The organism is uncultured Campylobacter sp. (genome assembly GCF_938045205.1).
GTDB lineage: Bacteria > Campylobacterota > Campylobacteria > Campylobacterales > Campylobacteraceae > Campylobacter_B.
On record NZ_CALIMY010000101.1, the window covers coordinates 1 to 57207 of the forward strand.

General features: G+C 45.4%; 55 protein-coding genes and 2 CRISPR repeat arrays. Of the genes, 44 read left to right on the forward strand and 11 right to left on the reverse strand.

Annotated features, from left to right (window positions below):
* Positions 1–189: 189 nt before the first annotated feature.
* Complete coding sequence (locus tag Q0198_RS05845; RefSeq protein WP_297896035.1) at positions 190–1146, reverse strand: cation diffusion facilitator family transporter; 957 nt, start codon at positions 1144–1146, stop codon at positions 190–192.
* 34 nt (positions 1147–1180) lie between these two features.
* Positions 1181–1333 carry a hypothetical protein gene (locus tag Q0198_RS05850; protein ID WP_297896038.1) on the reverse strand — a complete coding sequence of 51 codons (153 nt, stop codon included), beginning with the start codon at positions 1331–1333 and terminating at the stop codon, positions 1181–1183.
* Positions 1334–1498: 165 nt separating this feature from the next.
* Here Q0198_RS05850 and Q0198_RS05855 point away from each other — a divergent pair, with 165 nt between their 5' ends.
* The 5 genes from Q0198_RS05855 (at position 1499) to Q0198_RS05875 (ending at position 6141) form a co-directional block, all read left to right on the forward strand.
* The gene (locus Q0198_RS05855) at positions 1499–1873 is read left to right on the forward strand and encodes a cupin domain-containing protein (protein ID WP_297896040.1); all 375 of its coding nucleotides are present in this window, start codon (positions 1499–1501) and stop codon (positions 1871–1873) included.
* A gap of 43 nt (positions 1874–1916) precedes the next feature.
* Positions 1917–2552, forward strand: coding sequence for an NAD(P)H-binding protein (locus tag Q0198_RS05860; protein WP_297896042.1), 636 nt, complete (start codon positions 1917–1919; stop codon positions 2550–2552).
* 80 nt (positions 2553–2632) lie between these two features.
* Positions 2633–3043: an Rrf2 family transcriptional regulator gene (locus Q0198_RS05865; protein ID WP_297896044.1), complete on the forward strand. Its 411-nt coding sequence runs from the start codon at positions 2633–2635 to the stop codon at positions 3041–3043.
* 157 nt (positions 3044–3200) lie between these two features.
* Complete coding sequence (locus Q0198_RS05870) at positions 3201–4658, forward strand: ankyrin repeat domain-containing protein (protein ID WP_297896046.1); 1458 nt, start codon at positions 3201–3203, stop codon at positions 4656–4658.
* Positions 4659–4815: 157 nt separating this feature from the next.
* On the forward strand, positions 4816–6141 hold the full coding sequence (locus Q0198_RS05875; RefSeq protein WP_297896048.1) for an aminotransferase class V-fold PLP-dependent enzyme: 1326 nt from the start codon (positions 4816–4818) through the stop codon (positions 6139–6141).
* A 536-nt stretch (positions 6142–6677) separates the two neighbouring features.
* Here the strand turns inward: Q0198_RS05875 and tupC are convergent.
* Together tupC and tupB are read right to left on the reverse strand one after the other, a co-directional pair.
* On the reverse strand, positions 6678–7982 hold the full coding sequence (tupC, locus tag Q0198_RS05880) for a tungstate ABC transporter ATP-binding protein TupC (RefSeq protein ID WP_297896050.1): 1305 nt from the start codon (positions 7980–7982) through the stop codon (positions 6678–6680).
* On the reverse strand, positions 7979–8671 hold the full coding sequence (gene tupB / locus Q0198_RS05885) for a tungstate ABC transporter permease TupB (RefSeq protein ID WP_297896052.1): 693 nt from the start codon (positions 8669–8671) through the stop codon (positions 7979–7981). The genes tupC and tupB overlap by 4 nt, the downstream gene beginning before the upstream one ends.
* 70 nt (positions 8672–8741) lie before the next feature.
* Between tupB and tupA the strand changes: the two genes are divergently transcribed.
* Together tupA and Q0198_RS05895 are read left to right on the forward strand one after the other, a co-directional pair.
* A complete protein-coding gene (gene tupA / locus Q0198_RS05890) occupies positions 8742–9560 on the forward strand; it encodes a tungstate ABC transporter substrate-binding protein TupA (RefSeq protein ID WP_291937738.1) in 819 nt (272 codons plus the stop codon).
* A gap of 144 nt (positions 9561–9704) precedes the next feature.
* Positions 9705–9836 (forward strand): hypothetical protein, encoded by a 132-nt coding sequence (locus tag Q0198_RS05895; protein ID WP_297896054.1) that lies wholly within the window; start codon positions 9705–9707, stop codon positions 9834–9836.
* A gap of 250 nt (positions 9837–10086) precedes the next feature.
* Here the strand turns inward: Q0198_RS05895 and dnaK are convergent, their stop codons facing one another.
* From dnaK to Q0198_RS05910, 3 genes are read right to left on the reverse strand one after another with little or no spacing between them, the layout of a single operon-like run.
* Positions 10087–11973, reverse strand: a complete 1887-nt coding sequence (gene dnaK / locus Q0198_RS05900) for a molecular chaperone DnaK (RefSeq protein WP_297896056.1) — start codon at positions 11971–11973, stop codon at positions 10087–10089.
* A 44-nt stretch (positions 11974–12017) separates the two neighbouring features.
* On the reverse strand, positions 12018–12593 hold the full coding sequence (grpE, locus tag Q0198_RS05905) for a nucleotide exchange factor GrpE (RefSeq protein ID WP_297896063.1): 576 nt from the start codon (positions 12591–12593) through the stop codon (positions 12018–12020).
* Entirely contained in the window at positions 12590–13378 is a 789-nt protein-coding gene (locus tag Q0198_RS05910) for an HrcA family transcriptional regulator (protein ID WP_297896065.1), read from the reverse strand. Before Q0198_RS05910 ends, grpE begins: the two co-directional genes overlap by 4 nt.
* A gap of 106 nt (positions 13379–13484) precedes the next feature.
* On the opposite strand from Q0198_RS05910, the gene Q0198_RS05915 reads away from it, so the two are divergent.
* The 7 genes from Q0198_RS05915 (at position 13485) to Q0198_RS05945 (ending at position 21842) form a co-directional block, all read left to right on the forward strand.
* Positions 13485–13715: a hypothetical protein gene (locus tag Q0198_RS05915; RefSeq protein WP_297896067.1), complete on the forward strand. Its 231-nt coding sequence runs from the start codon at positions 13485–13487 to the stop codon at positions 13713–13715.
* A gap of 245 nt (positions 13716–13960) precedes the next feature.
* Positions 13961–14641, forward strand: coding sequence for a F0F1 ATP synthase subunit A (locus Q0198_RS05920; RefSeq protein ID WP_177387592.1), 681 nt, complete (start codon positions 13961–13963; stop codon positions 14639–14641).
* A complete protein-coding gene (locus Q0198_RS05925) occupies positions 14631–14855 on the forward strand; it encodes a hypothetical protein (RefSeq protein WP_297896069.1) in 225 nt (74 codons plus the stop codon). The genes Q0198_RS05920 and Q0198_RS05925 overlap by 11 nt, the downstream gene beginning before the upstream one ends.
* A gap of 112 nt (positions 14856–14967) precedes the next feature.
* Entirely contained in the window at positions 14968–16389 is a 1422-nt protein-coding gene (gatB, locus tag Q0198_RS05930; protein WP_297896071.1) for an Asp-tRNA(Asn)/Glu-tRNA(Gln) amidotransferase subunit GatB, read from the forward strand.
* A gap of 979 nt (positions 16390–17368) precedes the next feature.
* Entirely contained in the window at positions 17369–18262 is an 894-nt protein-coding gene (locus Q0198_RS05935; protein WP_297896132.1) for an NAD(P)H-dependent glycerol-3-phosphate dehydrogenase, read from the forward strand.
* A 690-nt stretch (positions 18263–18952) separates the two neighbouring features.
* Entirely contained in the window at positions 18953–20194 is a 1242-nt protein-coding gene (locus tag Q0198_RS05940; protein WP_297896073.1) for a uracil-xanthine permease family protein, read from the forward strand.
* Between the two features lie 199 nt (positions 20195–20393).
* The gene (locus Q0198_RS05945; RefSeq protein ID WP_297896075.1) at positions 20394–21842 is read left to right on the forward strand and encodes a DKNYY domain-containing protein; all 1449 of its coding nucleotides are present in this window, start codon (positions 20394–20396) and stop codon (positions 21840–21842) included.
* Between the two features lie 513 nt (positions 21843–22355).
* Positions 22356–23355: direct repeats of the CRISPR family, unit length 29 nt; unit sequence GTGTAAATTTCTCCGTTGGAGTTTGAAAC.
* 256 nt (positions 23356–23611) lie between these two features.
* Here the strand turns inward: Q0198_RS05945 and rpoD are convergent.
* Entirely contained in the window at positions 23612–25492 is a 1881-nt protein-coding gene (gene rpoD / locus Q0198_RS05950) for an RNA polymerase sigma factor RpoD (protein WP_297896077.1), read from the reverse strand.
* Between the two features lie 404 nt (positions 25493–25896).
* On the opposite strand from rpoD, the gene Q0198_RS05955 reads away from it, so the two are divergent.
* The 18 genes from Q0198_RS05955 (at position 25897) to cas1 (ending at position 43237) form a co-directional block, all read left to right on the forward strand.
* Positions 25897–26379: a 3-isopropylmalate dehydratase small subunit gene (locus tag Q0198_RS05955; protein ID WP_291937702.1), complete on the forward strand. Its 483-nt coding sequence runs from the start codon at positions 25897–25899 to the stop codon at positions 26377–26379.
* A gap of 9 nt (positions 26380–26388) precedes the next feature.
* Positions 26389–27459 carry a 3-isopropylmalate dehydrogenase gene (leuB, locus tag Q0198_RS05960; RefSeq protein WP_297896079.1) on the forward strand — a complete coding sequence of 357 codons (1071 nt, stop codon included), beginning with the start codon at positions 26389–26391 and terminating at the stop codon, positions 27457–27459.
* A 9-nt stretch (positions 27460–27468) separates the two neighbouring features.
* Positions 27469–27711, forward strand: a complete 243-nt coding sequence (locus tag Q0198_RS05965; RefSeq protein WP_297896081.1) for a hypothetical protein — start codon at positions 27469–27471, stop codon at positions 27709–27711.
* Positions 27704–29065, forward strand: coding sequence for a hypothetical protein (locus tag Q0198_RS05970; protein WP_297896083.1), 1362 nt, complete (start codon positions 27704–27706; stop codon positions 29063–29065). Before Q0198_RS05965 ends, Q0198_RS05970 begins: the two co-directional genes overlap by 8 nt.
* Positions 29025–30146, forward strand: a complete 1122-nt coding sequence (locus Q0198_RS05975) for a CCA tRNA nucleotidyltransferase (protein WP_297896085.1) — start codon at positions 29025–29027, stop codon at positions 30144–30146. The genes Q0198_RS05970 and Q0198_RS05975 overlap by 41 nt, the downstream gene beginning before the upstream one ends.
* A gap of 49 nt (positions 30147–30195) precedes the next feature.
* Entirely contained in the window at positions 30196–30954 is a 759-nt protein-coding gene (locus Q0198_RS05980) for a hypothetical protein (protein ID WP_297896087.1), read from the forward strand.
* Positions 30947–31435: a tRNA (cytidine(34)-2'-O)-methyltransferase gene (locus Q0198_RS05985; protein WP_297896134.1), complete on the forward strand. Its 489-nt coding sequence runs from the start codon at positions 30947–30949 to the stop codon at positions 31433–31435. The genes Q0198_RS05980 and Q0198_RS05985 overlap by 8 nt, the downstream gene beginning before the upstream one ends.
* Entirely contained in the window at positions 31423–32784 is a 1362-nt protein-coding gene (locus Q0198_RS05990; protein WP_297896089.1) for an endonuclease/exonuclease/phosphatase family protein, read from the forward strand. The genes Q0198_RS05985 and Q0198_RS05990 overlap by 13 nt, the downstream gene beginning before the upstream one ends.
* A complete protein-coding gene (locus Q0198_RS05995) occupies positions 32781–32915 on the forward strand; it encodes a hypothetical protein (RefSeq protein ID WP_297896091.1) in 135 nt (44 codons plus the stop codon). The genes Q0198_RS05990 and Q0198_RS05995 overlap by 4 nt, the downstream gene beginning before the upstream one ends.
* Entirely contained in the window at positions 32899–34926 is a 2028-nt protein-coding gene (gene glyS, locus Q0198_RS06000) for a glycine--tRNA ligase subunit beta (protein ID WP_297896093.1), read from the forward strand. The genes Q0198_RS05995 and glyS overlap by 17 nt, the downstream gene beginning before the upstream one ends.
* Positions 34927–34998: 72 nt before the next feature.
* A complete protein-coding gene (locus tag Q0198_RS06005) occupies positions 34999–35730 on the forward strand; it encodes a CRISPR-associated endoribonuclease Cas6 (protein ID WP_297896095.1) in 732 nt (243 codons plus the stop codon).
* A gap of 116 nt (positions 35731–35846) precedes the next feature.
* Entirely contained in the window at positions 35847–37640 is a 1794-nt protein-coding gene (locus Q0198_RS06010; RefSeq protein WP_297896097.1) for a TM1802 family CRISPR-associated protein, read from the forward strand.
* A complete protein-coding gene (gene cas7b / locus Q0198_RS06015) occupies positions 37640–38557 on the forward strand; it encodes a type I-B CRISPR-associated protein Cas7/Csh2 (RefSeq protein ID WP_297896098.1) in 918 nt (305 codons plus the stop codon). The genes Q0198_RS06010 and cas7b overlap by 1 nt, the downstream gene beginning before the upstream one ends.
* Complete coding sequence (gene cas5, locus Q0198_RS06020; protein ID WP_297896100.1) at positions 38558–39271, forward strand: CRISPR-associated protein Cas5; 714 nt, start codon at positions 38558–38560, stop codon at positions 39269–39271. It abuts the gene before it with no gap.
* Entirely contained in the window at positions 39261–41438 is a 2178-nt protein-coding gene (gene cas3, locus Q0198_RS06025; RefSeq protein WP_297896102.1) for a CRISPR-associated helicase Cas3', read from the forward strand. The genes cas5 and cas3 overlap by 11 nt, the downstream gene beginning before the upstream one ends.
* On the forward strand, positions 41438–41935 hold the full coding sequence (locus Q0198_RS06030; protein ID WP_297896104.1) for a Dna2/Cas4 domain-containing protein: 498 nt from the start codon (positions 41438–41440) through the stop codon (positions 41933–41935). Before cas3 ends, Q0198_RS06030 begins: the two co-directional genes overlap by 1 nt.
* Positions 41936–41943: 8 nt before the next feature.
* Positions 41944–42222, forward strand: coding sequence for a CRISPR-associated endonuclease Cas2 (gene cas2 / locus Q0198_RS06035; protein ID WP_297896106.1), 279 nt, complete (start codon positions 41944–41946; stop codon positions 42220–42222).
* Between the two features lie 16 nt (positions 42223–42238).
* Positions 42239–43237, forward strand: a complete 999-nt coding sequence (gene cas1, locus Q0198_RS06040) for a CRISPR-associated endonuclease Cas1 (RefSeq protein WP_297896108.1) — start codon at positions 42239–42241, stop codon at positions 43235–43237.
* A gap of 387 nt (positions 43238–43624) precedes the next feature.
* Positions 43625–44177: direct repeats of the CRISPR family, unit length 30 nt; unit sequence GTAGAATTCCATCCCGTTGGGAATTGAAAC.
* A 638-nt stretch (positions 44178–44815) separates the two neighbouring features.
* Here the strand turns inward: cas1 and Q0198_RS06045 are convergent.
* From Q0198_RS06045 to ppk2, 3 genes are all read right to left on the reverse strand, one after another.
* The gene (locus Q0198_RS06045; RefSeq protein ID WP_005869088.1) at positions 44816–44950 is read right to left on the reverse strand and encodes a hypothetical protein; all 135 of its coding nucleotides are present in this window, start codon (positions 44948–44950) and stop codon (positions 44816–44818) included.
* A gap of 1 nt (position 44951) precedes the next feature.
* On the reverse strand, positions 44952–45197 hold the full coding sequence (locus tag Q0198_RS06050) for a helix-turn-helix transcriptional regulator (RefSeq protein ID WP_040303199.1): 246 nt from the start codon (positions 45195–45197) through the stop codon (positions 44952–44954).
* Between the two features lie 770 nt (positions 45198–45967).
* Entirely contained in the window at positions 45968–46870 is a 903-nt protein-coding gene (ppk2, locus tag Q0198_RS06055; protein WP_297896110.1) for a polyphosphate kinase 2, read from the reverse strand.
* Positions 46871–46978: 108 nt separating this feature from the next.
* Here ppk2 and dsbD point away from each other — a divergent pair, with 108 nt between their 5' ends.
* The 12 genes from dsbD (at position 46979) to mrdA (ending at position 57101) form a co-directional block, all read left to right on the forward strand.
* Complete coding sequence (dsbD, locus tag Q0198_RS06060) at positions 46979–48952, forward strand: protein-disulfide reductase DsbD (protein WP_297896111.1); 1974 nt, start codon at positions 46979–46981, stop codon at positions 48950–48952.
* A 48-nt stretch (positions 48953–49000) separates the two neighbouring features.
* On the forward strand, positions 49001–49579 hold the full coding sequence (gene hisB / locus Q0198_RS06065) for an imidazoleglycerol-phosphate dehydratase HisB (RefSeq protein ID WP_297896113.1): 579 nt from the start codon (positions 49001–49003) through the stop codon (positions 49577–49579).
* A gap of 254 nt (positions 49580–49833) precedes the next feature.
* Entirely contained in the window at positions 49834–50256 is a 423-nt protein-coding gene (locus tag Q0198_RS06070) for a hypothetical protein (protein WP_297896115.1), read from the forward strand.
* Positions 50257–50263: 7 nt separating this feature from the next.
* The gene (locus Q0198_RS06075) at positions 50264–50401 is read left to right on the forward strand and encodes a hypothetical protein (RefSeq protein ID WP_297896117.1); all 138 of its coding nucleotides are present in this window, start codon (positions 50264–50266) and stop codon (positions 50399–50401) included.
* Between the two features lies 1 nt (position 50402).
* A complete protein-coding gene (locus Q0198_RS06080) occupies positions 50403–51350 on the forward strand; it encodes a substrate-binding domain-containing protein (protein ID WP_297896119.1) in 948 nt (315 codons plus the stop codon).
* An 86-nt stretch (positions 51351–51436) separates the two neighbouring features.
* Positions 51437–51925, forward strand: coding sequence for an HAD-IIIA family hydrolase (locus Q0198_RS06085; protein WP_297896136.1), 489 nt, complete (start codon positions 51437–51439; stop codon positions 51923–51925).
* 67 nt (positions 51926–51992) lie between these two features.
* The gene (gene lptC / locus Q0198_RS06090) at positions 51993–52526 is read left to right on the forward strand and encodes an LPS export ABC transporter periplasmic protein LptC (protein WP_297896121.1); all 534 of its coding nucleotides are present in this window, start codon (positions 51993–51995) and stop codon (positions 52524–52526) included.
* Positions 52490–53005, forward strand: coding sequence for a lipopolysaccharide transport periplasmic protein LptA (gene lptA / locus Q0198_RS06095; protein ID WP_297896123.1), 516 nt, complete (start codon positions 52490–52492; stop codon positions 53003–53005). The genes lptC and lptA overlap by 37 nt, the downstream gene beginning before the upstream one ends.
* Positions 53002–53901 (forward strand): GTP-binding protein, encoded by a 900-nt coding sequence (locus Q0198_RS06100; protein ID WP_297896125.1) that lies wholly within the window; start codon positions 53002–53004, stop codon positions 53899–53901. Before lptA ends, Q0198_RS06100 begins: the two co-directional genes overlap by 4 nt.
* Positions 53902–54013: 112 nt before the next feature.
* Positions 54014–54829: a GNAT family N-acetyltransferase gene (locus Q0198_RS10960; RefSeq protein WP_366111934.1), complete on the forward strand. Its 816-nt coding sequence runs from the start codon at positions 54014–54016 to the stop codon at positions 54827–54829.
* Positions 54796–55284, forward strand: a complete 489-nt coding sequence (locus Q0198_RS06115) for a hypothetical protein (RefSeq protein ID WP_297896126.1) — start codon at positions 54796–54798, stop codon at positions 55282–55284. The genes Q0198_RS10960 and Q0198_RS06115 overlap by 34 nt, the downstream gene beginning before the upstream one ends.
* Positions 55281–57101: a penicillin-binding protein 2 gene (gene mrdA, locus Q0198_RS06120; RefSeq protein ID WP_297896130.1), complete on the forward strand. Its 1821-nt coding sequence runs from the start codon at positions 55281–55283 to the stop codon at positions 57099–57101. Before Q0198_RS06115 ends, mrdA begins: the two co-directional genes overlap by 4 nt.
* The last annotated feature ends 106 nt before the right edge of the window (positions 57102–57207 follow it).

Consider the following 57207-nt stretch of genomic DNA (forward strand, 5'->3'; position numbering starts at 1 on the left):
TTTGCGCGTACAGCGCCTGATTTTTAAATGGCGTCCGCGGGGCGAAATTTTAAAATTCCACCACGCGTAGGGATTTAAAATTTCATAACAGACACAGAATTTTAAAATCTCAAAATTCTAAAATTCCGAAATTCCGCGGCGCGGGCAAATTTAAAATTTCAAACTCAAGCCAAATTTTAAATCTAAATTTTAATGATGATGCCCCAAATGCCCGTCACTGCCATTTGATTTTACTTCGCAGATGAGCTCGCCGCCACACTCGTTTTCGCTGCTTTCAAGCTGTAGCGTTGTGTGCGTGATGCCCAGATGCTCCATTTCGTGCGATATTTCGTGCAAGATCCGCTCCGCCTCGCGCACGCTTAGCTCGCCGCTAACTACGATGTGAGCCGTGAGCGCGTTTGCGCCGCTCGTGATACTCCAGACGTGCAGGTCGTGCACCGAAAGCACGCCGTCCACGCCCCTGATCTGCGCGACGAGCCCGTCCAGGCACACGCCCTTTGGCGAGCCCTCCATCAGGATGTTTAGGCTGTCTTTTAGCACGCCCCAGCCGCTTTTTACGATGAGCACGGCCACGAGCACGCTAGCTGCCGCATCCGCCCAGCCCCAGCCAAAACACATCATCAGCAGTGCCGCCGTGATCGCGCCCACCGAGCCCAGAGCGTCGCCCAGCACGTGCGCATAAGCGCCGCGCATATTGACGTTTTCTCTCACGTCGCCGCCGCGTAGCATGTAAATCGCCACGATGATGTTTATGGCAAGACCCAGCGTGCTGATGGCAAGCATACCTGCGGTGGCTACTTCGGGCGGGTTTTTTAGGCGCCTGGCCGCCTCGATGACGATCAAAACGGCGATCGCGACGAGGGCGAGGGCGTTTATCGTCGCGGCTAAAATTTCGATCCGCCTGTAGCCGAAGGTCTTTTGCAGATTGCCTTTGCGTTCGCCGAATTTAAACGCAAACAGCGAAAGCCCGAGCGCCGCGGCGTCCGAGAGCATGTGTCCGGCGTCCGAGAGCAGGGCGAGCGAATTCGTCGCCATGCCGCCCGCGACCTCGATCAGCATAAAAGCGGATATCATAAGGAAAGAATTTCTCAAAACGGTTTTATTTGACGCGTGCGAATGCGCGCAATGGGCGTGGTTTTCGTGCATTTTAAACCTCGTTTTTCGGCAAATTTTAGATACATTATACCCCAAAAAAGCGCTTAAATTTTATCCATATCGCCTTCTGGCTCGGCGATTGTGCGCTTGCCGATGTCTTTAACTTGCTAAACTCTTCCACTAGCCTCGGCGCGTCATCAAGCGCGATTGCAAACGCCTTAAATGCGCTATTTTGCATAAAAATCCTTCGGTTAAAATCGCGCGGATTTTAGCTGATTTTAAATTTTGCGTCAAATTTTGGAATTTTTGCTGTAACTCTTGACATTACAACAAAATTTTATTATACTTCGCTCATAGGTTGTAAGTTATAGCATTACAACAAAAAATTTCTAATGAGAAAAAGATGTCAAACTACAAGATCGTTTCAACGAAAAATGAGCCGAGAGTCGAGCTGAAAGACGCTCTAAATTTAAGCGGATGCGAGCTTTCTATCAATGAGCTTCCCGCAAACGCGAGCGTGCCGTTCGTGCATTCGCACAAGCAAAATGAGGAGCTTTATTTGGTGCTAAAAGGCGGCGACGCGCTTTTTATAGACGGCGAGGAGAAGGCGGTCAGCGAGGGCGACGCGATCCGCATCGATCCGGCGGGCAAGAGATGCTTCAAGGCGGGCGCGCAGGGGATGAAGTTTATCTGTATCCAGACCAAACGCGGCAGCCTGGAGCAGTATACGATGAGTGACGGCGTGATAAGCGAGGACGTAAAGCCAAGCTGGCTGTAAATTTACGCAGAAATAAAAACAAATCAAATTTAAAGGAGAAACAATGAAAGTAGCAATCATCGGAGCAAATGGAAAATCAGGTTTAAATTTGGTGCAAGAGGCCCTAAAACAGGGGCATGACGTAACGGCTATCGTGCGAAACAAAGAGTATAAAAACGGCGACGTAAAAGTCGTTTATAAAGACGTTTTTGAGCTTAGCAAAGCCGATTTGGAGGGCTTTGACGCCGTTATCAGCGCATTTGCGGCTTGGACGCCAGAAACGTTCCCCCTTCATAAAAAGGTAGCAAAACACCTTGCAGACGCGCTTAGCGGTACGAAAACGAGGTTACTAGTCATCGGCGGCGCGGGTACGCTATACGTGGACGATAAAGGCACTATGGCTATGGATACGCCTGACTTCTCGCCTGAGTATATGGGCGTGGCAAGGGCGGCTGCGGAGTCGTTTTTTGAGCTAAAAACCAAATCTGACGTGCTTTGGACCTACGTCTCGCCTGCCGGAGACTACGACGCAAACGGCGTTCGCACCGGCAAATACGTCCTTGGCAACGATCACGTCATACTAAACTCGCAAAACGAGAGCTACATCAGCTACGCCGATCTTGCGATCGCGATCATTGACGAGCTAAAAAATAGAAATTTCGTGCAAAAGCGCTTTACCGCAGTCGGCGAGAGGGCGTGAGTTTAAAATTTTGCGTAATTTAGCTAAAATAATGCCGTATGGAACTAACGTGCGGTTTTAAATTTAAATCAAGGCCGGTTATGCAGGTAGGTATCAAATTTTCACTCGCGGTTCACATCATGCTTTGCGTCGCGTATTTTCGCGAGGAGAAGGTCACGGGCGATTTCGTCGCCGCAAGCTCGGGGATAAACCCCGCCATCGCGCGCAAGCTGATCTCGCAGCTAAAAAACGCGGCCTTGGTGCTCACGACCGCGGGCGTGGGTGGCATCACACTGGCTCGCGACGCGCGCGCGATCACGCTTTTAGACATTTACGAGGCGGTGAGCGAGGAGGACGCGATGTTTCGCCTACACAAAGGCTCGCCTAGCGCCTGCCCCGTGGGTGGCAAGATCGAGGCGGTACTCGCGCCGCGCTTTGCCCGCATTCAGAATGATTTTAAAAAATCCCTATCGAGCGTGAGCTTAGCGGATCTTTTGAGCGATCTAGAATAAAGCTAATTAAAATTCTAAATACGCATTTATCTTCTAAACTTTAAAATTTCAAGGCTTGCGGGCTAAATTTATATAAAATTTTACCCGCCCGCCATGTAAAATTTCGATTTAATTTGATTTAAGATATAATCCTCCTAATTAATTCTAAGGGGAAATTTTGAAATATTTAAAAGCCATATTGCAATTCATTGCAGTTTTTGCTTGCCTTATTTTGTATCTATTCGTAAGCGGAAGAGTAGGACTTCATAAATCTCAATCTCACTACACTATTACGATAGGCTCCGATACTACTAAAGAAGCGGGACTTGATAAGTATGTAAGCGAAGCGGAGATGCAAAGTTTTGCATTTAGACATTGGGATATAGATTATAATTCAAATCCAAAAAACGTATTCAAAGAACCCGCCATCGACGTAGAGCTAAAAAGGCTTTTAAAAAGCAAGCAAACTGATAAAATTTTAAAATTTATGAAAGATAACAATCTATCTGTCGATCATATTATGCACGGAGGGGTAACGCCAGTGATGTATTCTAGCTTTTGGGATGATACAAATACCACTCAAGAGCTTATAAAGCTAGGTGCGGATATACATAAAAAAGACGAATACAAGCTATCCGCTATGGCTTATGCGATAGAAAATAATGCTACCAAAGCAGTAAGACTACTTTTGGATAACGGAGTTAAATTTGAGGAGGTGAAGGCTATACAATGGTATCTGGACTGCCCTATCTATAAAATTATAAATCTAAATATAATAGTAGATGAAAATGGGATACATAAAACTCATAATTTTGCAGATTGCATCGTGAGAAGAGACGGTCCAAAGGGTGACGTAGATAGTATCCTTTATTATGCTATAAGTAATGGTTTGACGGAGATTGCAGAAATAGCTTTTAAACAAGGGATGAAACCTGATCCAAAATATATACATACTTATTATATAAACTATAAGATGGCTAAAGATATATCGTTCCAGCATTCTGTTTATACAGAGCTAGTGGACTTGCTATATTATAAGCCGATGCTAGATTTATTAGTCAAATACAATATTGCGGGTATACCAACGCAAGAAGAATTTATAATGGTTCAGGAACAATGTTTAAATTCTTTACTCGGGACCATAAAAAAGAAAATATCTTACATAAATCATATGAACGATTACTGCTATGGAGAAAAGATTTTAGAATCATATGATTGGGCTCTTCGAGGCAGATGGGAAGTTAAAAATAATGAAGAGAGGGAAAAAGGAACCGATAGATACTGGAAAGAAAAAGATTTTATAAAATTTTTCGGTTATATGCCAAACGATAAAAAATGTACTAAGCTAGAACCGGACATCAAAATATTAAATTTCTATAATATGAAAATCGATAGATATAAAGCTCTTTGCGGCAATGGGCTAAGCGATGAAGAGATTTTGCAAAAAAGCAGCCTCAAAGATAAAAATAGTACTGAGGCATTCGATATTGAGACATTTTTTAAATATTTAAATTTTGAGGAAATGCTAGAAGAAGCGAAAGTGGAAATTCTACATAACGGCGAGAAAATAGATATAAAAGATTATGCCGAAATTCTAAGACAAGAAGCAGCTAAAAAACTAGATAGTAATCAATAAATTTGAAGGAGTAAAACTATATAGCATCAGAAATTAAGCGATATAGTTGGACAAAGCTTTTCTAAATTCTCATTAAAATTTCTTTCTGCCAGGCCGTAAAGCCTTAAATTAATCCAAATTTCACTATAATTAATCACTTAAATTTTAAAGGCCGAGAATGCTAAGCTTAGACGAAATTCGAAAAAATATCATCCTAAAACAAGGCGTGCACTATTTTGATTTCGCGGCTTCGGGGCTTGCTTACGAGCCCGTAGAGCGCGAGATAGGCGAAATTTTAAAAACCTACGCCAACACCCACTCCGACAGTAGCTCAAGCGCGATCATCACGCAGAAGCGCTACGAGGGCGCGCGCGAGAGCCTAAAAAAGCTACTTGGGCTTGACGAGCGGTTTTGCCTCATTGCCTGCGGGCAGGGCGCGACGGCCGCGATCAAAAAATTTCAGGAGCTGCTTGGCATCTATCTGCCGCCTGCGACCAGAAGCGCGATCGGCGAGGCAAATTTACGCACCGCGCAGCTTCCGCTCGTGCTTGTTTCGCCATACGAACACCACTCAAACGAGCTTAGCTTCCGCGAGGGGCTTTGCGACTACCTGCGCGTGCCGCTTAGCGAGGGCGGCGAGATCGATCTGATTGCGCTTGAGCGCATCCTAAAGCTTAACGCAACACGCCGCATCATCGGCTCGTTTAGCGCCGCCTCAAACGTCACGGGCGTCATTAGCGATTATAAAAAGATTAGCGAGCTAATCAGAGCCGCAGGCGGTATCGTCGCTTTTGACTGCGCAGCGCTGAGCTCTCACGCAAATTTAGACTGCGATCATTTCGACGCGATTTTTCTCTCGCCGCATAAGTTACTTGGCGGACCTGCTAGCTGCGGGCTTTTGGCGATCAAAAAGGAGCTGCTTAACAGCGATGTACCGACGTTTGCCGCGGGCGGGACGGTCGCCTACGCTAGCCGCGAAGGGCACGTATTTTTGAAAAACCCCGAGCAGCTAGAGGAGGGCGGCACGCCGCCTATTATCGGGCTCATGCGGGCAAATTTAGCCTACGCGCTGCGAAACGAGGTGGGCTTTGAGAGGATAAAAAGCGCCGAAGACGAGCTCGCGCGGCTTTTTGAGAGCGAGCTAGCGGGCATTGACGAGGTCATAAACTACGCTCCAAAGGGCGCGCCGCGGTTGCCGATAATTTCTTTTAACGTGCGCGGCGTCTCGGCGTATGATTTCGCCGCGAGCCTTAGCAACGACTTCGGTATCCAGACGCGCGCGGGCGTGATGTGCGCGGGGCCGTACGCTCACGATCTGCTGGGTATCAAGGAGGGGCGCATGCCCGAGAGCAAGCCCGGCTTCGTGCGCGTGAGCCTGCACTATACGCACACCGAGCGCGACGTGCTCTATTTAGTTGGCGCGATAAAATCCTGCATCAAAAAGCACCGCGAGCTTTGGGGCGAAGAAAAGGCGATGTATGAGATGTTCGGCGGGAAAATTTAAGTAGCGTGAGGTTGGAACTTTGCCGCTTTTTTTGAGCTTGTAAAATTTTGTAAAATTCTGCGCTGTTTTTAAAATTTATCGAAATTCCATGCCGTCTTTTTAGAATTTTGCGCGAGTTTTATGCCATAGAATTCTTACTATCGTTCCGCTTTTGCACTGTAGACAAACGGCGTGTTCCTCGGAGGAACATATAATTTCGTTCGTAAATTTGCGGGCAAATTCCGCGGAGTTAAAATTTAGAATTTGAAATTCCGCGCCTAGAAATTGTGGAATTTCAAAATCCCGTTAGCTGTATTCGCGGCTAAGCTTTAAAATTTCTTAGCAATGGAATTTCAAAATTTCACACTGCGCCGCCAGGTAAAGCCCTGCCTGTAAATTTTAAAATTTAAAGATGCAAATTTTATGCGCTCTGTTTCGCCGGGCACGCCGCGCTAGATGGTTCGCAGTAAAAATTTGAGGCAGAAATAAAATTTATTAGTGCCGCGCAAATAAAAATTATAAAAGTAAAATTAAGCTTATCCGCACTTCGCGCAGAACTACTCCAGCCCTAAAAACGCGCCGTCTTCAAATCCAAAATAGATCCTCTCGCCTGCGCTCCAGCGACGCTCATCCTGCGCCGTGACGCATTTTAGCAACACGTCGCCCGCCTTGATCTTGATGAGCAGCGAGGAGCCGTACTGAAGCGAAACCGAGTGCAAAATCCCCGCGAAGCAGCGCTCAAACGGGCTTTGGGATAATAAAATTTTACTCGGATTTATCGCGATTTTGCGAGCGCGTGCGAGCCCCTTTTCAAGGCGCAGCGAAATTTCATCAGAAAATTTTAAAATCCCGTTTTGTACGTCAAAGATATTTTTGTATTCGAACTCGCATATCTTGCCGCGATGCAGAAATACGCTTCTTTGCGCGATCGCGCTGAGCCATTTCTCGTCGTGGCTGGCGATGATAAAACCGCAGCCGTAGCGACTTCGCATAAATAAAATCGCGCGCGCAAAGAGCTTGGAAGCGGCAAGATCGAGGCTGTTGGTCGGCTCGTCGAGCAGATAGAGCTTCGCGCGCTGCGCCAGAGCGAGCGCAAACGCGATGCGCTGCGTCTGCCCCGAGCTAAGCTCGAAATGCTTCTTTGATAAAAAACTTCTATCAAGTCCCGTTAGGCTGAGCGCCTCATCCACTCGCTCGTCAAATTCCGCAAGCGCGCCGCGACTTTTGAGCGCAAATTTAAAATTTTGCTCCACGCCGCGTTTTAAAAGCACGGGTTCGGGCAGCAGCAAGCAGGTCTGCCGCAGCGTCTGCAAAGATGGCGCACGCTGCCCCCAAAGTTCCACGCTACCGCTGCTTGGATGCTGCAAAAAGGACAAAATTCGCAGTAGCGTGGATTTGCCGCTGCCGTTGGAACCCAAAAGCGCTGTGATGCCGCTCGTATTTAGATCGAGGCTAGGGATATTTAGAATTTCGCTCCGTCCGTAGCGCAGCACTAGATCCCGCACCGAGATCAGCTCGCTATCGGGTACAGATCGCGCGGCGGTAGAATTCTCACTCGCGAAATTCTCGGTCGCAGAATTCTCATTTACGAAATTTTCATTCGTAGAATTTTCACTCGCAGAATTTGTGCTAATGGAATTCTCGGTCGCAGAATTTTTACTCTTATAATTTGCCGCAGTGGAATTTTTATTCGCAGAATTCTCGGCGGCGAAATTTACGTGCGTAGAATTTATGTCCGTAGAATTCTCAGAGGCGGAATTTGCGTCCGTGAAATTTTCGCTTATAAAATTTTCGCGCTCCCGCTCCGCGCGGTTTTTGTCCGTGAAATTTTTGCTCGGACGCTTTAGTTTATCTGCTCTCATCGATCTAACCTTTTTAGCGCGTGGATTGCTAAATTTACCGCAAACGCTATCAAAATCAGCACCAGCGCGAGCGCTATACCCATCGCAAACTCGCCCTTGTTGGTCTCAAGCGAGATCGCCGTGGTGATCGTGCGGGTGAAATATTTGATATTGCCGCCGATCATCATCGCTACGCCCACTTCCGCGACGATCCGCCCGTAAGCGGTGGCGATGACGACCAGCAGGGCGTAGCGCAGCTCGTAAAGCACGCAAAGGATTAAATTTAGCGGGCTTAGTCGGTAGTTCATAATGTTTAGATAGTGTTTTTTGTCCATATTTTCGATGACGCTGGCGCTTAGCGAGACGATGATGGGAAGTGCCAGCACAAACTGCCCGAGCATCACGGCCTTGAGCGTAAAAAGCAGCCCCAGCTCGCCAAAAGGGCCGTTTCTGGAGATGAAAGCGTAAAGGATCAGTCCTATCGCTACAGTGGGCATCGCAAGCGCTACGTCGCTTAAAAGCCTAAGCGTTCTGCGAGCGCGAAATTCGTAAAATCCGAGGATAAATCCTATCGGAAAGCCGGTTATAATCGCAAAAAGTATCGAGATGCTCGAAGTATAAAGCGTCGCCTTAATCGCCGAAAAGGTCTCCGCATCGCCGTTAAAAAGCAGCCCGAATGCACTTAAAATTCCTTCTAAAATAAAGTCCAAGATTGTGTCCTAAATGTTCTATTCTGACAAATTTATATGCTATAATAGCATATTTTTTAAAGGAGATAACATGAAAAAAATATTTTTTGTTTCGCTCGCTCTTAGTGCGAGCCTTTTTGCCGCCGATAACGATTTGGTGATGGCAACTACAACGAGCACCGATAATACGGGCTTGCTAGACGCTATCTATCCTGCGTATAAGGCGGAAACCGGCGTCGATATCAAATGGACGGCGGTAGGCACAGGTGCTGCTCTAAAGCTTGGCGAGAACTGCGATGCGGACATACTTTTCGTGCATTCGCCGAAGGTCGAGAAAGAATTTGTAGAAAAAGGCTTCGGCGTTGATCGCACGCCCGTTATGTATAACGATTTTATCCTCATCGCCGATAAATCCATCGCGCCTAAATTTAAAGGCAAGGACCTTAAGGGCTCGTTTGAGCTAATCAAGGCGGAGAAGATTAAATTTTTCTCTCGCGGCGATAAATCGGGCACCGATAACAAAGAGAAAGGTATTTGGAAAAAGGTAGAGGGCGCCGTTCCTGAAAACGAAGCGTGGTATAACCAAACCGGTCAGGGCATGATCGCTACGATCAACGCAGCCGCCGAGCAAAAGGGCGTGACCTTCACCGATCGCGGCACCTACATCAAATACGAGGACAATAAAAAGGGCAATCCCGATATGGTTATCATCAACGAAGGCGATAACGATCTGAAGAATTTTTACTCCGTAATCGCGGTCAATCCGAAGCACTGCCCAAAAGCCGACTACGAAAACGCGCAGCGCTTCATTAAATGGATCACTAGCGAGAAGGGGCAGAAGTTCGTGGGCGATTTCAAGCTGCTAAATAAGCCGCTTTTCACCCCTGATGCGAATACTCGCAAGAATTAGCTCTAGCTAAATAAGGCTAAATTTAAAGCCCAAAGGCGAATCGCCGCCTTTGGGCTTTTGCTTTTTCATAAATCAATCTGCGCGCCTTTAAATTTAGCTCTTTTGCCTCTAAAATTTAGCGGGCGCTTTTTACCGCGTCTTTTTATGATACATTTTTTACTTTCTAGCCATACGTTTAAATTTATCGCAGCTTCGTTTGTAGGCGATAGGCTTAAAATTTCAGCTATATTTGAGATCGGCACGGAGAAATTTCAGTCGCATTCGGATATACTTTAATGTCTAGCGGTATTTATACAGCGCAAAATTTAGTAGTATTTATGTGTGACTCAAAATTTTAGTTTGTTGGGAATTTAATTTGAAGTAGCAGTTAAGCTCGGGCGTATGAAAAACGCCCGAGTCTGTGAAGCTATGAAATTTTATGTGCGGTTTATGGGGTCGCTTCTGCCGCGCGCCGGTAAAATTACTTTTCAAGCGCAGGCAAAACTACCGAGCGCGCGGCTATAAAATTTCACTTTGCGCGAGCGAGCTATTCGACTTCGGCGTCGATGACGTCGTCGTCTTTTTTGCCGCCGTTTGCACCGCTGCTTTGCGATCCGCCTTGCGCACCTTGATTTGCGCTGGCAGCCTTGTATAGATCCTCGGCGACCTTGCTTAGGGCTTCTACTTTAGAGTTTATCGCTTCCTTGCTCGCGTTTTCATCCTTTAGCACGGCTTTTAGATCATTTAGTGCGCCCTCGATCTTAGCGCGTAGATCACCCGGTACCTTCTCGCCCATCTCGCTTAGGCTCTTTTCGGTTTGATGTGCAATGCCATCGGCTTGGTTGCGTGCCTCGACGGTTTCTTTGCGCTTGTTGTCTTCCTCTTTGTGAAGCTCGGCGTCCTTTACCATCTTATCGATCTCGGCGTCGCTTAAGCCGCTTGAGCCGGTGATGCGGATATCGGTTGCTTTGCCGGTGGCTTTGTCTTTTGCCGAAACGGTTAAAATTCCGTTCGCATCGATATTAAATTCCACCTCGATCTGCGGCACGCCGCGAGGAGCTGGCATGATGCCTTCAAGATTGAAATTTCCTAGCGATTTGTTGTCCTTCGCAAACTCGCGCTCGCCCTGCAAGACGTTGATCGTAACGGCGCTTTGGTTATCCTCTGCTGTCGAGAAGGTTTGAGATTTTTTCGTAGGTATCGTAGTTCCCTTCTCGATGATCTTGGTCATCACGCCACCTAGGGTTTCAATGCCGAGGCTTAGCGGAGTGACGTCGAGTAGTAGCACGTCTTTTACGTCGCCTTTGATGACGGCGCCTTGGATCGCCGCGCCGATCGCTACGACTTCGTCAGGGTTCACACTCTTATTTAGCTCCTTGCCGAAAGCCTTTTTGACCTCCTCTTGCACGAGTGGCACGCGCGTCGAGCCGCCAACCATGACGACCTCTTTTATGTCGTTCATGCTAAGACCTGCATCGCTTACGACCTTTTTGAGAGTGCTTATGGTCTCATCTACCAAAGAATCGATCATACTTTCAAATTTAGCTCTAGTGATGGTTTTCATTAGGTGCTTTGGACCGGTGGCATCAGCAGTGATGAAAGGTAAATTTACCGTCGTTTCCATCGCGCTGCTTAGCTCTTTTTTGGCGTTTTCCGCAGCCTCTTTTAGACGCTGCATGGCCATGACGTCGCCGCGCAAGTCGATGCCTGTTTCAGATTGAAATTCTGAGGTTAAAAAGTCGATCAGTTTGTTATCGAAATCATCGCCGCCCAAAAATGCATTACCGCCGGTAGCTAAAACTTCTACAACGCTATCGCCGGTTTCTAGCACGGTTACGTCGAATGTACCGCCGCCCAGATCGTAAACTACGATCTTTTCGGATTCTTTTTTATCCAGTCCATACGCAAGCGCCGCTGCGGTCGGCTCGTTGATGATACGAAGCACGTTTAAGCCCGCGATTGTTCCTGCTTCTTTCGTCGCCTTTCTTTGGCTGTCGTTGAAATATGCAGGCACGGTGATGACCGCATCTACGACGGGCTCGCCCAAAAACGCCTCAGCGTCCTCTTTTAGCTTGATTAGCACCTTGGCTGAAATTTCTTGCGGCGTATAAACCTTGCCCGCGATCTCTACCGCGCACGCGCCATTTCGGTCGATGATTTTATACGGTAGGCGCTTTTTGGCCTCCTGCGCATTTTTCTCATTCATCATAAGACCCATGATGCGCTTGATCGAGTAGATCGTTTTTTCTGGGTTGGTGACTGCTTGGCGCTTGGCGCTGTCGCCTACTAAAACCTCGCCTTTGTCAGTGAAAGCGACTACCGACGGAGTGGTGTTTTTACCCTCTTTGTTCGGTATGATCTTGCTCTCGCCACGCTCAAATATGCTTACGCACGAGTTTGTTGTTCCTAGGTCGATGCCTATGACTTTTGCCATTTGTTATCCTTTGTGTTGAATTTAAAATTTTAAAATTTGGACGATTATTTCGCCACCACTACCATAGCGGCACGCAAAACGCGCTGCTTATACATATAGCCTTTTTGATAGACCTGAACTATATCGCCCGAGTTTGCACCCTCCGCCTCGATCATCGAGATGGCGTTATGCACGCTAGGATCAAATCCCCCGTCCGTCGCTATCGGAACGATACCGTATTTTTCAAAAGTCTTTGTAAAAAGGCTTAGACATTGTTTTACACCAACTTCGATTTTATCCGCAAGCTCATTACCTTCCACATCAATTTTGGCGGCTTCCTCAAGCGCGTCGATAATAGGCAGCAGATCTTTTGCAAAGCTCTCGCTAGCGTAAGCAACAGCGCTATCTTTTTCTTTTTCCAAACGTTTTTTGAGATTTTCAAAATCCGCATTGGCGCGGTAAAATTTATCGGTGATCTCACTCAGCTCGTTTTGAAGCTTTTGTATCTGCGCATCGGTATCGTCGCATGTCTGCGCCTCTTGCGGCTCGCTCGCCTCTGACGCGCACTGCTCGCAAACCTCTTTTTCTTCACTATCGCACGCTGCGTTTTTATCGCCGTGCTCTTTAAATTTATGGCTCATGCTACTCCTTTAGCGTAGTTAAAAAATTTCTCGTAATTCTCGTAAACGCTGCCTGCGCAGATCATCGTAGCGTCCTCACCTTCGAATTTTACGGGGCGTTTGATCCCCATAAATCCGTGCTCGAAGTAGGGCGCGAAGATCAAATTTTTCGTAAAATTTACGGCGATCGAGGGGTTGAGTAAAATTTTAAACCGCTCGTCTTTGAAAATTTTATACGCCACGACCTCGTTACAAAGAAATTCGATTTTAGAATTTTTTAGCTCCCTGATCTTGGTGCTAAGCTCGCGCAGACCGATCTGCATCGAAGCTAGCTCCAAATCTCCGAGTGAAATTCCTATTAAATTTGATAGGAATTTAAAAACTCTAAAATCGTATTTTAAGATAATCTCATCCGTTCTAAATGTAAGGATTATGAAACGATCATCGTGATTGATGACTTCACTTAGGGCTTCGTTTTCGGCGTTGAAAATCATACAGTAAATTTCAAAATCCTCAAGCACCGCTTCTAGCTCGCGAGCATCGTCTATTTTTAACTCATCGTCGAAGCTAAGTCTAGCGCGCCAGTAATCCTGCATCGTCGCAACTGTGGGGATTCTACCACCGCTTACATGAAGCTGCGTCAAAGCCCCCTCATCGCTTAAGCGCTTAAAATAAATTCGAATGCTAGACGCGGACATCGCTACGCCCATACGCTCACCCAGCTCGGAAGATCCGATCGGGGTGTTGCTATCGAGATAGGCGGAAATGATGGATTCCAGGATCATATCACGTTTATTCGTTTTCACTTTTAGCACTCTTTCTATAAGATTGCTAGTATTATACAACATTGAGTGGCGGGATGTCAAGGTTTTTATATAAATTTTATAAAATTTTAGCAATCAAGTCCTGAGTTTGCTAAATTTTAACTATGATTTTTTTGAGCTGAGTGGAATTCTTGGAATTCTTGGAATTCTTGGAATTCTTGGAATTCTTGGAATTCTTGGAATTTATCGCGGTGCCATCGCGGTAAATTTTATCGTGCTTTTCGTATCTTTAAACACAAATTTTACCGCCAGCCGGCTTAGAGCTTCGCCGTATGTGCCAGATAAATTCTATTTTGCAAAAATAGTATTAACAGTATAGCTGCAAATTCCGTAGTTACCAGCTAAAATTTTGTCATTTGCTGAAATGCTGAAAATGTGAAGTTAAATGCTAAAAAAACGCAAAATTCCCGCATAAATGGCGCGTAAGCTAGACGAAAGTGCTAGGCAAGTAAGCGGTGTGAGAACTCGCAAAGCTCAAAATTTTACTCGCTGACGCAAATTTAAATATACTTTAACGAATAGAAGTGTAAAATACGCCTCAAATTTTAACGATCAAGGGTTTTTATGCTAAAAGACATTTTCCTTTTCGGCGGTTTAATTTCTTACGACCACACTTTTATCTACCTTTTTTACTTCTTTTTGGTCGTCGCTATCATCGTAGCCGTCGCGCTTTGCTCCACTCGCTCGCTTCAGCTTGTACCACACGGCATGCAAAATATCGCCGAAGCCTACCTAAGCGGCGTACTAACGATCGGTAAGGACGCTATGGGCAGCGAGGAACAAGCCAAAAAATATCTTCCGCTAATCGCAACATTGGGATTTGTGATATTTTTTAGTAACGTTATCGGCTTGGTGCCGGGCTTTGAGTCGCCGAGCGCGAGTTTAAATTTAACCCTTTCGCTTACGCTTTGCGTTTGGTTGTATTACCATTTTGAGGGCGTTCGCGAGCATGGCGTGATCAACTACCTAAAGCACTTTATGGGCCCGGTGAAAATCCTAGCGCCGTTTATGTTCGTCATAGAGATCGTCTCGCATTTTTCGCGCGTCGTATCGCTTTCTTTCCGACTTTTCGGTAATATCAAAGGCGACGATACCTTCCTGCTCGTTATGCTTACTCTCGCTCCTGCGCTAGTGCCGATGGTGCCGTTTGCGCTGCTTACTTTTATGGCGATTTTGCAGACTTTTATTTTCATGGTTTTAAGCTACGTTTATCTAGCGGGCGCCGTGATCGTCGATGAGCATTAATTTTAAGCGAAATTTCTTATACTTCCTCGTGGGTGCGTCGTTCGGATTGATCTTCGTCGGCGCATTCGTCTTTTTTGCCTATCCGTCATTTTATTTTTTGGGGTTAAAATTCCTCTTCATCTGCACCGCGCCGGGCGTGATATGCGTCATCATCACCTGCTTAATGGTCGATGTTTTCGATCTGAAAGAAAAGCTCCTTAGCGGCGGCGAGTAAAATCTATCCGATTAAATTTTAAAATTTAGCCACGCCGTGTGCCGCTACAAGCGAGTATTAAAGCAAAAAATTGTAAAATTACGCGAAATTTTTATTCTAAAAGGTTAAATTAATGTTTGAAACCGTGATCGGCCTAGAGGTACACTGCCAGCTAAATACCAAAACCAAAATTTTCTGCTCCTGCCCCACGAGCTTCGGCGACGAGGCGAATTCGCACGTCTGCCCGACCTGCCTAGCGCTTCCGGGCGCTCTTCCCGTGCTAAACGAGGAAGCGGTTAAAAAAGCTATCAGCTTCGGCACCGCCGTCAATGCGACGATCAATCGCAAGTCGGTATTCGACCGCAAAAACTACTTCTATCCCGACCTCCCCAAGGCGTATCAAATTTCGCAGTGGACGATCCCGATCGTCGAGCACGGCGAGCTTTTCATAGCCGCGGACGGACAGAGCAAGCGCATCGGCATTACGCGCGCGCACCTAGAGGAGGATGCGGGCAAGAATAACCACGAAAGCTCGCGCAGCCTGGTCGATCTAAACCGCGCCGGCACGCCGCTTTTGGAGATCGTAAGCGAGCCCGATATGCGCTCTGCGGACGAGGCGGTCGCGTATCTAAAAAAACTCCACAGCATTTTGCGCTTTTTAAATATCAGCGACGCAAATATGCAAGAAGGCTCGTTTCGCTGCGACGTAAACGTCAGTATCCGTCCGCAAGGCGAGCAAAAGCTCTACACGCGCGTGGAGATTAAAAATTTAAACTCCTTTAAATTTATCCAAAAGGCGATCGAGTTCGAGATTGAGCGTCAGATCGAAGCGTGGCAGGACGGCAAATATGATCAAGAGGTCGTGCAAGAAACCCGCCTTTTCGACACCGCTAAGTTTATCACCAAACCGATGCGTAGTAAAGAAGACAGCGCCGAGTACCGCTACTTCCCCGATCCTGACCTGCTAACCGTGATCGTGGATGACGAGATGCTGGCTGCTGCGCAGCATATCCCCGAGCTGCCGGATCAGAAAAAGGCCCGCTACGTCTGCGAGCTGGGCGTTAAAGAGAAGGATGCCGAGATCATAATCTCGACCTACGAAAACGCGCGATTTTTTGAGGATCTGATCGCGGCGGGGCACGAGCCCAAACTCTGCGTCAGCTGGCTTACCGTCGAGCTTGCGGGCAGGCTCAAAAACGGCGTTACGATTGAGGATTCGCCCGTAGGTAGCGCGAAGATGAGCGAGCTTTTAAGCGCGATCGAAGGCGGCGCCGTATCTCAAAAGGCCGCCAAAGAGGTGCTTGATTATCTAATGGAGCACGACGAGGCCGTAAGCTCGGTCATCGATAAGCTTGGCTTGAGGCAGGTAAGCGACGACGGCGCGATTTTGCAGATCATAGCGCGCGTGATGGGCGCGAACGAAGACAAGGTCGCGGACTATCGCGGCGGCAAGGACAAGCTATTCGGCTTCTTCGTAGGCCAAGTGATGAAAGAGGGCAAGGGCGCGTTTAACCCCGCGAAAGTAAACGAGCTTCTGAAACAGAAGCTAGGCTGATTTCGCAGCTTCTGCGGCGGCGAATTAAAGGCGGCGGGGAGCATGCGATAGATAAAGCCTCTGGGGTAAAATTTTAAATCCGCTCGCGGCGTTTTGCTTCGAGCTAAAGCTTTCACGCGCCAATGGCGAAGGCTTTTGCGTGTTATAATTTCATTCGGCGCGATCTCGGCGGCTATCCGCTCTGCCTCGCACACGTTTTGTTCTTTTGAGTTCGTTTTTTCTCGTGCGGGCCGTTTGCATCAAGTGTCGGTCTGCGACGGAGGGATTTAAGAAGGCACCCGTTAGGAATTTTACTTACGGCTATCGTCAAAGCGCGGCAAAGCTCTCAGGGAATGCGTAAAATTGCTCTGTTTGCGAGAGCGAGAACGGAAGCTCGGGGTGCGCGGATAGGATCGAATACGCAGGGTCGAATTTTAGTGGCAAGCCAATGTGTAGGCTAAATTTAATCAATCGCTGCGTCGGATGCGCGTGCCCCAAACCGTGCGCCAAACGATAACGTGGCGAGCGACCGCAAGATCATCTAGGCTCAAAGCACGCCTTGATAGATTTAAGCGGATTTAAAAGCGCGATTTGCGCTTAAGCGTCTGAGTAAAATTTTTAAAAATTTGATTTGCCTCGGCGATGCGTGAGTGAAATTTAAAACGTATAATGGAGTTTCAAAATCCTCATTCGTTCACTGCCGTGCCTTTTGTGAAAGTGTTTTTTGGCGGAAGAGCAAAACCTTAAAAGTATGAAATTTTAGCGAGGTAAATTTTAAAAAGCGAAGTTTTTGCTGAGTAAATTTCAAAAGCGCAGAATTTTAACGAGACGAAATTTTAACGAGATAAAATTTCAAAAAGTGAATTTTAAAGCGTGGCTTCGGCTAGCGTTTGCACAGGCTCATGTAGGCGCTTTTGGGCTAAATTTTCAAAGAGCGGGAATTTCAATAGAATGAAATTTGAAAAACCGCAAATTTGTGAATAAATTTTTAAAAAGGAACATAATGAAAATCGCGGTTATCGGCGCGGGCAAATGGGGTAGCGCGCTTTTTGACGCGCTTAGCGCGAAAAACGAATGTGTCATCACTTCGCGCACGCCAAGGCAAATTCCGCATTTTGTAAGCGTGAGCGAGGCTCTGGAGTGCGAAGCGCTCGTTTTTGCGCTCGCGGCACAACAAACCGCGCAGTGGCTGGATCAAAATTTCACCTACAAAAATCAAAAAATTCTAGTCGCCTCCAAGGGTATCGACGCGGCAAGCGGTAGGTTTTTAAACGAAATTTTTGAATCGTATGTCGCGCGCGGCAATCTCGTTTATCTATCAGGTCCGTCGTTTGCCACTGAAGTCATGCAGAAGCTGCCTTGCGCGCTCGTCGTAAGCTCGTGTAACGAAAATCTAGCCGAACTTTTCGCAAGTGCCTTCCCTGCCTACATCAAGACCTATACGAGTGGCGATATCATCGGCGCAGAGGTGTGTGGCGCGTATAAAAATGTCATCGCCATCGCTAGCGGCGTTTGCGATGGGCTCGAGCTCGGCAATAACGCTAGAGCGAGCTTGATCGCGCGCGGCATCGTAGAGATCGCGCGCTTCGGCAAGTTTTTCGGTGCGCGGGACGAGACCTTTTTGGGCTTAAGTGGCGTGGGCGATCTGTTTTTGACTGCCTCGAGTGCGCTATCGCGAAACTACCGCGTGGGACTAGGGCTTGCGCGCGGCAAAGGGCTCGAAGAAATTCTGCGCGAGTTGGGCGAGGTCGCCGAGGGTGTGGCTACGACCGAAGCGGTCGTAAATATCGCGGCAAAGCACAAGATCTACGCTCCGATCGCTACCGAGGTCGCGCAAATTCTGCGTGGCAAGGATGTAAGGGCGAGCCTAAAGGACCTGCTGCGCAAAAAATAGCCGTACGACGGAATTCTCTCGCTAAATTTTAGTGGCGGATTCGGCTTGCATAGGTTTTGATTTATCCGCTATGTTTGTGAAATTTAGTTGCTGGTTTGCGAATTTTGGTCGTTGTTTGTTTGGATCTGTTTACGCGGCTTTGATTTGAAATTTAGTTTTAAGCTTGAGCGCGAAATTTTAAAGCAAGGTCGTAAAATTTTAAAAAGAGGCTAAAATTTTAAAATATTAAGGTGGATCGCAGGTAGTTTGGAAGCGCTACTGCTTCGTTCTGCTTGCAGCCGTCGGTGGTTGGCAGCGGAGAGTGGAGCGGACTGCTCGTCTGCAACCGGGTAGGTCAAAATTTTTGATGTGTCAGATTTAAAAATTAAGGCGTGGTATTTTTTCTTTAGACGAGGCGGAAAGGCATAAATTTTGAAAATATTCAATACAGATGATGTGTAGTTTCGATAAATTTTCAGTGCTTGCAAAGGAGCGGGTTATTCGTCCGCGACTGCAGCAAGTTAAATTTTACAGAATGTCGGTGTATTATAAATTTTAATACAGGAGCCAAGGCGAAGGATCGCGAGATGGATTTAAGGGTTGCGACGTAAAAATTTAGCGAAGATAAGGCATATAGCCTATCAAGCTAAATTTTTGCTAGCTCCGTTAAAGACGCTCGCGAGATGAGCCGCAAAGATAAAAGAGGAGAAGATGGAAAAATACGAAGGCTACAATCTCAGGCTACGCGACGCTCTCGTCGGCGTGCAGTTTCTATTCGTCGCGTTCGGCGCACTCGTGCTGGTGCCGATTTTGACGGGGCTTGATACGTCCGTGGCGCTGTTTACGGCGGGTATCGGCACGCTTTTGTTTCAGCTCATCACGCGTAAACACGTCCCGCCGATCTTTCTCGCGTCTAGTTTCGCGTTCATCGCGCCGCTTAGCTTTGGTGTGAAAGAGTGGGGCATTGCCGCGACTATGAGCGGGGTGATCGCGGCGGGACTTTTTTATGTGGTTCTAAGCCTGCTTATTAGGCTAAAAGGCGAGGGCTTTTTGCATAAAATTTTACCGCCCGTGGTCGTGGGACCAGTCATCATGACGATCGGCCTCATCCTCTCGCCCGCAGCCGTAAATATGGTCATGGGCAAGGGCAAAGAGGCGCTATATACGCAGGGGCAGTCGCTTACTATCGCGCTCATCTCGCTCTCAGCGGTTATCGTCGTTATGATGTTTGGCCGCGGCATGCTGCGCCTCGTGCCGATACTTTGCGGCATCGCGGCGGGATACTGCGCGTCGCTGTTTGTCGGGATCGTGGATTTTACGCCGATTTTAAACGCGCCGTGGTTTGCAGTTCCGAGCTTCACCGCGCCAGTTTTTAAGCTAGAAGCGGTAATTTACATGGTGCCTATCGCTATCGCGCCCGCGATCGAGCACATCGGCGATATGCTTGCGATCAGCAACGTCACGAAGGAAAATTTCCTAAAAAATCCGGGGCTTAAAAGCACTCTTCTGGGCGACGGACTCGCGACGTCGCTAGCAGGCTGCTTCGGCGGTCCGCCGAACACCACCTACTCCGAAGTCACGGGCGCGGTCAGCATCACGAAGGCCTATAATCCCGCTATCATGACCTTTGCCGCGCTTACTGCGATACTGCTAGCCTTCGTGGGCAAGCTCGGCGCCGCGCTCTCCACGATCCCAGCTCCCGTCATCGGCGGCATTATGCTGCTGCTTTTCGGTATCATCGCCAGCGTGGGCATGGAGACTCTGATCAAAAACGGCGTGGATCTAGCCGAGCCGCGCAATATGATCATCGTCGCGCTCATCTTCGTCTGCGCGATCGGCGGCATGGTGCTGGATTTTGGCGCGATGAGCTTTAGCGGCGTGGGACTTGGTGCGCTCATCGGCATTACGCTAAATTTGGTGCTGCCAAAGACCAAGCATTTTGAGGGGTACTAAGTTAAATTTGCGCGGAGCTTGCGTAGTTCCGCGGGTGCGGGTAAATTTGAGCTGAGGTTTTGGCGTCAAATTTGATGGGGCTTTGTAAATTTACCTGCGGCTTTTCGCCGCCAAATTTACCGCACCTAAATTTTAAAATTTCCCTGCAAACGCTTTTAAATTTCTAACGTTTTAAACTGGCAAGATATATAATTGCCTTATGAAAAAGGCGAATAATTTAAGCAAATTTGATAAAAAGGCGCTAAAGCTACTCTTTGCGGTACTTTTCGTGCCGCTCTTCGTCTCGCTCGTTTTCATCTATGAGCTATCGGTGTATGACCGCTCGCGCGAGCTGCCCGCGGACGCGCAAAGGATCGGCAGCAGTGATTACTACAACATCGGCGGTAAAATTTATCTACGCTCTTGGAATCTCGCTCCTTACGAGCTGGAGGGCGGCGCGGACGCGGCGAGCTTTCGCGCGCTTGATACCGGCAGATACTCCTACACAAACGTCGGTATGGACGCTAGTAGCGTATTTTGCGGCGCTCGCAAGATGTCGGGACTGGATCCCGCGCGCACGCAAAAGATCGGCTCCCGCTACTACAGCGACGGACGCGTGAGCTACTTCTGCTCGGACGTCACGCAGCGCACGGGCGGCGCAATAAGCTACATTTATAAAGTGTTTTTACATGCGTTCGGGCTCTCAAAATGGCCGCAGGAGTACAACTACCCATACGCTAGACTTGATACTAGCGCGCCTATCTCGCCACTGACCGAGAGCCCTTATGTGGCCACAGACGGCGAGCGAGTATTTTACGAGGGTAAAATTTTAGAGGGCGCGGACGTAAAAAATCTAAAACAGATAAGGCGAAAAATCATATACGAAGACGGCTCCGAGCTGCCCGCGCACTTTCGCCCGGCCGATCGGTGGCTGAGCGACGGACGCAGCGTTTATAAGGGCGGCGAGAGGCTAAATTTCACGCCTAGCGAGCAGATGTATCTCGCGGAGCCAAACGCCGGCATAGAGTTTCTTTATGATCCCGCTACGGGCGCGGTGTTTATGGATGGCGAGAGGTTTGAAGCTGCAAACGAGCCCTATACGCCGCTAAATTTTCAGAGCGGGCATCAGGAATACATGCTGTTTGCGAGCAAAAACGGCATATTTTATCTAAGCAAGGATAAAATTTTAAATCGCCCGCGCGCTAGCGGTACCGAAGGCTGGCTCAAGGACGCATTTTGGTACGTTTATTATAAATTTGGCGCAGATGGCAGTAGGCTAAGCGCGCTAAAAAGGGCGGGCGACAATCCGTTTAAGGGCGCCGTGCGGCAGATCTCGGAAAAGCTTTTTAAAGACGACGCGGGATTTTACTATCTAAATTTCTATTCGCATAGCGTTTACGTCACGGGTCGCAGCGGCAGGCATCTGGATAAGCGGACGAATTTCATCGAGCTGCGAAAGATCACGCTTGGCGTGCATGATGATAAGGTGATGGCTCAGATCGCGGACGAGGCGGCGCGAAACCCCGAAATGTCGCAGCAGGTCTTTACCGCGCAGGATGTGGAGTATGAAAACGGCGCTGCATTTTATATGTATTGCCTTGGGGCGGTTTTGGTGCTTGGAGCTTGGATTTACAGCTATCTTAGAAAGCGCAGCTTGCGGCGCGGCTAAATTTAGCGGTGCTACGGAAGGTAAATTTAGAGCAAGACAAAAATACCGACGTCGTGTTATCCAGCACACCCTTGGCTACAGAAGGTAAATTTTAAGCGAGACGGCACGGCGGAGCGGTAAATTTAGATAGTATTGCAGTTGCCAGCACGGCAATGCGGCAAATTTATGGGTGCTGCGATTGCGAGTACGGCAGTATGGCGGCGGGATGCGATTGAGCGTGTGCCAAAGCTTGCCGGTACCGAGTGCCGGTTTGTCGGCGCGCAGTAAACCAGCTAGATGGTGCGAGGCGGAATGATTGCACGCCGAAACGGCGGCGGCTTTTGTGCCGTTAAATCGTGCTACCTGGTTTTAGTCGGAATTTTATAAATACGCAGATGAAGCTTTGGCTAAGATTTGCAAAACACCGCAAATACGGCGTTTTATTTTAAACTGCTTTTGCCATTTATCTAAATTTAAGGAGCAGGAATATAAACTTCAATATTCATAGCCTGGAAAAATAGAATTTCTAACGCTGTGTAAATTTCTCCGTTGGAGTTTGAAACAAATTTCTGCTTCGCTCATTTCGCAAATAGATCCAGGTGTAAATTTCTCCGTTGGAGTTTGAAACTATCAGACAAAACTCCTGCGCTAGCATCGTGGCTAGTGTAAATTTCTCCGTTGGAGTTTGAAACTTGTCGGTGCGAGTAAAGACGCTTAGAATGATCTGTGTAAATTTCTCCGTTGGAGTTTGAAACGGAGCTGTAAATTTTGCTATCTATGCTATCCGAACATAGTGTAAATTTCTCCGTTGGAGTTTGAAACAGTTTGAGTTAAGATAATTCACATAGACATCGTAGTGTAAATTTCTCCGTTGGAGTTTGAAACTTAGTTGAGTCTGGTGATACTGTAAATGTTTGTGAGTGTAAATTTCTCCGTTGGAGTTTGAAACCGTATTCAAGCTCCTCGCGCTGCTTGCGTAGCTTGGTGTAAATTTCTCCGTTGGAGTTTGAAACAACTTCTGCCCTTGATTTTCGTTAAAAAAATCCTGGTGTAAATTTCTCCGTTGGAGTTTGAAACGGAACACCTAAGAACCATCTATTCATTCTAGCCATGTGTAAATTTCTCCGTTGGAGTTTGAAACAAGTTGGATTATTAGTTTGAGCAAAAGCTTCACCGTGTAAATTTCTCCGTTGGAGTTTGAAACACTCGTAAAGTTGCTCTAGCTTTAATGAAAGCTTGGGTGTAAATTTCCTCCGCTGGAGTTTGAAACTCGATCCCCCACATCTACGCACTCCTTGAGGAGCGAGTAAATTCTCTCCACTGGAGTTTGAAACCATCGTAAATAAAAGCATCAGCAAAATCGAAATAACGTGTAAATTCCCTCCACTGGAGTTTGAAACTCAGATGAAAAAAAATTGCTTGAGCTTATCTGCCAAGCAAAGTGTAAATTATCTCCGATGAGGTTTGAAACTGGCTATCACCCATGGAGTGCGTCCATTCGGCAATGTGTAAATTTACTCTGTTGGAGTTTGAAACTTACGGACTTTAAACCTTAAGCATCTCAAAATCGGTATTCAAAGCACTGCTACATTTTACTATGCCTTGATTTGTGCTCCGCCTGATAAAATTTAGGCTGAAAAATACATTATTGACGATTCCAGCTTGGATATTAGCGGATTTAAATTTTTGTCGTGTTTTTAAAATCAATCATACCGACGCCAAAGCCCAGCTATCTAATGAATTTTAAATTTGCCGGGCGTTCAAAGAGTAAATTATATCGGCGTTTTGCTCTAGCTCTCGATATAGGTTTTGAGTTTGCGGCCGATCTTTGGGTGCTTTAGCTTTTTGATCGCCGAGCTTTCGATCTGGCGGACGCGCTCGCGAGTGATATTGAGCTCCTTACCGATCTCTTCAAGCGTGCGGTCGCTCTCGTCGTCAAGCAATCCGAATCGCATGCGGATCACCGTGCGCTCGCGGTCGTTGAGTTGCTCTAAGATGTCGTTGATCTGCTCTTTTAGGTCGGATTTTAAAATTTGCTCGATCGGCGAAACCGAGCTTTTGTCTTCGACGAAATCGCCGAATTTGCCGTCGTCCTCGTTTCCGATCGGCGCTTCTAGGCTGATCGGCTCCTTTGTGATTTTGATGACCTGCTTTACCTTATCGACGCTAAGGCCTACCTCTTGCGCGATGACGTTGATATCGGGCTCCTTGCCGCCTTCTTGCATATATTTGCGCGTGATTTTATTAATTCGATTTATCGTCTCGATCATATGGATCGGGATGCGGATCGTGCGCGCTTGATCGGCGATGGCGCGCGATATCGCTTGGCGGATCCACCACGTCGCGTAGGTCGAAAATTTATATCCGCGCTTGTATTCAAATTTATCCACCGCCTTCATAAGCCCGATATTGCCCTCCTGGATGAGGTCTAAAAACGGCAGTCCGCGGTTGGTGTAGCGCTTGGCGATGGAGACGACCAGGCGCAGGTTGGACTTCGCCATGCGTGCCTTTGCATTGTCGCTGATGCGCTTGCCGCGCTTGATCTGCTCTAAAATTTCTTTCAGCCGCTCGGGTTCGAGATTAAAGCTTTTTTTGCTCGCTTCTTTTGTCAAAAAGAGCTTTTTTATATCGACGTAGGTCGAGACCATCGTAGCTTCCGGCACGCGCGCGATGATGTCGTCTTTGCTAAGCTTTGTGATATCTTTTAGGATTTTTTTGTGATTTTCGCGCAGTTCGGCGCTAAACATCGGCAGCTTGTACTCTAAGCGTTTGAGCTCCTTTTCAAAGCCCTCGTCGCTTTTTAGCGCGGTCTCCATCGATTTTACGATCTCGGTGATGAGCTTGCTGGTTGGACCCAGATCCATGAGTTTTTCTTTTAAAATTTTCTTTTTAAACGCCAAGTTCAGCTTCGATAAAATTCCTTTGCTCTGCTTAATCGCTTCGGCGTTTTTCTCGGCAAATTTCATCCAGTCTTTTTTTGCTTTTTCAAGAGCCTTGAAGCTTTCGATGACCTTTAGAGCGCGCTTATCGTTCTTTTTGGATCGCCTTTGCTTCGCCTCGTCCGCGCTCTCCTCATCCTCCTCATCATCGTAATCATCCTCCGACAACTCCTCTTCGTCCTCCTCTTCACCCTCTTCGTCGCTGTCGTCAAAGCTTTTGAAAAGCTCCTTTACGCGGCGCTCGCGGTTGATAAGCGGCTCTTTATAGTCTAAAATGAAGTCTATTAAGTACGGCACCGAGCAAAACGCGTCGATGATGATGTCCTCGCCGAGCTCGATTTTTTTGCTGATCTCGATCTCCTCTTCTTTGGTTAGCAGCGGGATCTGTCCCATTTCGCGCAGATACATCCGCACAGGGCTGTCCGAACGGCTCCACTCCAAAAGCTCAACGTCGCTGGATAGGTCAAACTCCTCGTCCCAGCCCTCGTCCAGTAGCTTTTTTTGCGTGGCTTCTTTGAGTTTCGCGTCCTCTAAATTTTTGATTTTGGAGATTTCTGCGGCGGAGATCAGCTCGACGTCAAATTTTTTCGTAAGCGCTTCGACTTTCTTAACGGCCGTCGCGGTGGGGGCTTTATCGAAAAATTTTATCAGTCTTTCGTAGGTGATGTAGCTTTTTTGATTATCGTCGAAAAATTGCTCGATGGGGCTTAAGGCGTCTTTTGGGCTCGCCATAAAATCTCCTTGTGTCGTTGTGTATTTGGTTTTGGAAAATTGGATTATACCGAAACGCTCTTTATTTTTGCTTATATGCGGTGCAAACTATCTAAATTCAATAATTTTTGAAATTCTAGAAACTAGGCTAAATTTTAAAATTTAGGTTATATTTTTAGCTAAATTTAAGACTACCCGCTAAAATTCCGCGTTCGCAAGACGAAAATTAGCGCGCCGAAATTCCGCCCTTTACGCCGCCGATTTAAAATTTAACGCCTCTAAACTTCCTATCTTTGCGCCCTTGCGCTTAAATTTAGCCCCAAATTTTAAGCGAGGAATTCCGCCCTCACATCGGAGCGATTGAGCGGATTTTAATAAATTTGTCGGTAAAATCGTGCATCTATTTTAAAATTTAAGGCGGAAATATGGCAAAAGTATGGAAATTCGGCGATGATATCGACACCGACATTATTATCGCGGCGCGCTACCTAAATACCTCCGATGCGGCGGTGCTTGCGACGCACATTATGGAGGATGCGGACAGGGATTTTTCGTCCAAAATAGCTCGCGGCGACATCATCGTAGCGGGGAAAAATTTCGGCTGCGGCAGCTCGCGAGAGCACGCTCCGATGGCGCTTAAGGCCGCCGGGATTTCATGCGTGATCGCAAAAAACTTCGCTAGGATTTTTTATCGAAACAGCTTCAACACGGGCTTTTTGATCCTCGAATGCGACGAGACGGATAAGATCGCGCAGGGCGACGAGCTTAGCATCGATCTAAAGGGCGGCGTAATTAAAAATTTAACCCAAAAAACTCAGTATAAATTCGGCGCGATACCCGAGTTTATGCAAAAGCTACTCGACGCGGGCGGAGCGATAAATTACGCAAAAACAAAGATAAACTTGTAAGGAATTTGGATGAAAAAATACGACGTATGCGTGATAAAAGGCGACGGAATCGGTCCTGAGATCATCGAAGAAGCGATCAAGGTGCTCGATGCCGTAAGCCATAAATTTAATTTCGAGCTAAATTTTGACTACCGCTTGATGGGCGGCGCGGCGATCGATATTATGGGCGTTCCGCTTCCAGATGAGACGCTAAATACCGCTAAATCGAGCGATGCGGTGCTTTTTGGTGCGATCGGCGGCGCTAAATGGGACGGCCTGCCGCGCGAACTGCGCCCGGAAAGCGGACTGCTAAAAATTCGCAAAGAGCTTGGAGCGTTTGCAAATCTGCGTCCTGCGATGATTTTTGATGAGCTGATAAACGCTTCGACGCTAAAGCCGGAGATCATCAAAGGCGTCGATATAATGGTGGTGCGCGAGCTTACGGGCGGGATTTATTTCGGGCAGCCGCGCGTTAAAAACGAAAAGGACGCGCTAAATACGATGTGCTACAACGTCTCTGAGATCGAGCGCGTGGCTAAGGTCGCGTTTGAGGCCGCGCTTTTGCGCAATAAAAAGATAACGCTCGTGGATAAGGCCAACGTGCTTGAAACAAGCCAGCTGTGGCGCGAGGTCGTAAGCGAGCTAGCGAAAAATTATGCGGGGATAAATTTGGAGTTTATGTACGTCGATAACGCTGCGATGCAGCTCGTACGGGCGCCTGCGCAGTTTGATGTGATTTTAACGGAGAATTTGTTCGGCGATATTTTAAGCGATGAGGCGAGCATGATCTGCGGCTCGATCGGGCTGCTTCCGAGTGCAAGTATCGGCGGTAAGGTAGGAATTTACGAGCCGATCCACGGCAGCGCGCCCGACATCGCGGGGCAGGGGATCGCAAATCCGATCGCTACGATCTTAAGTGCTGCAATGATGCTGAAATACGCATTCGGCGAGAATGAAGCGGCAGAAGCGATCGAGCTTGCCGTACGAGCCGTGCTTCGCTACGGATACCGCACCAAGGACATCGCGCAGTACGATGCCAAAGAAATTTGCTCGACTGCAGAGATCGGCTCAATCATCGCAGATTACGCGGCTAAGGCTTAGGAGCTAGCTTTGAATGGCGCGCTAGCATACGCTATGGAGCTTGAGAAAAAAGGCGATGTCTACGGCGCAATGCGGATTTGCCGCGGTATTTTACGCGATAATCCGCAAGATGGCGATGCGGCGGTGCTTTTTGCGCGGCTAAATTTAAATCATCGGGTAAGCTCGGGCGTCAATATGGCGATGCTGGAGCGCTTTTTAAGCGTCGATGCGCGCAAACAAGCAGAATTTAAGAGGTGGCTAATTGATGTATGAAAATGAACTGGAAGATATCATCGAAGCAGTAAATGAGATGAAAGCACAAAGGCGCGCGCAAGATTTGGTGGCGCAGCAAGAGGGGGCTGCAAATGCAAACAGCGCTGAAGCAGAAGCGCAGGATGCTTTAAGCCCCGCTTCTTTTACGCCAGATCCCATTGCACCTGATGCCTTAAATTCTACATCTGCACCGAATATCGCTTCATCAAATGCGCAAAATTTCACTTCCTTAGATACTAAAAATTCCACTTCGCGCTTTGTTTCATCGGACGCTTTAAATTCCGCCCTAGATCGTTATCGTTCAAGTTCCATGGCGAGTAAGAGCTCTGCGTCTAGCAGCGTGAAATTTGCAGCGGACGCTACTTTAAAAAAATCTGCCGCAAAAGATGAAAATTTTACTTTTTCCAGCGAGGAGAATTTTAAAAATTCTGATCTTGCAGGCGGTCAAAATTCCGTGGTTTCCGTCTCTTTAAATGGAGGAAATTTTATAAATTCCATTTCTGCAAGTGGCAAAAATTCCACAAATTCAACCTTTATAAACGATGAAATTTTAAAAAGCTCCGCCGCAAAATTTGACGAAAGCTTGCGTGATTTATCAGGCATCGCAGGTGAAATTTACGATAGTTTAGGTAGCGATATGAATGGGTTTGCTTCGCCGCAAAGCAGGGACGCAAGCATAGCGCAAAGCTCTGCCGAAAGTAAAGATTTTGAATTAGCGCTAAATTCTACGAATGACGACTCCCAAAGTAAGCAAGATTTGACGCCTCGTATTTTAGGCGCGCATTTTAAGGAGCTAAGCAATGACGATTTTGGGCCTGGCTCTGATTTCAAAGAAAACGAAGTTGACGATTATTTCAGCACAGCGCATTCTAAAAAGCAGGATTTAGCGTCACTTCAAGCTCAAAATTCCGCCGCGCTAAATATCCGCAATGTTGCCGCGCGCCAGCAAAATTTCGTTTCGCAGCCACAGAATTTTACTATGCCTGAGGCGCGAGACGATGAGCTTGCCACGCCGCAGCTTTGTAATTCTGCCGCGCAGGATATGCAAGCGGGAAGTTTTGTTTCTTCTGGTGCTAAAAATTCCGCCACGTGCCATCCTGAAGCAGTGCGACATTTCGGGGCTGCGAGACAACCTCAAGCGGGCTACAAATCAAAATATCTCGCAAATGCAGATTTTAAAATTTCAAGCGAGGCGGAGTTTTTGAGCGCGATAAAAGAGCGAATTTTAGTGCTTTTTGAGGGGCTGAACGCTTTTGAGAAGGGCGATTTGAACGCGCGTGTGGAGCTAAATTTAAAATTTATGGAATTTTTGCTTGCAAGTATCGAAAACCGACTTGAAAATCTATCAAAATGACGATTTCATCGCGCTTTTAGATTATCTTAAAAAATTTAGCTCACGCATATATCTGGTAGGCGGCTGCGTGCGCGATCATTTTTTGGGGCGGGCGAGCGCTGATGTGGATGTGGAGCTTTACGATGTGGATCCGCACCGCTTCGAGCAAATTATGCAAGACTTCGGCGCACAGGGCGTCGGCAAGAGTTACTTCGTCTATAAATATAAAAATTTCGATGTTTCGCTGCCGCGCACCGAGAGCAAGACGGGCATCGGACACAAGGGCTTCAGTGTCGCTTTGGCTACGGACGAACATGAGGCTAGCAGGCGGCGCGATTTTACGATCAATGCGATGATGATAGACGCTATAAGCGGTAAAGTGCTCGATTTTTACGGCGGGCTTGCGGATTTGCATGCGAGGATTTTGCGAGTGGTTGATCCGCACACTTTTGTGGAGGATAGCTTGCGCGTGTATCGCGCGGTGCAGTTTGCCGCGAGATTTGAGCTTTGCGCCGAGCCTCGCACCTTAGAGCTCATGCGTAGTATCGACGCTAGCGATCTTAGTTGCGAGCGCATTAAAGCAGAGCTGATTAAATTTTTCCGTGCACCTACGCACCGATACGGAATGATGCTAATGCAAGAACTAGGGCTTTACGAGCGGGTTTTTGGATTGCGGATTGATACGCGTACGCATGAGCGGCTGATAAAATTCATAGAGCGTGGCGAATCTTTCGTGCGAAATGAAATGTTTTTTTTATATGCGTTTTTGAATTTTTTAGGATTAGATAAAGATAAAATTTTGAAAAATTTAGGGCTAAATTCTCTTTATAAAAGGCTACTTAGCGAGCCGTTTTTTAAGCGGGTGAGCGACGAGCGACTATGTAAAATCGCTCTAAAAATGCCGCTTAAGCAGTGGCTCGGGCTATATTGTAAAGGTAGGGTGCAAGCATCAAAGCGGCTTGGGATTTGGGATAAGAAATTTAAAAGCTTGGTTTGCGCCGCGGATGTCGCTCGCAATCTGCGCGGCGCTGCGATCGGCAAGGAGATTGAGAGGCTGCAAGAAGCGGAGATTAGGGCGTTCGTAGCGGCTTTAAAAGCGTAAATTTAGAGAGATTTTTGTAAAATCGCCGTTTTATTTAGGAGCTAGTTTTATGAAAAAATTCTATCGTCGCGACGAAATTTACGCGTTTTGCAAGAATGCTGCGTCTTTGCAAAAATGCGCTTTTTGCTTTGATCGCAGGCAAAATTTCGTGATTTTTGCTGCGCGAAATTTTATCTTTTGCGGCGAGCGAAATTTAAATTTTTGCGGCGTAAGATTTCATAGCAAAAAGCTTAGCTCGGTAGGATTTCACGACGCGGAATTTGACCTATTAAAATTTCATCCGTCGTGCCGCCATACCGAAAAAGCCCACGAGGCGAAGTTTTATGGATCGCGCGAATTTCGCAGATCACATCGCTGCGGCGAGAAATTATACGAGCCGTGTGGTAACGATGCGGAATTTCACGGCTCGCATTACAGCGAGATGAAATTTTGCGGATTAGGACATCTTGGCACAAAATCTCACAGCCTGCGTCATATTAAACGTATTAAAGCAAAATTTAGCGAGCCGTATCGCGCGTCCTGTTCTATGGGGGTAGCTGCCTCGGCGCACCGCATAAGAACAAAAGAGACGTATCGTTGTGAGGAGAGATCTGACGTACTGCAGCGTCGCAAAATCATGAACCTAAATTTTATTTCACAGAATTTCAAATTATGGAATTTTGCCCATTTAAATTTGCAAGGCTTTACTGCGCAAAATTCCAAGCCGCGTAATTTGGCTTTGCAAAATTCTAAATCTCAAAATCTCGCTTTGCGGAATTTTAAATCGCAAAATTCTGCTCATGCAAAATCGGCGGTTTTTGATGTTTAATATCGTGTTAGTATATCCGCAGATCCACACAAACACGGGCTCCATCGGGCGCATGTGCGTCAATGCGGGGTGTCCTTTGCATCTGATTAAGCCGCTAGGATTCCTCATCGACGACAAGCATCTGCGCCGTGCGGGGCTTGATTATTGGGCGAACTTGGATCTTAAAATTTGGGAAAATTGGGACGAGTTTATGGCGGCGAACGAGAAATTTAAGCAACGCTTCTTTTTTGCGACGACGAAGACGAACAAGCTCTACTACGAGGCGAAATTTCAACCGGGCGATTTTTTGATTTTCGGCTCGGAGGGGCACGGGCTGCCGCTTGAGATCATGCGCATAAATCGCGAAAACTGCATCACGATCCCTATGAGCAGCGCGGGGCGCAGTTTAAATTTAGCCACCAGCGTGGGCATCGTAACCTACGAAGCGATCCGCCAAAACATCGATAAATTTGACTTTAGGAGCGCAGTTTGCGAGTTTTAGCGCTACTTTTTGCGGCGTTTTTCTGCGGCGCGAGTGCGGCGGAGCTGAAAATCGCATCGTTTAACGTGCAAAATTTATTCGATGGCAAGGACGACGGCACGGAGTACGCGGATTTTGAGATCGGGCGCGGAGGCTGGAGCGAGCAAAAATACGAGCGCAAGCTGCAAGCGGTGGCGGATGAGATAAGCGCACTTAATGCCGATATTTTGGGGCTGCAAGAGATCGAAAACGAAGTCGTGCTAAAAGCGCTTGCGCAGAAGGCAGGCTATAAATTCTACGCTTTTTCGCGCGCGCAGACTGCACCTGCGGGCGTGGCGGTGATGTCGCGCATACCGATAAAATTTCAAAAAACTTACCGCCCGACAGAGCTTAAAACACGAGATATTTTGCGCGCTGATTTTGCGCTTGGCGGCGCTGATTTTAGCTTTTATGTCGTGCACATGCTCTCCGCACGCAATCCACTAAGCGAGCGCAAGCGCAATTTCGCCTTTTTACGCGAGGTTTTGCAAGGGCACCAACGCGCTATCGTAGCGGGAGATTTTAATACGAATTTTGGGCGAAATTCTTTGCTAAACGAGCTTATCGAGCGCGATGGATTTAATGATTTGTGGGCGCTGCATCCCTGCTCGCAGTTAAAGCATTTTGGCTCTTGTGAATCTCATGAAAGCGGCGCAGTGCTCGATCATATCTTGCTTAGCGACGATTTTTTTAGTAGCGAGCCTGGATATAAAAAGGACAGTTTCGCTGTTGCTAAATCCTCTACTGCTTCCGATCATTTCCCGATTAGCTTCATTCTGACAGACGAGGGCGCTTTAAAATCTACGCCGAAAAAGCAAGAATTTTTAGCTAAAAATACCACTAGCTCCGCAAAGACCGTCACGATAGAGGAGCTTTACGGGCGCATTATAAGCGAGCCTGTGCTGATAAAAGGCGTAGTCGTGAGCTTTACAAACCGCCATGGCTTTGCGATCTCCCAAGATGGAAGCGGAGTTTTTGTCTATGGCGGCAGCGGGCTGCGGTTAGGCGATAAACTCGATCTGCTAGTAAAAAAGACGAAATTTTATAAGCAAAGCTTTGAAATCGACGATTTTGAGATCGTAGCTAGAAGCGGCAACGTAGGCTCTATCGCGCCATACGTTTTGCCTAGCGCATCAGTGCGGCAGCTGCGCGCAGGAGATGTGATAAGCACGATCAAAGGCGACGTTAAAGACGGCATAATCGATCTAAAAGGCGCGGGCGAGTTTAGAATTTTTCGCAAAAGCGCTCCTGTGCAAAACGGCAAAAATTTAGAATTTAAAAATGCCTATTTTACGATTTATAAAGGGCAAAAGGAATTTATAGTAGAATGATACACGCCGTTATAACCGCACTTTTCGTGCTTTTTATGATATTTATGATCGTAGGATTTAACCTCGAAATGATGGAGAAAAACGAAAAACGAAATCAACGAAAAAAGGATAAAGATGGAACTACTCATTGAGATTGGGGTCGAGGAGCTGCCTGCGATTCCGTTTTTAAAAGAGCGTGCGAATATCGCGCCAAAATGGCGCGCGGTGCTTGAGGCTAACCGCATAAATAGCGACTTTCGCTTCGAATTTAGCCCGCGTAGATTCGTGCTATTTCACGAGGATTTTCCACAACGCGGCGATGATGCGCAGATCGTAAGCACGGGCGCGCCAAAATCCGTCGCGCTCAAAGACGGCGCGTGGAGCCCTGCGGCGCTAAGTTTTGCTAAAAAATGCGGCATAAGCGAAAGTGAGCTGGAATTTCGGCAGATAGGCGGCAAAGAGGTGCTCTACCACGCTGCGGTGCAAAAGGGGCGCGATAGTCGTGAAATTCTAGGCGAAATGATAGAGGAGTTTTTACGATCGCTAAATTTTGGACGTGCAATGCGCTGGGGTAGCGGCGAGTTTGAGTTTATCCGTCCGATAAGAAGCATAGCCTGCGTTTTGGGCGGTCAAAACGTAGATTTTGAAATTTATGGCGTGCGAAGCGCGGCTGCATTTTTTCCGCACCGAAAATTTGGCTACGAAGCGATTAAATTTAAAGACGCCGCAGGTTATTTTACACTGCTGGAGCGTAACGGTGTAATTTTAAGCGAGCAAAAAAGAAAAGATAAAATTCTAAGCGAGTTTGCAAAGCTCGAGAAAAAGCATGGCTTTAAGATCGAGGTCGATCCTGCGTTGCTAGATGAAGTAACGGCGATTACCGAGTATCCGACGGCGCTGTTAGGCAGCTTTGAGCGAGATTTTTTAAGCGTGCCAAAGGAGGTCATTATCACTTCGATGAAGGAGAATCAGCGCTATTTTCCTGTTTTCGAGGGTAAAAACTTAAGCAATCACTTCGTTGTCGTTAGTAATGCGATCACCGATGATGACGAGCTGGTGATACGCGGTAATGAAAAAGTTTTACGCGCGCGCCTAAGCGATGCTATGTTTTTTTGGAAAAGCGATTTGCAAGCGGAATTTAGCCCTGAAAAACTTAAGCAAATTTCCTATATGCAAGCTCTTGGCTCAGTTTATGATAAGCAAGTGCGCGAGCTAGCCGTAGCAAAGGCACTGAGCGCGGATTATGCTACACAGATTGAGGCGGAGATCGGCAAAAAGGATTTTGCGCAGGATATAGAAAATGCCGTAATGTTTAGTAAAGCAGATCTTAGCAGCACGATGGTGGGTGAATTTAGCGAGCTTCAAGGCATTATGGGTAGTTACTATGCCGCACATGCTGGACTGGCAGATCATGTATGCCGCGCGATACGCGAGCAATATCTGCCTAGTGGCGAGGATAGCGAGCTGCCAAGCGGTGTATTTAGTAGCGTAATCGCTGTGGCGATGAAATTTGAAACGCTCCTGGGGCTTTTTAGTATCAATAAAGTTCCAAGCGGCAATAAAGATCCGTATGCGCTTCGCCGCGCAGCTACGGGGCTAATTAAAATTTTACTAAATCAAGGATTGAGCTTTGATGCGAATGCGCTGGCGCAGAAGCTGGCGCCAAATTATAAGAAATTTGACATTTCTAAGCTGCTGGATTTTATAAAAGATAGATTATATGGTGTTTTTGACAAGATAAATCCGTCCGTGATCAAGGCGTGCATCGCAAGCGGCGAAAACGATCTATTACTACTAAGTAAGGCCATAAAGGCGCTGGGCGAGATCGCAGCAGCAGCGGATTTTGCAGAAAATTTCGCAACTTTTAAGCGCCTAGCCAATATCATCAAGGACGAAAAAATAGGCGCGGTGGACGAAAACCTATTCGAACACGACGCTGAGCGTGCGCTAAATGCGGCGTTCAGGGCGATTAAGCTCAACGAAAACGACGTGAGTGGGTATCTGCGCTCACTATTTGGGCTTAAAGGCGTGATTGATAATTTTTTCGATAACGTAATGATAAACGTCCAGGATGTCAAGATACGCGCAAATCGTATCGCAAATATCGGGCAAATTTATCGCGCGTTTTTGCAGTTTGCCGATATCAAAGAGATAGGATTTTAATTTCACTTAGAACTCATTTGCCCAAGGTTTACGCGAATCTTGGGCAAAATTTTACTGCGCAAAGGAGCGCAAATGCTAATCATCAACGCAAAATTACCAACTAAAAATCTAAAAATCACAAAATCTCTCTCGCAGTTGATTCAGGGCTTTCTTTATCGCTATCTGCCGGCTTCAGAGCACGTAGGATATAGGCACGAATCAAGCGGTAAAATTTTTAAACGCACAGTGTTTGATTTTATCTTGCGAGGAGAGGACTTGCGCGTGCGATTTGCTTCATGCGAGCCGGAGTTTGAACGTAAAATCGCACTAGCAATACTAAAAGACGGACTAAGCTTGGGTGAAATTCTATTTATGCAAACTACCGTCGAAGCGAAAAACCATAAAATTTGCGAGAACGAAGCTATTGTGCAAGGCTACGTGGCGTGCGCAGTAAGCGGGCTTTTGGGACATAAAGTCTATTTGCAGCCGCAAGATAGCAGGCATTTAGAGATGATGAAGACGAATATTTTACAGCGATTTGAGACGATTACGGGGCGAAAATATGATGGCGAAATGGAGTTAAATTTATTGTGGCAAAAGCCCGGCGAATCTGTGAAATTCTATTACGGCAACAATCGCGAGCCGGTATATGCGTGGCAGGCAAGATGGAAAATTGTAGCTAATGCTGAACTAATAAATTTGATCCTTGGCACGGGCGCTGGAAGTGGGTGTATGAACTACGGAGTAGGGGTTTTGGAGGTTGTAAAGCAAGACCTTATTAAAGTACAAATTTCTAATCCTAAAAAGGATAATTGCTTGCTTTGAAATCGATTGTATAATAAAAATCCAAAAAAGGCAAATCATTCTTCTAAAATACAATAACTATTGACAATATAATTAAAATTAGTTATAATTCAGGTATGTTTTAGAAAGGATAAATTTTGGGCGATATAGTTAAAATTTTTTCTAGTATCGGCGAGATTTATGATAAACAAAAAACTAAAATTAACAACAAGAGCTACGAATACGATGCTATTAAAATTTATCTTTGCGATATTAAAAGCAAAGAAATATCGGTAAATAACAATATTTCAAGAGACGATTTAATAGTTTGTAGATTTGGTATAGGCGCGAATTCTGGCAATTTGTTCCCTAATGTCCAATTCATTAGCAAAGCCGTAAAAGACGATACGCCTAAATTTATAAAAGGGATTTTAAAAGCTGTAAAAAATATGCTTTCTTGCTTCAATCCTGTCGATATTAAAAATGATAAAATATTAACGGATTTATCTAGCTTAAACGAGAGCTTTTTTGATGATATTTTAAGTGAAATTACAACTCTACAAGAAGAGCCTAAAAAAAAGGGCATGAAAGTAGCTACTTTTTTTGCATTATCTTGGGAGGGTAGACCGATTTCAGCGTATTTCAAAAATATTTTTACGAGTCATTTAGGCGATAGCAATAATGGTAAAACTACCAAAATTTATGGTTATGATATGCTTACAAATAGTATTGGTATCGGCGGAGATGCGAATTTGGCGTTTTGTTCTGTAAATGAGCTACCGGCTGCTTTGCAAGACATTAAAGTTAGATTACTACCTCTAAATAGTGCTAATGCAAATTTGGTTAAAAACGGTTTTATGGCAATTGATAAGGAATTATCTTTTAATTTTTACGGGGATAAAATGGCGGTCTTACCGACGTTAATGGTAAATGATACAAATTTATTAGAAAAAATAGTGGAAATTTTAAAAGATCCGAGCGAAAAGAAAAAAGATCTGCAAGGCATACAAAATATCGAAGAAAGTATTAATTACGAGTTGGAATTCGTAGCTAAAGCACAAGCAAATATGCCCGTACTAAATACAATTTTATTTTATAAAAAAAGCAATGCTGCGGTTAATGTATTATTGCAAATAGATGATGTATTGCCGTCTTATATTTCTAAAATTTCCGATTTAATGGGTAAATATAATATTAGGGCGATTAGGCGAAAAGATAGTAAAGATCAGCAAGATGATACTATTTACATGCAAAATTTATTTCTTAAAAACATCGACATTATGAATTTTTTATTATCGCAAAATAGGATGAATTTGGACGATATGATGGAAAAATATGCTACTTTGATTTATAAAGGTAATATTAACTCTAGCTATGCGTCAAAAATAGAATGGGGATTTTATTTTAATCGCGTTAAGACATATCAAAATAGAAGTATAGAAAGTATCGAAAAATATCAAAATTTCTTTAATGAAATAGGTGCTTTAAATGAAAAAATATCATTTGCAAGGGAGGTTAATTTGCAAGGCTTAAGTGATAAAAAAGAGCTAATAAGCTCGATTTTGAAAAATAGCGAATTTCTAAAAGATAATGAAGTATTGCAGAGTGCATATTTGCTAGGAATGATGTCCGCAGGGTTGATAAATCGTCAATTTGCTATTAGCAAAAATAGTTCATTCGAAAAATGGCTGAATAATGCGGGACTAATTACGAAAGAGCTTTTAGAACGGATTTGGACCAAGTGCGATGAAACCAATAAAAAACTCTCCAATGTATCGCGAGGAAAAAGAAGCGCTAATATAGAAATCATGCGCGATATTTTGATTGGAATTTTACCAAGTGCGTTTTTATCTCAAAAGCGAGTTAAGAGCGCTTATGTAACGCTAGCTTTTGCTATGGGCGGAAGTGATTTTACGAAATATATTAAAGATAACACTCAAGGAGACGAGTAATGAAAAAGAAGGAAATTCTATTTCTTTGGGACGGCGAAAATTTTAATCCAAACGGCGATATGCTAAGAGATAACGCTCCTAGGATAGACGATGAGACGGGTATAGCAGAAGTTACTGATGTACGTATAAAGCGAACAATTAGAGATGAAATTATGAAAAAAGACGAAAGTGCGATTTTCATTAAAGAGTATAAAAGAGATGAAAATATCTTAGATTGCAAAAGCGCAATACGTGAAGTAATTAACGTTAAGCAAGAAAAAATTGAGATTGAAAAAGAAATTTTATCTAAATTTATTGATATTCGCGCATTTGGTGGAGTTTTGCCGATATCGGATAAAGACGAGATGAAAAAAGAAGGCATAAAAACAGCCGGAATTCAATTTGTTGGACCCATTCAGTTTAGAATGAGCAGATCGCTTCATAGAGTTGCGGTAGAGCATATAAAAGGCACCGGCGCATTTGCAAGCAGTAGCGATAAGGCAAATAAAACGTTTAGAGAAGAAGATTTTTTAAATTATGCAATCTTTGCAACTTACGGAATAGTGGATAATCATAGTGCAAAGATTACAAATTTAAGTGAAGATGATGTAAAAGTGATTTTAGGCGCGCTCTGGAGCGGGACTAAAAATTTAATTACTCGCACGAAAATGGGTCAAATGCCTAGATTTATGCTAGTAATTACATATAAAAATGATACTTTCGCTGGAGATTTAAATAACTGTGTGGCTATAAATAGTAGCAAAGAAGACATAGAGATAAGAAGTATAAATGATTTTACAATTGATTTTTCTAGATTAAAAGCTAAACTTACCAGATACGCGCAAGAGATCGAAAAAATAGAGTATATGAGCGATTTTGACTTCGAGCAAAATAACAGATCACAATTTGATAGTAATTGGATAAAAATAGGATTTTAAATGGATATAATAGCTTTTGAGCTATCGGGAGATTACGCGCATTTTTCTCATCCGGCTACTATCTACTCGTCTCTTACATACCCGGTGCCGCCAAAGACTGCCGTCATGGGGCTTTTGGGATCGATTATAGGTGAAATGAATTATTTTAAACTTAACGATATAGGTTATAGCGTTATTTTAAGTTCGCAATTTCGCAAAAAAACTATGATTTTTAACGGTATAAAATTTGCTCTATCGTCAAATATGCATATCGAACAAGGCTATCAAGATTCTAGCGAGAAAAAGCAGTTTTATAAAGAGCTAATAAAAGATCCTAGATATGTCATATTCGTTGATTTAAGTGCTTTAAATGCTTCTTATAAAGAAAAGATAATCGACAGCTTAAAAGCTCATAGATGTATCTTTACGCCATATTTAGGTATAAATTTTTGTATAGCGGATTTTAAATATATCGAGATAAAAAATTGTGAATTGGTGCATGAAAAAGAAAGTTTTATAGATACGTTCGTTTTGATGGACGATTTTATATTTGATGCACAAAGCTTTGATATCAGACTTACTACGGCTCGAATGGCTTGCGGATGCGAGGAGGGTAGAATTTTTAAGGATTTTAAAGATTTCGTTATCAAGCTAAGCGGCAATAGTCAAATCAAAGCAAAGAATAGAGGAAATATTTATCAAATAAATGACTACAAGGTCTACTTTGCAAAGTGAGCTGCTATCACATCCTAACAAACCACTAATAAAGCATATAACAAATATGCTTGCTGAAGCGGATAGTAGGCTTTTACAATGCATTAAAATTTATCACGATATAGCTAAGCTAAAAACTAATTTTCAAATTTATATCAAAAATCCTACCGAAAAAATTGCAGATAAAAATCATGCTTTATTATCCTCTTACATATTTTTACTAAATTCAGAATTTAATGAGCTAGATACGGCTTTTGGATTTTTATCCATCGTATCACACCATGGAAATGTAGAAAATTTTTGCGAGCTTACAACGCAAAATAAAAATTTCGGCAAATATTTTGAGAGCTCGAAAGAGCTAGACTTTTGGGATGAAGTCTTAGATAAAGCTTTAGGTTTAGAAATTTACAAAGATATTAAAAGCGATAAAAATGAGCTTTTAATTAAAGCTAAACATTTAAGAGAATACTCCAAATTTACGAAAAAGAAGTTTGATTACGATGACTTTTTAAATTTCAAAGACATATTTTCGTCACTTATTTATAGCGACAAATATGAAGCTATTTTTAATCAAAGAATTCCTGCTTCTAAACCGGCGAATCCTAATACGATCGAAAAATATATCAAAGTCCTGGAAAATCGTAAGCCAAATGAAAAAAGAAGCGAGTTTAGAAAATTCGTTTTAAATAATTTCGATGTAAATCATAATCTTTTTACTTTAACTGCGCCTACGGGCTACGGCAAGACTTTGACTGCGCTAAATTTTGCTGCCAAATTTAATAAAGAACGTATTATTTACGTGCTGCCGTTTACGGCTATCATAGATCAAGTTTATGATGAGATAAAAGAGATTTTCAAAGACGATAAAAATATATTAATTCATAAAATTCATCACAAAACTACGATAGATGAAAGCACTCCGCAAGATCGCTATTCTAAAGTTAAATTTTTGATGGATTCCTTTAGCGGAGATATTAACGTAACCACGCTATATCAATTTATATTTGCACTCTTTGGAAACAAAAATAAAGATAGCGTAAAATTTAACCGATTAAAAAATAGTGTAATAATAATCGATGAGGCGCAGGCAGTACCGTATAAGTTCAGGGCGGATTTTATGAAACTTTGCGAGATGATGGCGGAGAAATTTGGCTGCATTTTTATCTTTATGTCCGCTACGATGCCTATTGTTGATGCGACTAAATTTAAAGAAATTTCAAATTTAGATTACTTCAAAGACCAAAATAGATACGTTTTAAAGTGGTTTGATGGTGACGAAAGTACTTTAAAAGACAAGATTAGACAATTAGCAAAAGGCAAAAATACACTAGTCGTTGTAAATACCATTAAAAAAGCGCAAGAGCTATTTTTGGAATTTTGCGACGAATTTAAAGTTTTTTGCCTAAACGGATATATGTGCGACGATCACAAACGAAAAAATATCGAAAATATAAAAGATGCAATTGCAAAAAATAAAAGTGGGTGCGGTGATCCGATCTTGCTAATTTCTACGCAGTCTATCGAAGCTGGTGTGGATTTGGATTTTGATGTCGGATTTAGAGAGATAGCACCCATTAGCTCGATTATCCAAACCGCCGGTCGCATAAATAGAAATTTCGCAGCTCTGGGAGAATTATACGTATTTAACGATATTTGCGACTATTCCGATCTCATTTACGGTGATTTAAAACGCATTAGCGATAATATTTTGATAAAAATTCTAAAGCAAAGATATATCATCGAAAGCGAAATTTTAGATATTTCCACTAGGTATTTCAGCGCCATAAAGCAAAGCCTAGAGAGCTTATTTTTGGCGGAACAGATGCGGGAGCTCGGATTTTACGATATAAACGAAAAGATTAGCGCGGCGATGGATGATAGGCTTAAAATTTTAGTAATAATTGAGCCAAAAGAAGATTATATTAAAGAATTTCAAAATGAAATTTTTGAAATCAATAGGCTTGATATGGACAAATTTAATAAGAAAGATATATTTACGAATACTATTAAGAAAATTAATAGATTTGGTGTAAATATCACAGAATTTGATGCAAAGCGTTTAAATATAAAGCGTATTGATGGGCTAAAAGATGTCTATTATTTACCATTCGGCGATACTTCGTACAATAATAATTTCGGGATTAAAAAGGATGCCGCCTTAAATCTCAAGAATGAGTTTTTCGACTAATGTTTTGCAAGGACCAAATCACCGGCACGCTTGTGAATTATTACATCACCTGCAAGCGCGAGGCATGGCTTTACGCACACAATATTCACGCCAATCAGGAAGATGAAAACGTGCTGATGGGCAAGGCACTAGCGGATATCAAAGAGAACGGTTTGCAGGAATTCGCATTTTCAAATTTGAAATTTGATAAGCTTTCCAAGCAGCGCGGACATTATCTCATCACCGAATATAAAAAGAGCCTAAAAAATCCAGAAGCAGGCAAGATGCAGCTGCTTTTTTATATCTATCTTTTAAAAACAGGCTTAAATTTAAAAGAGGTGAAAGGCAAGCTAATTAGCGGCAAAACCGTCATAGCCATTGAGGATAACGCCGAAAATTTCACTAAAATCGAAATAATTCTAAACGGCATTACCGCCATTGTAAACGAGCCAAAGCCGCCTAAATTTAGCCCGCAAAAGATTTGCGAGAGTTGCGCTTATCGTGATTATTGCATTTAGGAGATAGAATGTACGCTATTTTATTTTACGATATTTCAAGCAGCGACGAAAAGGAGAAAAATAACGCTGCACGCGTCCGAAAGGCGGTCGAGAAGTTTCTGCCTCGCGTGCAATTCAGTGTTTTTGAAGGTGAAATCAGAGCGAGCGATCTTAAAAAATTACTGGCGATTTTGCAAAAAGAATGCTTTAACAAGCTTGATTCGGTAGTAATTTATACTTTTAATTCGCTTAAATATTCACAGCGTCTCGTCATCGGGTGCGATAAAAACGAGGCAATATTCAGCTAAAATTTAAGGATAAAGTATGCAAAAATCGGATCGCACGCATTTTATTTTGAGCCCAGGCCGATTGCGCCGCAAAGATAATAATCTATACTTCGATAAATTTAACGACGAGGGCGGAATTCTAACTAGTAAAATTTTGCCGATTAATGCAATTGATGAAATTTATATTTTGGCGCGGGTAGAGCTTGACACTTATGCTATGGCGTTTTTGGCTGATAATAACATTTTGTTGCATATTTTTAGCGCCTATCAGAGCTTTCGCGGCAGTTTTTTCCCGAACACTTCAAATTCTGTAAATAAAAGTGGCTTTGTACTTTTGGCGCAGCTGCGGGCTTTTGATGATCTTTCTAAGCGCCTTTTTATCGCTCGCGAGATTACTCGCGTTCGCATCTTAAATGCAGCCATTAATTGCAAGGCTTACGGCGTTTCGCTCGATACTGCGTCGCATCTGGATGCCCTAGCGCGCGCCTGCGACATAGCAGCGGTAATGGCAGTGGAAGGCGGCTTTGCCAAGCAGTATTTCGCGGCCTGGAACGAAATCATCGAGAATCAGCGCAGTTTTAAATTTACGACGCGCTCCAAACGCCCGCCGGCAGATAAAATTAATGCCCTCATTAGCTATGTAAATACGCGCATTTATAACATCTGCCTCAGCGAAATTTACAAAACCGAGCTTGATCCGCGCATCGGCTTTTTACACGAGCCAAACTACCGTGCGCTAAGTCTGCATCTTGATCTTGCAGAGATTTTTAAGCCTATTTTAGGCGATAGATTAATTTTTGGAATGTTAAACAAGCGCGAGATTACGGCAAAAGATTTTGAAACGGATGCGGGACGTATTCGATTCGGTAAAGAAGCGGTGCAAAAAATCGAGCTAAAAATGATTGAGAAACTATCATCTTGCGCGAACGTAGCGGGACAGAGCTTAACCTGGCGTCAAATTATACGTCGCGAGGCAAATCAGATTAAAAAATACGTCTGTGAAGGTGTGCCTTACGAGGGGTTGGTATGGCGGTAGGTTGGGCCTTCAAGTTTAAATTTATATTTTTGAAATCTTAACTAGAATCACTTACGCCTATAGATTACGCCCTCTTAAAATGTATGTTTTTTGAAATAAATTTGATCTGAAGCACGGAACGGCGAACGAATTGGCTTTAAAAACACATATGTTTTTAAAATTTCAGCTTTTTATTATTCACACTTCGATTTTTGAATATCTTTATATTTAGATTTTAACATTTGCACTCACGATACATATAGATAGCGATAAAGTTGCTTTTAAGATTTTGAAATGCCTAATTTTGGGCATTGAGCAATCGAAGCTTTTTTAAATTTAGTCCATTTTAAGGCATAAAAATATATACTCCTAACACTTTCTACCTAGAAAAATGGCAAAATTCGTGCTATAGAATTCCATCCCGTTGGGAATTGAAACTCATACGTTTGGATGTATTGCTGCATCGCGCGACGTAGAATTCCATCCCGTTGGGAATTGAAACAAATCCAAAACGTCGCGGATGACGCCGCAGATAAAGTAGAATTCCATCCCGTTGGGAATTGAAACTCGATCTGGCGAGCAAGCGCGCAAGGGAATTAGAGTAGAATTCCATCCCGTTGGGAATTGAAACTGCTGATGAGTGCGGTAAATGCCGAAAACGAGGCGTAGAATTCCATCCCGTTGGGAATTGAAACCGCGTCCTACCATAGAGCCCCATATTTCAGGCTCTAACGTAGAATTCCATCCCGTTGGGAATTGAAACCCGCTACGCAAGTTTTCGGCGCGGCGCTTTCTTTAAGTAGAATTTCATCCCGTTGGGAATTGAAACGTGAAGCTAGACACCATATCATTGATTTCACTTGTGTAGAATTCCATCCCGTTGGGAATTAAAACTTCTGCCACTGCATTTTATAGCGTCCCGCAGGAATGTGGAATAATTCTATCCTTTGGAAATTGAAATGCCTAAATGGGCTTATTGCACGATTCGCGTAGGAGGTAGAATTCATCTTGTTGAAATCAAAACGGATTTACGCGATACGACTTTTACGGCGGAAATGGATAGAATTCTCATCTCGCTATAAAATTTAAAAAGATTAGTTGTGGCTGGGATAAGATACAGCATGGGGCACTTATGCGAAATTCATTCGGTTTCAATTCACCTACTAAATATGTTAAATTTATGGGTTAGGAATGAAATTTTGGAGTTACTCACAAATTAAAATTTTTAACGAACTATATATTTACCACAATATAAATAGATTTAAATGCAACTCATTTAATAGCAATTCAAAATATTTGTAAAAATGCACGCCAGGGATCTTAAAAGCTAGGTTAAAGAAGGAATTCTGCATTAATTTTAATTAAATACGCTACAAATTTAAGATCATGAGCCAAAGTATAGAATTTAAAATTAAATTAGATAATACCAAAGAGGCAGAAAGATGGAAAAAATTTTATAAAGTAGAATTTGGTAGCATCCTCTGAAACTGCAAAACAAAGAATATCGGCGTGGTCGTCATAAAAAGGAAAAATCATCTAAATTTAATGGATACTACCGCCTTTGCCACATAAAACATAATAATTAAATGCCTCCGCCAATTATTTTTTAAAATTTTTAAAAAATTTCTTCAAAAGCGCCTTATAAAAAATCGCGAATTTCGACTCTTTTTTCTCATAAATCACGCGAAAGACGCCCTGTAGATCCAGCTTTTCTTGCAAAGTAATGTTTTGCACTCTACTCTCCTATAAGTTTTTTTATCTTATGCAGCACAAACGCAGCGTCGTCGCTATCGAGCTCGCACAACATCTGGCATATCGCGGTCGCGGCTTGCGGCTTGGTCGTGCCCAAGCGCCAGTCCTGATACGTCCGCATCGACACGCCTAACCTCTGCGCCATCGCGGCGTGCGAGATCTTTTTGCCGTTGTTTTTAGCTTCGACGGCATTGTGCAAAATGTTGAATATATCGCTCGTTTCTAACATATGAAAATTATACAAATTTATTCGTTAATTATACATAAAATCGTATAAAATGAATAAAAATCGTGTTATTCATAAGTAAAAATAGCAAAACACTTCGTTTATCCGTATGAATTATACAGAATACTGCATAAAATAAACATAAAATTTTATAAAATTTTGCATATTATGCCGTAAAGATGAACCGGCTTGCACAAACAGGCATCTTATAGAACGGCACATTAAATTTTAAAATGGGGATAGATGAAATTTTACACATCGAAGCTTTTGGGGTTTGATTTTTTTTGATCGGCTCTGGTAGCAATTACAAACAAGATGGAATTTTACCCTATGCCGAGCCATATCTGCCGGCACAAAGAGCGTTTCAATTCCTAGTGGAATAGAATTCTACGGAAAGGCGGTGAATGCGGGATATGTGAGTTTCGCATTTCAATTCCCGTTGGAGTTTGAAACATTTCAATTTGCTCTTTAAGTTCTTTTATCTTTTCGTGTAAATTTCCTCCGTTGGGAATTGAAGCTATGGGCGACAGCCGCAGAGAAAAGCAAGCGACGAGGTAGAATTCTATTCCATTAGGAATTGAAACGTGATATACTTCATCGCGTAGCCCGTGGCGTTGTGCATAATTCCATTCCATTAGATAGAATTCCAAAGGATCTTGAGGTGCACAATCATAGAATTTAATGCCTTTCTATGATTAGGAAATAAATTCCTAATGAGGCAATTCCTAGCAAGCCTCCCTAGCAATTCTTAGCGAGTAATCTTCATTGGTAAGTCAACCCTTTTTCTTATCCTTCTTGTTCTTGCGGGAGGGGCTCTCCAGCTTGCGCCAAGCCTCGCTTTTTTGGCTATCCTCCATTAGCACTATCTCCCTGGCGCCATTTCGCACGAGGTTTGGATCCACCGCGAGTTCCTTCGCATCGATCTTTTCGGGATAGTCTATGCGCGAGAGTATGCAGCGGAAGGCGTTTAGTCGCGCGATCTTTTTATCGTTGCTATCAAGGATCGTCCACGGCGCAAACTCGGTATTTGAAGCGAGCAGCATCGAGTATTTTGCGAGCGTATATTGATTCCACAGTTCCTGCGATCTCGCATCCACCGGCGAGAGTTTATACTGCTTCAACGGGTCGGTGCGGCGCGATTCGAAGCGCCTTTTTTGCTCCTCTTTGGAGACTGAGAAGTAAAATTTAAACAAAATTATCCCCGCACTTACCAAAAGCTCCTCAAATTTAGGCACTTGGCGCAGGAAATCTTTATGCTCGGCGTGAGTGCAAAAGCCCATCACCGGCTCGACCATCGCGCGGTTGTACCAGCTGCGGTCAAAGATCGCGATCTCGCCGCCGCTGGGTAGGTGCGCGACGTAGCGCTGGAAGTACCACTGCGTCTTTTCTACGTTGCTCGGCTTTTCGAGCGCTACGATGCGGCATCCGCGTGGATTTAGATGCTCAGTTAAGCGCTTGATCGTGCCACCTTTGCCCGCCGCGTCGCGCCCCTCCATCAAAATCAAAATTTTTAAGCCTTTTTCTTTTACGAATTTTTGCAGCTTCAAAAGCTCGATCTGGTATCTCTCAAGCAGCGTTTCGTAGTCTTTGAACGAGATTTTTTCGTACTTTGAGCTTTTAAATTCTATCTCTTTCAGTGCTATTTCGCCTGTTTCGGTTTTGATCTCTTTGCTCATATCGCCTCCTAAAAATTTTAAGGAATTTTACAAAAAAGTTCTTTAGATTACACTATAAATTCATACTTATTACGTTAGAATGTAGGAAAAAATTTCAAAGGATAAAATTTGATCAGATCACTTATTTTGGCAGCGTTTTTTCTTTTAGGCTTGGGCGCCGAGCCCCTGAAACCCTCCGATGCGTTCAAGCTTAACGTGACGGCGCAAAGCGGTAGCGTAACGCTAAGTTTTGATATCGCGAACGGGGTTTATCTCTATCAAAACGAGATAAAAATTTTCACTGACGGCGCGGAGGTAACGAATTTAATAAATCTGCCCGCCGCGACCGAATACAAGGATTATAAAATTTACGAGGGCAAATTTAGCATCGCCGTGCCTTTGGGCCTTGTGCTTGCAAATGCCGCAGACAGCGATGATTTCGTGCTTAACGGCGATTTTTTGGGCTGCACGAAATCGGGCTTTTGCTACCAGCCGCAGCAGTTCGGTTTCAGCTTCAAGCGCGTGGTAGAGGGCTATCAGATCAGCAAAATTTCAAACTCCGAGCTGAAAAAATACCGAAGCGGCGGAAATTCCGCGCAGATTTCTGCCTCATACAGCGCACAGAGCGGGACTGTAAATTTTAAAAGCAATGCCGCAGCAGCGGGCGCAGGGACAGATTCCATGGCGGACTCTCACGTAGCGGGAAATTCCGCGGCAAGCTCGGCTGAAAACGCTGCTGTAAATTCCGATGAATCCTCCGCGCACAAAAACCCACGCGACGCAAATTCCATCTCCGAGCAGGATAAAATTTTAAACGTTCTTGGCAGCAAGAGCTTCATCGCCGCGATCGCGCTGTTTTTCGGCTACGGCGTGCTGCTCTCGCTAAGCCCTTGCGTCTATCCGCTCATCCCGATCCTCTCGTCGATCATCGTGGCGAAAACTTCCTCGAAGCCGAGCGCGAAAAAAAGCCTCGCCGTAAGTCTCGCGTATATTTTCGGGATGGCGAGCTCGTATGCGATTTTAGGGGCATTCGTGGCGGTTTTTGGGCAAAATTTACAGGGCCTGCTGCAAACTCCGCCCGCGCTGATCCTAACCTCGCTCATATTCGCCGCGCTCGCGTTTTCTATGTTTGGATTTTATGAGATCCGCTTGCCTGCGCGCTTTCAAAGCTTCTTAAATAGCAAAAGCGAAAATGCCGGCGGCCTGATCGGAGTTTTTTCGATGGGACTTATCTCGGCGCTCGTCGTATCGCCGTGCATCTCCGCTCCGCTTGCGGGCGCGCTCGTTTACATCGCGGGCAGCGGCGACGTTCTGCTGGGTGCGGCGGCTCTTTTTGCGCTGGGGCTCGGAAGCGGCGCGCTACTGCTTGTGGTGGGGCTCGGCGGCGCACTGCCTAGACCCGGAGCTTGGATGGAGGCGGTGCCTAAAATTTTCGGCTTTTTGCTGCTTTTTACGGCTGTGTGGATTTTGCGCACGCTCATCGGCGAAAATTTAAGCCTGCTGATTTACGCGGTTTTAGGCGCGATCTTTGCAGGATTTTTGGGGCTGTTTGACGGCGGCGCGAGCGGTATCAAGCGCGCTTTGGCTCTCGTAATCGCGCTATATTCGGCGCTGCTGCTCGCAGGCTTTGCCAGTGGCGCGAAAGATTTTTCCAGGCCGCTTGGTAATCTAATCCCGCAAAGCACGAGATATTCCAGCGGCGGCCCCGGCGGCGAGAGCTTACAAGTGGGCGAAATTTCTAGCGCTCAAAATTTTGGCGGCGCGCATTTTTCGTTTGTGCACGATCTGGCGCAGCTGCGCGGCGAAATAGAAAATTCCAAAAAGCCCGTGATAGTGGACTTTTGGGCTAGCTGGTGTAAAAATTGCGAGCAGAGCGAGCGAGCGTTCGCAGATCCTGCTCTTGCGGGCGCTCTTGATAAATTTAGCCTTTTAAAGATCGATCTTAGCGAAGATAGCGAGCAAAATAGGGCGATAAAAGCGCATTTTAACGTATTCGGCCCGCCTACGATTCTGTTTTTTAAAGAGGGCGCCGAGATTGCGAACCTGCGCCAGATCGGCAGCGTAAATTCCGAAAAGCTGGCCGAAATTTTAACCGAAATTTAGTGAAATTTAGATAGATTTCAAACAAAATTTAGTTTTAAGGATTGCGCGATGATAAGCAAAAATAGGGCTACGAAAGAGACCAAAATCGAGCTTGAGCTTGAGCTTTACGGGCGCGGCGCAGCGCAGATACAAACGGGCATCGGTTTTTTCGATCATATGCTTAGCGCGTTTGCCAAGCACGCGTGGATCGATCTGAACCTGCGTTGCGAGGGCGATTTGCAGGTTGATTTTCATCACAGCGTCGAGGACTGCGGCATCGTGCTCGGAAGCGCGATCAAAGAGGCGATCTATCCCGCGCAAAACATCGAGCGCTTCGGCGATAGCGTCGTCGTGATGGACGAAGCCGCCGTAAGCGCCGCGCTTGATTTTTCCAACCGCGCGTTTTTGGTATTTGATTGCCCGAGCCTGAAGCGCGGTAAGATCGGCGAATTCGACGCCGAGCTCGTGGAGGAATTTTTCCGCGCTCTGGCTTTCAACGCAAATTTAACGCTGCATCTAAGCCAGATCCGCGGCGAAAATCTGCATCACGTCGCAGAGGCCGCGTTTAAAGCGTTTGCTGTCGCATTCCGTCGCGCGATAAGTATCAACGAGCGCGCCGGCGTGCCTAGCACCAAGGGCGTTTTATAACGGCAAATGCGCGCTAAATTTAGCAAAATTAGCAATTCGCGGTTTTGTAATTTTATCGGCGTTTGAAATTTTACTCTCGCCGCTGCTTGAAATTTGCAAAATTTCGCCCTTGTTCGGGCAAAGCGCGCCGCTTTTATTAAGACCGCTGGCGGTGCATTTGCGCCCGCCGCGAAAACCGCGAATATGCTATATGAAATTTCACACCGTCGGAGCGCTAAAATGCCGCTTTGCATATTAAAATTTAAAGGTAAAAGATGAATAATTTCGGATCGCTTATGGAGATTTTAAATGTGCTGTTTTTGATCTGCTTTGTTTGGCTTATCGTGTGTTTGATTAAATTTATCAGATCAAAAGATGAGCCGGAGCGCCATACAAGAGATAGAAAATTTCTAATCATTTCGACGATTGCGTTTTTGTGCACCCTTACTCCGCTGGTATATTTTGAGTGGCTGCCGGATATATTTATCTCGATCTCGGTTTTGATCGCGCTGCCGATAATTTCGTTTATTTTTCTAATCGTGTATTTGGTAAAATTTATTAAATCTGCTAAAAGCGCGCCCGAGCGCCGCAGAAAGATTAGAAATCTCCTGATCCTCTCCATGTTTTTATTCATAATCTTTTCGGCGGTCTTAGCCGGCTTTTTATGGCTGCTTAATAGCGCGTTTGCGCATATGTGAGGCATAAATGAGCGATGAAATTTTTCAAAAAACGATCGCAGTAATAATTACGGCGTGGGCGATCAGCGTTTGCGCGCTAACCGCAGCGGCGCTGTATCTTCAGAGCAAATGTTCGATCATCTCCTATATCGCAAACGGAAATTAATATGAAGCGTGCAATTATCGCCATTTTGCTGCTGCTTAGCTTGGCGGCTTTCGATTTTGCATTTTACCGCCTCGTCGTGAAGCGATACGTAAATCAAAGCAGCGCCGAGATGCAGGCTAAATCGATCGAGCTGCACAAATTCCTGCCGTTTGAGCAGGGCTCGCAGATCGTGCGCGCCAGCTCCGGCTTAAAACTTAGCGGCGATCTGCCGATAATCGACGGCGCAGCGGCTTTGTATCCCGTATTTTCGGCATTCGTTGCGGCGAGCTATCCGAAGGAAAGCGTGGAATTTGACGGGCAAAATTTCACGAGTGCTAGCAGGCTTAAATTTAGCAATACCCGCGGCGCCTACAAGGCAATAAGCGACGGCGAGGCGGATATCATTTTCGTCGCCGCTCCTTCGAAGCAGCAGCTTGATTATGCGCAGGAAAAGGGCGTGCGCTTGCGCTTTGTGCCGATCGGGCTGGAGGCGTTCGTCTTTATCGTAAATGCAAATAACAAAGTTTCAAGCTTAAGCTTGGATCAGGTGCGAGGAATTTATTCGGGGCAATATAGTGATTGGTCGCAGCTCGGCGGCGAGCGCATGCGAATAGATGCCGTGCAGCGAAACGCGGGTAGCGGCAGCCAGAGCGCGTTTTTGAAATTTATGAGTAAGACGCAGCCTAAGCGCAAGATCACGGGCTTTTTCGGCAGTGCGATCGGCTTTTCGTTTCGCTATTACGTCGAGGGGATCGTGCAAAACGGCGGCGTGAAGATGCTTAGCCTAAACGGCGCGTATCCGAATAAAGAAAATATCGCTAGCCGCAAATACCCGCTCGTAGCCGAAATTTACGCGGTTTACGACGAAAATAAAAAAAACGAAAATATCCGCATCTTGATAGATTGGATCCTTTCGCCGCAGGGGCAAAGTATCATCGAAAATAGCGGCTACGTGCCGATTAGGGGCTAAGATCGCAGCTTAAATTTATACGGCGTTTGCCAAAAATTCAGCCAAATTTCGTTAAAATCGCAAAATTTCAAAAAATGGAAAACGAAGTGATAAAGATCATATTTTTAGACGTAGACGGCTGTCTTAGCGACGGCGGGCTGTACCATTCAAACGGCGGCGAAGAGATGAAGAAATTTAACGTAAAAGACGGGTTTGGCATCCAGGAATGGCAGCGACTGGGGCTAAAGGTCGCGATCATCACCGGCAAAAGCTCGCAAATCGTCGCAAACCGCGCGCGCGAGCTGAAGATCGATACGCTCTTTCAAGGCGAAAAAGACAAGCTCTCAAGGGCGGAGCAAATTTTAAAAAATTTTAACCTAAGCTTCGATGAGGCCGCCGCGATCGGCGATGATATAAACGACGCGAAGCTTTTAAACGCAGTCGCGATCAGCTTCAAGCCCGCCGATGCGCTAAGCTCGCTAAAAGCGGACGTCACGCTAAGCAAAAACGGCGGCTGCGGCGCGGTGCGCGAGATGATCGAAATGCTCGTCGATAAAAACGGCATGCGCGAAGAGTGGAATAGCAAATGGCTGTAGTTTCGCAAGCGCGCGTGAGAATGCCTGCGAGGGGCAAAATTCTGCGTAGATCAAAAGGAGCCGAGCGATGGTGATAAAGATTTTCTACGTCGCGATTGCGATCTTTTGCGTCGCGATGGTGTTTTTAAGCGTGCAGACGCCATATTTTAGCGATATGTTTAGGCAGGATCTAAGTATTGCGAATATGGAGATGAAAAAGATCGTCGATTATCAGATTGGCGAGCGCGTGGATGCTAAATTTACCGCGGACGGCGGCACTCGCTACAAGGATCGCGACGAGTTTGTAAATTTTAAAGCCGAGGAGATTAGCGCGGATCTAAATCACACTTTGGTTTCAAAAACCGCGACGTGCGCAGGCGAGCTGATAAAATTTAACGGCGACGCGCACTATGTAAATAGCAGAGGCTTTGATTACACTGCGCAAGAGATCATCTACGATACGAGCAGCAAGATCGTCCGCTCTGACGTGCCGTACGTGCTGCGCCAAGGCGGCGACCGCATCACGGGCGCAAGCATCAGCTACGATACTAAAACCAAACAAACAAACTCAAAAGGAATCCACGCATGGTATTTAATAAAAGATCAAAACTCTACAAACTAATACTTTCAGCCGCGCTAATTGCGGGCTCCTGCGCGACTACTCTTAGCGCCGCGCAGGAGCAGGTCGAGGTCACGGCGGATAATTTTTTCGCCGACGAGATCAAGCAGATCAGCGTGCTGACGGGCAACGTTCGCATCAAAAAGGGCGCTTACGATACGCTAAATTCCGATAAAGTGACGATCTACTTCGACGCCAAGCGCCAGCCTACCAAATATGTCGCGACGGGAAACGCAAATTTTAAAATTTTACTCAATCAAAAGCATTACGACGGCAAGGGCGGCGTACTGACCTACGATCCGACTATCGAGGCCTACACGCTCGAAAACAACGCCTATCTGCATGAGGCCGAGACCAAAAAGGAGGTTTACGGCGATAAGATCATCGTAAATCGCCAAAAGGGCACCTACGAAGTAAAGAGCGGCGGCGGCGAGAAAAAGCCCGTGCGTCTGATCTTTCAGGTCGAAGATCAAAACAAATGATCTATCCTAGCAGCGCGCAGTTTATCACCTCCGCCGCAAATATCGCGGGTGCGCCCGAGTTTGCGATGAGCGAAGTGGCGTTTTTGGGGCGTTCCAACGTCGGCAAAAGCAGCCTGATAAACGCGCTTACCGGGCGCAAAAATCTAGCCAAATCAAGCTCGACGCCGGGCAAAACGCAGCTGATAAATTTTTTCGAAGTTAAATTTAAACAAAAGCTTGCCGCAGACTCGGACGGCTCGCAAAATGAAACATCGCTAGATTTAGCAAGCAAAGAGGCTTTAAGCTCGGCTGCGAATTGCGCGCAAGATCACGCGGAGGCTGCGGCGTCTGCGCAAAATTCCAAGCAGGATTTCGTTTTAAATTTAAAAAGCGCTTCGGCGGATTTTAGATCGGATCGCGACGCAGATCTTGCGGCGGGTTCCGCGCCGAATTCCGCGCAAAGCTCCGAATTAAATTTGAGCGACAGATCCGCGCTAAGCTTAGCGGGCAACCCCGCCTTTTCGGATCTTGCAAGCTTGGGTGAAAATATCTCTTTGATCTTCGTGGATCTGCCTGGGTTCGGATACGCTAAGGTTTCTAAAAAACTGCATTATATCTGGCAAAAAAATCTCGACGAGTTCATCAAAGAGCGCCTAAATATCAAGCTTTTCGTCCATCTCATCGACGCGAGGCAGTTTGATCTTACGATAGATAAAAATTTGCAAAACTATCTCGCTAGTTTTCTGCGCGGCGATCAAAAGGTCGTGAGGCTCTACACCAAAGCCGACAAGCTCAACCAAAGCGAGCGCGCAAAGCTTTTGAGGCACGATCCGCAGGCGGTTTTGGTCTCTACGCTGAAGGGCGGCGGGCTGCAAAAAGCGCGCGAGATCATCGTGCACGGGGCGTTTGGATTATGAAATTTCTAAATTTAAATACGTTAAATTTTGCGGCGCAGAATTTCAAAATAATTAAATTTAGAGGATATAAAATGCGCCGCGAAGATCGCGCAAAGATTAGGGAAAATTTTAGATGATACGGCTAAAAAAGGCGCGCCTTTGCGACATTTCGCGTATGCAGGAGCTCGTAAAAGAGGAGGTTCAAAACGGCGTGATCTTGCCGCTTGAAAGCGATGAGATCGCTGCTAATATCCGCTCATACGTGCTGGCGTTTAGCTGCGATTCTAAGGCGGATACGAGCTTTTATTCTAAAGAGAATTCCGATTTAAATTTAGCCGAGAATTCTGATTTAAATTTAGCGCACGGCTCGGATTTAAATTTAATCCAAAGCTCCGCCGCAAATTTTGCCGAAATTACTTCTGAAAATTCCGCCGAAAATGCCGCGGGCAATTTCGCATCGCAACGAGATATGTCTCAAAATAGCGCGCCACGAAATAGCGCAGCGCAAGCCGTATCCGGGGCGGGAAGTGCGCAAGCAGACAAAGAGCAAATTTTACGGAGCGAGTATTCGCAAGAAGCAAGCGTTTTTCAAACCGAACGTTCGCAGCCCTGCGAATCGCAGTGCTTAAAAGAAGCCGAAATTTTAGCGGGCTTTGCTTCGCTTAAAATTTTTAACGCCGATCTTGCCGAGGTGCGCTCGCTCATCGTCGCTCCGCAGTTTCGCAGGCGGGGCATTGCTAGGGCGATCGTAAATGAGCTGCTAGACGAGGCGAAATTTTACGGGCTAAAAAGCGTATTTACGCTCACCTATCAAAAGGAATTTTTTGGGCGCCTCGGTTTTACCGAAATCCCAAAGGATGAGCTGCCCGCGCAAAAAATTTGGGCCGATTGTATTAAATGTAAAAAGTTTCCGGTATGCAACGAAATCGCACTTATCTATACCTTATAGCGGACACGCTTTTTAGCGCGGGAGTTCTTTTCTACCTGCTTCTAAGTGCGGTGTATAGAGGCTTGCCGCCGCTGATCGGGTTTTTTTTCACGGCGATGGTGGTGCAAAAATACGAAAACGACGTGAAATTTAAAAAGTTCGGCTTTACCTGGTTTTTCTCTATTTTTTATCTATTTTGCGCCGAGCAGATCCACGGATTTAACCTATTTAGCGTGGCTATCGCGTATTGTATATTTTATTTCGTGGTCTATGAAAACTCATTTAAGTATATTAAATTTAGGAATTTTTTGATCTGCTTTTACGTGATGATTAGCTATGTTTTGATCTTTGTGGTGAGCAACGCGATCTCGGCGATCAAAAAGAGCGAGTATCTGCCACTAAGCGGCGAGTATTTAAATTACATCGTGATTGAAATTTTGCTTGCTCTGCTCTTTTTTAAGGGGCGGCTGGTATGAGGCTAAAGTTCGTATTCGTATTCGTGATACTATTTTTTAGTATGCTTTTGGTTAGAATTTATTATCTTTCGATCAAATCGAACGAATTCTACGAGCAGGTCGCTAAAAACAACGTCATCTCCACCGAATACATCCCGCCGGTGCGCGGTCAAATTTTAGACGCCAAAGGCCGCCCGCTCGCGATAAACAATCTCGGCTTTTCGCTATCCATCGCGCCGCATCTAAAAGACGCCGCGCTACAAAGCGAGCTAAACAACATCTCGCGCTACTTCAAAGATCTCAACGTCACCGCGATGAGCAAGAGCTACAAGGACGCGAATTCCGCTTACAATCAAGACTTTATCGAAGTCGTGCCGTTTTTGGACTACAACGCCACGATAGAGCATTTTGCAAGCCTAAGCCTGCACGAAAATATTAAAATTTCGCCCGCTTCGCAGCGCTTCTATCCTTACGGCGCGCTTGCTTCGCACATCATCGGCTACGTCGGCCGCGCCAATAAAAAAGATATTCAAAACAACCCTCTAAGCGCGCTTACCGGATACAACGGCAGAAGCGGCGTCGAGGGGTATTATAACGAGCTTTTGCAGGGTAGCAAAGGCGAGCGCAAGACGAAGGTTACGGCGCTAAATCAGGTCGTGGAGGAGATCTCGATGCAGGAGCCCAGCAGCAGTGAAATTTCGCTTACCATCGATCTTGAGCTGCAAAAATACCTCGAGGAAATTTTTAAAGACAAGGACGGCGTAGCGATAGTGATGGATCTGCGCGACGGTGCTATCATCGCGGCGGGCAGCTTCCCCGAGTACGATCTAAACACCTTCGTGGGCGGAATTTCGCAGACGCAGTGGGATGAGCTGATAAAAGACCCGCGCCATCCTTTTACGAATAAGCTCGTAAATGGCCTCTATCCGCCGGGCTCCGTAATTAAAATGGCAGTGGGGATGAGTTTTTTAAACAGCGGCAAGATCAACGAAAACTGGAGCGTGTTTTGCAGCGGCGCGATAGAGCTTGGAGGGCGTAAATTTCGCTGCTGGAAGAGCTGGGGTCACGGGCGTGTGAGCCTAGTAGAAGCGATTAAAGGCAGCTGCGACGTGTATTTTTACGAAGGCTCACTACTGGTGGGGATCGACTATATGTCCGCGTATCTGCAGCGTCTGGGTTTCGGTAGCAAAACGGGCGTCGATCTGCCCAATGAGTTTGTAGGCACGATGCCTAATAAGGCCTGGAAAATGCAGAAATTTAAGCGCGCGTGGTATCAGGGTGAGACGGTCAATGCCTCGATCGGCCAGGGCGACGTGCTCGTCACCCCTATGCAGGTAGCTAAAAACACCGCACAGATCGCCTCGGGCAAGGCTATCACGCCGCATTTTTTAAAAAGCATCGACGGCAAGCCGGTGGAATTTACCCCTACCGAGCTTTTCACGCCGAAAGAAAAGGCGCAGCTGCCCCTCGTGAGGCGCGGCATGTATGAGGTCGGCAACAACCCGGACGGAGGCACCGCCTACAAGCTCATCCATACCGCAGTAGTGCCTCTAGCGGTCAAGACGGGCACCGCGCAGGTCGTAGGAATCTCGCAGACTACCAAAAAGCGAATGAAAGAGGCCGATATGGACTACTTCCACCGCTCGCATGCATGGATGACGAGCTTTGGGCCGTACGATAAGCCGCAATACGCCGTAACCGTGCTCGTAGAACACGGCGGCGGAGGCGGAAGCGCAGCAGGTCCAGTGATAATGCAAATCTACGAAAAGCTCGTCCAGATGGGCTACATCGATGCTAATGCAACGACTAGCAAAGACAGCGCAAAGAAGACGAAGTAAGATGGAATTTTAAAATTATAAAATTTTAGAATTCCGCCTGTCCTTCGCGGGCTTGGAATTTTATCTAGCTTCCATGGGTTTGAAATTTTAAAATTTCGTGCAGGCT

Excerpts from the sequence above, each read along its gene's own strand:
- Q0198_RS05845 (WP_297896035.1), bottom strand. The coding sequence starts at position 1,146 with ATGCACGAAAACCACGCCCATTGCGCGCATTCGCACGCGTCAAATAAA.
- Q0198_RS05850 (WP_297896038.1), bottom strand. The coding sequence starts at position 1,333 with ATGCAAAATAGCGCATTTAAGGCGTTTGCAATCGCGCTTGATGACGCG.
- Q0198_RS05855 (WP_297896040.1), top strand. The coding sequence starts at position 1,499 with ATGTCAAACTACAAGATCGTTTCAACGAAAAATGAGCCGAGAGTCGAG.
- Q0198_RS05860 (WP_297896042.1), top strand. The coding sequence starts at position 1,917 with ATGAAAGTAGCAATCATCGGAGCAAATGGAAAATCAGGTTTAAATTTG.
- Q0198_RS05865 (WP_297896044.1), top strand. The coding sequence starts at position 2,633 with ATGCAGGTAGGTATCAAATTTTCACTCGCGGTTCACATCATGCTTTGC.
- Q0198_RS05875 (WP_297896048.1), top strand. The coding sequence starts at position 4,816 with ATGCTAAGCTTAGACGAAATTCGAAAAAATATCATCCTAAAACAAGGC.
- tupC (WP_297896050.1), bottom strand. The coding sequence starts at position 7,982 with ATGAGAGCAGATAAACTAAAGCGTCCGAGCAAAAATTTCACGGACAAA.
- tupA (WP_291937738.1), top strand. The coding sequence starts at position 8,742 with ATGAAAAAAATATTTTTTGTTTCGCTCGCTCTTAGTGCGAGCCTTTTT.
- Q0198_RS05895 (WP_297896054.1), top strand. The coding sequence starts at position 9,705 with ATGATACATTTTTTACTTTCTAGCCATACGTTTAAATTTATCGCAGCT.
- dnaK (WP_297896056.1), bottom strand. The coding sequence starts at position 11,973 with ATGGCAAAAGTCATAGGCATCGACCTAGGAACAACAAACTCGTGCGTA.
- grpE (WP_297896063.1), bottom strand. The coding sequence starts at position 12,593 with ATGAGCCATAAATTTAAAGAGCACGGCGATAAAAACGCAGCGTGCGAT.
- Q0198_RS05920 (WP_177387592.1), top strand. The coding sequence starts at position 13,961 with ATGCTAAAAGACATTTTCCTTTTCGGCGGTTTAATTTCTTACGACCAC.
- Q0198_RS05925 (WP_297896069.1), top strand. The coding sequence starts at position 14,631 with ATGAGCATTAATTTTAAGCGAAATTTCTTATACTTCCTCGTGGGTGCG.
- gatB (WP_297896071.1), top strand. The coding sequence starts at position 14,968 with ATGTTTGAAACCGTGATCGGCCTAGAGGTACACTGCCAGCTAAATACC.
- Q0198_RS05940 (WP_297896073.1), top strand. The coding sequence starts at position 18,953 with ATGGAAAAATACGAAGGCTACAATCTCAGGCTACGCGACGCTCTCGTC.
- Q0198_RS05945 (WP_297896075.1), top strand. The coding sequence starts at position 20,394 with ATGAAAAAGGCGAATAATTTAAGCAAATTTGATAAAAAGGCGCTAAAG.
- rpoD (WP_297896077.1), bottom strand. The coding sequence starts at position 25,492 with ATGGCGAGCCCAAAAGACGCCTTAAGCCCCATCGAGCAATTTTTCGAC.
- Q0198_RS05955 (WP_291937702.1), top strand. The coding sequence starts at position 25,897 with ATGGCAAAAGTATGGAAATTCGGCGATGATATCGACACCGACATTATT.
- leuB (WP_297896079.1), top strand. The coding sequence starts at position 26,389 with ATGAAAAAATACGACGTATGCGTGATAAAAGGCGACGGAATCGGTCCT.
- Q0198_RS05970 (WP_297896083.1), top strand. The coding sequence starts at position 27,704 with ATGTATGAAAATGAACTGGAAGATATCATCGAAGCAGTAAATGAGATG.
- Q0198_RS05980 (WP_297896087.1), top strand. The coding sequence starts at position 30,196 with ATGAAAAAATTCTATCGTCGCGACGAAATTTACGCGTTTTGCAAGAAT.
- Q0198_RS05985 (WP_297896134.1), top strand. The coding sequence starts at position 30,947 with ATGTTTAATATCGTGTTAGTATATCCGCAGATCCACACAAACACGGGC.
- Q0198_RS05995 (WP_297896091.1), top strand. The coding sequence starts at position 32,781 with ATGATACACGCCGTTATAACCGCACTTTTCGTGCTTTTTATGATATTT.
- glyS (WP_297896093.1), top strand. The coding sequence starts at position 32,899 with ATGGAACTACTCATTGAGATTGGGGTCGAGGAGCTGCCTGCGATTCCG.
- Q0198_RS06005 (WP_297896095.1), top strand. The coding sequence starts at position 34,999 with ATGCTAATCATCAACGCAAAATTACCAACTAAAAATCTAAAAATCACA.
- cas7b (WP_297896098.1), top strand. The coding sequence starts at position 37,640 with ATGAAAAAGAAGGAAATTCTATTTCTTTGGGACGGCGAAAATTTTAAT.
- cas5 (WP_297896100.1), top strand. The coding sequence starts at position 38,558 with ATGGATATAATAGCTTTTGAGCTATCGGGAGATTACGCGCATTTTTCT.
- Q0198_RS06030 (WP_297896104.1), top strand. The coding sequence starts at position 41,438 with ATGTTTTGCAAGGACCAAATCACCGGCACGCTTGTGAATTATTACATC.
- cas2 (WP_297896106.1), top strand. The coding sequence starts at position 41,944 with ATGTACGCTATTTTATTTTACGATATTTCAAGCAGCGACGAAAAGGAG.
- cas1 (WP_297896108.1), top strand. The coding sequence starts at position 42,239 with ATGCAAAAATCGGATCGCACGCATTTTATTTTGAGCCCAGGCCGATTG.
- Q0198_RS06050 (WP_040303199.1), bottom strand. The coding sequence starts at position 45,197 with ATGTTAGAAACGAGCGATATATTCAACATTTTGCACAATGCCGTCGAA.
- ppk2 (WP_297896110.1), bottom strand. The coding sequence starts at position 46,870 with ATGAGCAAAGAGATCAAAACCGAAACAGGCGAAATAGCACTGAAAGAG.
- hisB (WP_297896113.1), top strand. The coding sequence starts at position 49,001 with ATGATAAGCAAAAATAGGGCTACGAAAGAGACCAAAATCGAGCTTGAG.
- Q0198_RS06070 (WP_297896115.1), top strand. The coding sequence starts at position 49,834 with ATGAATAATTTCGGATCGCTTATGGAGATTTTAAATGTGCTGTTTTTG.
- Q0198_RS06075 (WP_297896117.1), top strand. The coding sequence starts at position 50,264 with ATGAGCGATGAAATTTTTCAAAAAACGATCGCAGTAATAATTACGGCG.
- Q0198_RS06080 (WP_297896119.1), top strand. The coding sequence starts at position 50,403 with ATGAAGCGTGCAATTATCGCCATTTTGCTGCTGCTTAGCTTGGCGGCT.
- lptC (WP_297896121.1), top strand. The coding sequence starts at position 51,993 with ATGGTGATAAAGATTTTCTACGTCGCGATTGCGATCTTTTGCGTCGCG.
- lptA (WP_297896123.1), top strand. The coding sequence starts at position 52,490 with ATGGTATTTAATAAAAGATCAAAACTCTACAAACTAATACTTTCAGCC.
- Q0198_RS06100 (WP_297896125.1), top strand. The coding sequence starts at position 53,002 with ATGATCTATCCTAGCAGCGCGCAGTTTATCACCTCCGCCGCAAATATC.
- Q0198_RS10960 (WP_366111934.1), top strand. The coding sequence starts at position 54,014 with ATGATACGGCTAAAAAAGGCGCGCCTTTGCGACATTTCGCGTATGCAG.
- Q0198_RS06115 (WP_297896126.1), top strand. The coding sequence starts at position 54,796 with ATGCAACGAAATCGCACTTATCTATACCTTATAGCGGACACGCTTTTT.
- mrdA (WP_297896130.1), top strand. The coding sequence starts at position 55,281 with ATGAGGCTAAAGTTCGTATTCGTATTCGTGATACTATTTTTTAGTATG.